The organism is Corynebacterium striatum (genome assembly GCF_016728105.1).
Lineage (GTDB): Bacteria > Actinomycetota > Actinomycetes > Mycobacteriales > Mycobacteriaceae > Corynebacterium > Corynebacterium striatum.
In genome coordinates, this window is the sequence record NZ_CP068158.1 from 971,166 (window position 1) to 1,025,893 (window position 54,728).

General features: G+C 59.6%; 63 protein-coding genes and 1 pseudogene (2 of these 64 cut by a window edge). 10 read left to right on the forward strand and 54 right to left on the reverse strand.

All coding sequences use genetic code 11. The annotated features are described in order from the left end of the window. From I6I72_RS04510 to glmS, 13 genes and pseudogenes are all read right to left on the reverse strand, one after another. Window positions 1-545, reverse strand: a pseudogene (locus I6I72_RS04510) (hypothetical protein); its annotated part reaches 286 nt to the left of the window's first position; the annotation flags it as partial. After that, on the reverse strand, window positions 437-664 hold the full coding sequence (locus I6I72_RS13985; protein WP_129721122.1) for an nSTAND1 domain-containing NTPase: 228 nt from the start codon (window positions 662-664) through the stop codon (window positions 437-439). The pseudogene I6I72_RS04510 and the gene I6I72_RS13985, both read right to left, overlap by 109 nt. 58 nt (window positions 665-722) lie before the next feature. Then, on the reverse strand, window positions 723-2,339 hold the full coding sequence (groL, locus tag I6I72_RS04515; protein ID WP_005527873.1) for a chaperonin GroEL: 1,617 nt from the start codon (window positions 2,337-2,339) through the stop codon (window positions 723-725). Between the two features lie 22 nt (window positions 2,340-2,361). Continuing rightward, window positions 2,362-2,664 (reverse strand): co-chaperone GroES, encoded by a 303-nt coding sequence (groES, locus tag I6I72_RS04520; protein WP_180298343.1) that lies wholly within the window; start codon window positions 2,662-2,664, stop codon window positions 2,362-2,364. 249 nt (window positions 2,665-2,913) lie between these two features. Then, complete coding sequence (locus I6I72_RS04525) at window positions 2,914-3,342, reverse strand: hypothetical protein (protein ID WP_005527869.1); 429 nt, start codon at window positions 3,340-3,342, stop codon at window positions 2,914-2,916. A 105-nt stretch (window positions 3,343-3,447) separates the two neighbouring features. Then, the gene (gene tsaD, locus I6I72_RS04530; RefSeq protein WP_201807546.1) at window positions 3,448-4,503 is read right to left on the reverse strand and encodes a tRNA (adenosine(37)-N6)-threonylcarbamoyltransferase complex transferase subunit TsaD; all 1,056 of its coding nucleotides are present in this window, start codon (window positions 4,501-4,503) and stop codon (window positions 3,448-3,450) included. Beyond that, window positions 4,500-4,976 carry a ribosomal protein S18-alanine N-acetyltransferase gene (gene rimI, locus I6I72_RS04535; RefSeq protein ID WP_005527865.1) on the reverse strand — a complete coding sequence of 159 codons (477 nt, stop codon included), beginning with the start codon at window positions 4,974-4,976 and terminating at the stop codon, window positions 4,500-4,502. Before rimI ends, tsaD begins: the two co-directional genes overlap by 4 nt. Continuing rightward, a complete protein-coding gene (gene tsaB / locus I6I72_RS04540) occupies window positions 4,973-5,641 on the reverse strand; it encodes a tRNA (adenosine(37)-N6)-threonylcarbamoyltransferase complex dimerization subunit type 1 TsaB (protein ID WP_201807557.1) in 669 nt (222 codons plus the stop codon). Before tsaB ends, rimI begins: the two co-directional genes overlap by 4 nt. Then, entirely contained in the window at window positions 5,641-6,108 is a 468-nt protein-coding gene (locus I6I72_RS04545; protein ID WP_201807560.1) for a hypothetical protein, read from the reverse strand. The genes tsaB and I6I72_RS04545 overlap by 1 nt, the downstream gene beginning before the upstream one ends. Before the next feature lie 106 nt (window positions 6,109-6,214). Further along, entirely contained in the window at window positions 6,215-7,807 is a 1,593-nt protein-coding gene (locus I6I72_RS04550; RefSeq protein WP_049064336.1) for an aspartate:alanine exchanger family transporter, read from the reverse strand. After that, window positions 7,808-8,272: a tRNA (adenosine(37)-N6)-threonylcarbamoyltransferase complex ATPase subunit type 1 TsaE gene (gene tsaE / locus I6I72_RS04555; protein WP_005527859.1), complete on the reverse strand. Its 465-nt coding sequence runs from the start codon at window positions 8,270-8,272 to the stop codon at window positions 7,808-7,810. Next, window positions 8,269-9,360, reverse strand: a complete 1,092-nt coding sequence (gene alr, locus I6I72_RS04560; protein ID WP_046646772.1) for an alanine racemase — start codon at window positions 9,358-9,360, stop codon at window positions 8,269-8,271. Before alr ends, tsaE begins: the two co-directional genes overlap by 4 nt. Before the next feature lie 128 nt (window positions 9,361-9,488). After that, entirely contained in the window at window positions 9,489-11,360 is a 1,872-nt protein-coding gene (gene glmS / locus I6I72_RS04565; protein ID WP_201807577.1) for a glutamine--fructose-6-phosphate transaminase (isomerizing), read from the reverse strand. 318 nt (window positions 11,361-11,678) lie between these two features. Between glmS and I6I72_RS04570 the strand changes: the two genes are divergently transcribed. After that, window positions 11,679-12,509: a dienelactone hydrolase family protein gene (locus tag I6I72_RS04570; protein ID WP_100087888.1), complete on the forward strand. Its 831-nt coding sequence runs from the start codon at window positions 11,679-11,681 to the stop codon at window positions 12,507-12,509. Between the two features lie 124 nt (window positions 12,510-12,633). Here I6I72_RS04570 and I6I72_RS04575 read toward each other — a convergent pair whose 3' ends face one another. From I6I72_RS04575 to eccCa, 10 genes are all read right to left on the reverse strand, one after another. Beyond that, window positions 12,634-12,948 (reverse strand): hypothetical protein, encoded by a 315-nt coding sequence (locus I6I72_RS04575; RefSeq protein ID WP_005527850.1) that lies wholly within the window; start codon window positions 12,946-12,948, stop codon window positions 12,634-12,636. After that, a complete protein-coding gene (locus tag I6I72_RS04580; RefSeq protein ID WP_236592670.1) occupies window positions 12,948-14,372 on the reverse strand; it encodes a zinc metalloprotease in 1,425 nt (474 codons plus the stop codon). The genes I6I72_RS04575 and I6I72_RS04580 overlap by 1 nt, the downstream gene beginning before the upstream one ends. Before the next feature lie 113 nt (window positions 14,373-14,485). Then, window positions 14,486-14,809 (reverse strand): hypothetical protein, encoded by a 324-nt coding sequence (locus I6I72_RS04585; protein WP_052953227.1) that lies wholly within the window; start codon window positions 14,807-14,809, stop codon window positions 14,486-14,488. A 137-nt stretch (window positions 14,810-14,946) separates the two neighbouring features. Continuing rightward, the gene (glmM, locus tag I6I72_RS04590; RefSeq protein WP_005527845.1) at window positions 14,947-16,290 is read right to left on the reverse strand and encodes a phosphoglucosamine mutase; all 1,344 of its coding nucleotides are present in this window, start codon (window positions 16,288-16,290) and stop codon (window positions 14,947-14,949) included. Between the two features lie 126 nt (window positions 16,291-16,416). Next, complete coding sequence (rpsI, locus tag I6I72_RS04595; protein WP_005527843.1) at window positions 16,417-16,959, reverse strand: 30S ribosomal protein S9; 543 nt, start codon at window positions 16,957-16,959, stop codon at window positions 16,417-16,419. Next, the gene (gene rplM, locus I6I72_RS04600; protein WP_034656527.1) at window positions 16,959-17,402 is read right to left on the reverse strand and encodes a 50S ribosomal protein L13; all 444 of its coding nucleotides are present in this window, start codon (window positions 17,400-17,402) and stop codon (window positions 16,959-16,961) included. Before rplM ends, rpsI begins: the two co-directional genes overlap by 1 nt. A 334-nt stretch (window positions 17,403-17,736) precedes the next feature. After that, entirely contained in the window at window positions 17,737-18,024 is a 288-nt protein-coding gene (locus tag I6I72_RS04605) for a WXG100 family type VII secretion target (protein WP_005527839.1), read from the reverse strand. A gap of 64 nt (window positions 18,025-18,088) precedes the next feature. Then, window positions 18,089-18,406, reverse strand: coding sequence for a WXG100 family type VII secretion target (locus I6I72_RS04610; protein ID WP_034656525.1), 318 nt, complete (start codon window positions 18,404-18,406; stop codon window positions 18,089-18,091). A 121-nt stretch (window positions 18,407-18,527) separates the two neighbouring features. After that, entirely contained in the window at window positions 18,528-19,670 is a 1,143-nt protein-coding gene (locus I6I72_RS04615) for a type VII secretion-associated protein (protein ID WP_049152212.1), read from the reverse strand. Continuing rightward, the gene (gene eccCa / locus I6I72_RS04620) at window positions 19,667-23,257 is read right to left on the reverse strand and encodes a type VII secretion protein EccCa (protein ID WP_236592692.1); all 3,591 of its coding nucleotides are present in this window, start codon (window positions 23,255-23,257) and stop codon (window positions 19,667-19,669) included. The genes I6I72_RS04615 and eccCa overlap by 4 nt, the downstream gene beginning before the upstream one ends. 416 nt (window positions 23,258-23,673) lie before the next feature. Between eccCa and eccD the strand changes: the two genes are divergently transcribed. After that, a complete protein-coding gene (gene eccD, locus I6I72_RS04625; protein ID WP_049146953.1) occupies window positions 23,674-25,077 on the forward strand; it encodes a type VII secretion integral membrane protein EccD in 1,404 nt (467 codons plus the stop codon). 89 nt (window positions 25,078-25,166) lie between these two features. Continuing rightward, a complete protein-coding gene (locus tag I6I72_RS04630) occupies window positions 25,167-26,309 on the forward strand; it encodes a S8 family serine peptidase (RefSeq protein WP_236592671.1) in 1,143 nt (380 codons plus the stop codon). On the opposite strand, the gene I6I72_RS04635 is transcribed toward I6I72_RS04630, so the two are convergent. The 20 genes from I6I72_RS04635 to rpsH all read right to left on the reverse strand — a co-directional run bounded on the left by I6I72_RS04635 (window position 26,281) and on the right by rpsH (window position 40,305). Continuing rightward, window positions 26,281-26,727, reverse strand: a complete 447-nt coding sequence (locus tag I6I72_RS04635) for a TIGR02611 family protein (protein WP_049064351.1) — start codon at window positions 26,725-26,727, stop codon at window positions 26,281-26,283. The genes I6I72_RS04630 and I6I72_RS04635 overlap by 29 nt on opposite strands. A 56-nt stretch (window positions 26,728-26,783) precedes the next feature. After that, a complete protein-coding gene (gene eccB, locus I6I72_RS04640; protein WP_236081533.1) occupies window positions 26,784-28,046 on the reverse strand; it encodes a type VII secretion protein EccB in 1,263 nt (420 codons plus the stop codon). A gap of 147 nt (window positions 28,047-28,193) precedes the next feature. Continuing rightward, on the reverse strand, window positions 28,194-29,051 hold the full coding sequence (truA, locus tag I6I72_RS04645; protein WP_049064355.1) for a tRNA pseudouridine(38-40) synthase TruA: 858 nt from the start codon (window positions 29,049-29,051) through the stop codon (window positions 28,194-28,196). 15 nt (window positions 29,052-29,066) lie between these two features. Further along, on the reverse strand, window positions 29,067-29,900 hold the full coding sequence (locus I6I72_RS04650) for a trimeric intracellular cation channel family protein (protein ID WP_005527821.1): 834 nt from the start codon (window positions 29,898-29,900) through the stop codon (window positions 29,067-29,069). A gap of 101 nt (window positions 29,901-30,001) precedes the next feature. Then, complete coding sequence (rplQ, locus tag I6I72_RS04655) at window positions 30,002-30,523, reverse strand: 50S ribosomal protein L17 (protein WP_005527818.1); 522 nt, start codon at window positions 30,521-30,523, stop codon at window positions 30,002-30,004. Window positions 30,524-30,598: 75 nt separating this feature from the next. Next, entirely contained in the window at window positions 30,599-31,609 is a 1,011-nt protein-coding gene (locus I6I72_RS04660) for a DNA-directed RNA polymerase subunit alpha (RefSeq protein WP_005527816.1), read from the reverse strand. A gap of 114 nt (window positions 31,610-31,723) precedes the next feature. Further along, on the reverse strand, window positions 31,724-32,329 hold the full coding sequence (gene rpsD, locus I6I72_RS04665; protein ID WP_005527812.1) for a 30S ribosomal protein S4: 606 nt from the start codon (window positions 32,327-32,329) through the stop codon (window positions 31,724-31,726). A gap of 21 nt (window positions 32,330-32,350) precedes the next feature. Continuing rightward, window positions 32,351-32,755, reverse strand: a complete 405-nt coding sequence (gene rpsK / locus I6I72_RS04670) for a 30S ribosomal protein S11 (RefSeq protein WP_034656521.1) — start codon at window positions 32,753-32,755, stop codon at window positions 32,351-32,353. 3 nt (window positions 32,756-32,758) lie between these two features. Continuing rightward, window positions 32,759-33,127, reverse strand: coding sequence for a 30S ribosomal protein S13 (gene rpsM / locus I6I72_RS04675; protein ID WP_034656519.1), 369 nt, complete (start codon window positions 33,125-33,127; stop codon window positions 32,759-32,761). A gap of 182 nt (window positions 33,128-33,309) precedes the next feature. Continuing rightward, window positions 33,310-33,528 carry a translation initiation factor IF-1 gene (infA, locus tag I6I72_RS04680; protein WP_004566852.1) on the reverse strand — a complete coding sequence of 73 codons (219 nt, stop codon included), beginning with the start codon at window positions 33,526-33,528 and terminating at the stop codon, window positions 33,310-33,312. A 254-nt stretch (window positions 33,529-33,782) separates the two neighbouring features. After that, window positions 33,783-34,586, reverse strand: a complete 804-nt coding sequence (locus I6I72_RS04685; protein ID WP_034656517.1) for a L,D-transpeptidase — start codon at window positions 34,584-34,586, stop codon at window positions 33,783-33,785. A gap of 123 nt (window positions 34,587-34,709) precedes the next feature. Further along, the gene (map, locus tag I6I72_RS04690) at window positions 34,710-35,504 is read right to left on the reverse strand and encodes a type I methionyl aminopeptidase (RefSeq protein ID WP_034656515.1); all 795 of its coding nucleotides are present in this window, start codon (window positions 35,502-35,504) and stop codon (window positions 34,710-34,712) included. Between the two features lie 5 nt (window positions 35,505-35,509). After that, window positions 35,510-36,055, reverse strand: a complete 546-nt coding sequence (locus I6I72_RS04695) for an adenylate kinase (RefSeq protein ID WP_005527795.1) — start codon at window positions 36,053-36,055, stop codon at window positions 35,510-35,512. After that, a complete protein-coding gene (gene secY / locus I6I72_RS04700; RefSeq protein ID WP_049064357.1) occupies window positions 36,055-37,380 on the reverse strand; it encodes a preprotein translocase subunit SecY in 1,326 nt (441 codons plus the stop codon). Before secY ends, I6I72_RS04695 begins: the two co-directional genes overlap by 1 nt. Window positions 37,381-37,656: 276 nt before the next feature. Next, a complete protein-coding gene (gene rplO, locus I6I72_RS04705; protein WP_005527791.1) occupies window positions 37,657-38,106 on the reverse strand; it encodes a 50S ribosomal protein L15 in 450 nt (149 codons plus the stop codon). Window positions 38,107-38,109: 3 nt separating this feature from the next. After that, window positions 38,110-38,295 carry a 50S ribosomal protein L30 gene (gene rpmD / locus I6I72_RS04710; RefSeq protein ID WP_005527789.1) on the reverse strand — a complete coding sequence of 62 codons (186 nt, stop codon included), beginning with the start codon at window positions 38,293-38,295 and terminating at the stop codon, window positions 38,110-38,112. A gap of 3 nt (window positions 38,296-38,298) precedes the next feature. Next, entirely contained in the window at window positions 38,299-38,925 is a 627-nt protein-coding gene (gene rpsE, locus I6I72_RS04715; RefSeq protein WP_005527787.1) for a 30S ribosomal protein S5, read from the reverse strand. A gap of 40 nt (window positions 38,926-38,965) precedes the next feature. Continuing rightward, complete coding sequence (gene rplR, locus I6I72_RS04720; protein WP_005527786.1) at window positions 38,966-39,367, reverse strand: 50S ribosomal protein L18; 402 nt, start codon at window positions 39,365-39,367, stop codon at window positions 38,966-38,968. A gap of 3 nt (window positions 39,368-39,370) precedes the next feature. Further along, window positions 39,371-39,907, reverse strand: a complete 537-nt coding sequence (gene rplF, locus I6I72_RS04725; RefSeq protein ID WP_005527784.1) for a 50S ribosomal protein L6 — start codon at window positions 39,905-39,907, stop codon at window positions 39,371-39,373. Between the two features lie 14 nt (window positions 39,908-39,921). Next, entirely contained in the window at window positions 39,922-40,305 is a 384-nt protein-coding gene (rpsH, locus tag I6I72_RS04730; protein ID WP_005527782.1) for a 30S ribosomal protein S8, read from the reverse strand. Between the two features lie 435 nt (window positions 40,306-40,740). Here rpsH and I6I72_RS04735 point away from each other — a divergent pair, with 435 nt between their 5' ends. The 3 genes from I6I72_RS04735 to I6I72_RS04745 are packed head-to-tail and all read left to right on the forward strand — an operon-like array spanning window position 40,741 to window position 42,586. Continuing rightward, window positions 40,741-40,986: a DUF6457 domain-containing protein gene (locus tag I6I72_RS04735; RefSeq protein ID WP_005527780.1), complete on the forward strand. Its 246-nt coding sequence runs from the start codon at window positions 40,741-40,743 to the stop codon at window positions 40,984-40,986. After that, a complete protein-coding gene (fdhD, locus tag I6I72_RS04740) occupies window positions 40,986-41,837 on the forward strand; it encodes a formate dehydrogenase accessory sulfurtransferase FdhD (protein ID WP_049146956.1) in 852 nt (283 codons plus the stop codon). The genes I6I72_RS04735 and fdhD overlap by 1 nt, the downstream gene beginning before the upstream one ends. After that, entirely contained in the window at window positions 41,834-42,586 is a 753-nt protein-coding gene (locus I6I72_RS04745; protein WP_201807581.1) for a B3/B4 domain-containing protein, read from the forward strand. Before fdhD ends, I6I72_RS04745 begins: the two co-directional genes overlap by 4 nt. Here I6I72_RS04745 and I6I72_RS04750 read toward each other — a convergent pair. Further along, window positions 42,583-43,368 (reverse strand): formate/nitrite transporter family protein, encoded by a 786-nt coding sequence (locus I6I72_RS04750; RefSeq protein WP_049146958.1) that lies wholly within the window; start codon window positions 43,366-43,368, stop codon window positions 42,583-42,585. The two genes, I6I72_RS04745 and I6I72_RS04750, sit on opposite strands and share 4 nt — an antisense overlap. A 534-nt stretch (window positions 43,369-43,902) precedes the next feature. Here I6I72_RS04750 and I6I72_RS04755 point away from each other — a divergent pair. Continuing rightward, the gene (locus tag I6I72_RS04755) at window positions 43,903-44,613 is read left to right on the forward strand and encodes a sortase family protein (RefSeq protein WP_223197539.1); all 711 of its coding nucleotides are present in this window, start codon (window positions 43,903-43,905) and stop codon (window positions 44,611-44,613) included. A 108-nt stretch (window positions 44,614-44,721) separates the two neighbouring features. Here the strand turns inward: I6I72_RS04755 and rplE are convergent, their stop codons facing one another. Genes rplE through rplN form a run of 3 tightly spaced genes read right to left on the reverse strand, consistent with a single transcriptional unit; the run spans window position 44,722 to window position 45,963 of the window. Beyond that, window positions 44,722-45,273, reverse strand: a complete 552-nt coding sequence (gene rplE / locus I6I72_RS04760; protein WP_005527723.1) for a 50S ribosomal protein L5 — start codon at window positions 45,271-45,273, stop codon at window positions 44,722-44,724. Between the two features lie 2 nt (window positions 45,274-45,275). Further along, entirely contained in the window at window positions 45,276-45,590 is a 315-nt protein-coding gene (rplX, locus tag I6I72_RS04765; protein WP_005527724.1) for a 50S ribosomal protein L24, read from the reverse strand. Between the two features lie 4 nt (window positions 45,591-45,594). Continuing rightward, complete coding sequence (rplN, locus tag I6I72_RS04770) at window positions 45,595-45,963, reverse strand: 50S ribosomal protein L14 (RefSeq protein ID WP_005527725.1); 369 nt, start codon at window positions 45,961-45,963, stop codon at window positions 45,595-45,597. Window positions 45,964-46,495: 532 nt separating this feature from the next. On the opposite strand from rplN, the gene I6I72_RS04775 reads away from it, so the two are divergent. Then, window positions 46,496-47,386: a hypothetical protein gene (locus I6I72_RS04775; RefSeq protein WP_049062235.1), complete on the forward strand. Its 891-nt coding sequence runs from the start codon at window positions 46,496-46,498 to the stop codon at window positions 47,384-47,386. A gap of 263 nt (window positions 47,387-47,649) precedes the next feature. Here I6I72_RS04775 and I6I72_RS04780 read toward each other — a convergent pair whose 3' ends face one another. Continuing rightward, entirely contained in the window at window positions 47,650-49,644 is a 1,995-nt protein-coding gene (locus I6I72_RS04780; protein ID WP_049062234.1) for a sucrose-specific PTS transporter subunit IIBC, read from the reverse strand. A gap of 160 nt (window positions 49,645-49,804) precedes the next feature. Then, window positions 49,805-51,130, reverse strand: a complete 1,326-nt coding sequence (locus tag I6I72_RS04785) for a glycoside hydrolase family 32 protein (protein ID WP_201807583.1) — start codon at window positions 51,128-51,130, stop codon at window positions 49,805-49,807. Between the two features lie 21 nt (window positions 51,131-51,151). Here I6I72_RS04785 and I6I72_RS04790 point away from each other — a divergent pair, with 21 nt between their 5' ends. Continuing rightward, the gene (locus I6I72_RS04790) at window positions 51,152-52,060 is read left to right on the forward strand and encodes a carbohydrate kinase family protein (protein WP_049062232.1); all 909 of its coding nucleotides are present in this window, start codon (window positions 51,152-51,154) and stop codon (window positions 52,058-52,060) included. Further along, entirely contained in the window at window positions 52,061-52,480 is a 420-nt protein-coding gene (locus tag I6I72_RS04795; protein WP_114975938.1) for a multidrug transporter, read from the forward strand. 46 nt (window positions 52,481-52,526) lie between these two features. Here the strand turns inward: I6I72_RS04795 and I6I72_RS04800 are convergent, their stop codons facing one another. The 5 genes from I6I72_RS04800 to rpsC all read right to left on the reverse strand — a co-directional run. Beyond that, window positions 52,527-53,084, reverse strand: a complete 558-nt coding sequence (locus tag I6I72_RS04800; RefSeq protein ID WP_201807585.1) for a hypothetical protein — start codon at window positions 53,082-53,084, stop codon at window positions 52,527-52,529. Between the two features lie 480 nt (window positions 53,085-53,564). Further along, window positions 53,565-53,849, reverse strand: a complete 285-nt coding sequence (gene rpsQ, locus I6I72_RS04805; protein ID WP_005527733.1) for a 30S ribosomal protein S17 — start codon at window positions 53,847-53,849, stop codon at window positions 53,565-53,567. A 2-nt stretch (window positions 53,850-53,851) separates the two neighbouring features. Beyond that, on the reverse strand, window positions 53,852-54,082 hold the full coding sequence (rpmC, locus tag I6I72_RS04810) for a 50S ribosomal protein L29 (protein WP_005527735.1): 231 nt from the start codon (window positions 54,080-54,082) through the stop codon (window positions 53,852-53,854). Beyond that, a complete protein-coding gene (rplP, locus tag I6I72_RS04815) occupies window positions 54,082-54,498 on the reverse strand; it encodes a 50S ribosomal protein L16 (protein ID WP_005527736.1) in 417 nt (138 codons plus the stop codon). The genes rpmC and rplP overlap by 1 nt, the downstream gene beginning before the upstream one ends. A gap of 3 nt (window positions 54,499-54,501) precedes the next feature. Beyond that, a protein-coding gene (gene rpsC / locus I6I72_RS04820; RefSeq protein ID WP_005527738.1) for a 30S ribosomal protein S3 crosses the window boundary here: on the reverse strand, window positions 54,502-54,728 show its 3' end. The gene runs 520 nt beyond the window's last position; the window shows 227 of its 747 coding nt (coding positions 521-747); the start codon falls outside the window, past its right edge; its stop codon occupies window positions 54,502-54,504.

Sequence of the window (54,728 nt, forward strand, 5' to 3'; positions counted from 1 at the left end):
CAGCGAAGACTTGCCCAAGCCCGCAACGCCGGTGATGGCACTGAGCACGCCAAGCGGGATGTCGACGTCGACCCCTTCATGTGTTTCTGCAGGCTGTCTTTGTCCTTGGAGAGGACGGAGGACTGCAAGCGCACAATGAGGCCTTGGTAGCTCATATTGATGCCGATGATTTTGGTCTTGACATCGCTCAAGTAGTACAGGGCATGCTTCTGTTCGTCGGTGAAATCACGCACCGGCTTATCCGCAGGATAAAGGCCAGATTCTGCATATGCTTTCCATAGTCAGGAATCGATCTTGATGCCTGGGTAAAGGATGGCACCGTCGTTGATGCTCAGCGACTCGTCCACGACCTGAGTGAGGTCAATCTGCGACGCGCGGCCGGTTCCTTCGCAGGTGGGGCAGATGCCGCCAGTGCGCTCAAAGCGGCGTATCTCTTTCACGCCGTTGACCTCGATGGCACCCTGGCCAGCTGCGGAGGGAACGTTGAATGAGTAAGCCGCTGGGACTCTGCGGCGATGGTTCCGAATACGAGAGAGGACTTGCCGGAACCAGAAACGCCGGTGAAGACGGTGAGTTTCTGCTTAGTGATGTCGACGCTTATCTCTTTGAGATTATTATCGCGCGCCGGAAACGCGGATGAATTCTTGGTTGTGCACCTAGCCATCCTAAGCCGAAACCCCGGGCCTCCACGTGGGAGACCCGGGGTGATTCGCGGCTAAAAATTAGTGGTGATGGCCGTGGGAAGCAGCGGGAGCTTCTTCCTCAGCTGGCTTTTCCACTACGGATGCCTCGGTGGTCAGAACCATGCGGGCAACAGAGGTGGCGTTAACCACTGCGGAGTGGGTGACCTTAACTGGGTCGATGATGCCCTGCTCCAGCAGGTTGCCGTACTCCAAGGTGGCGGCGTTGAAGCCGTGGCCGTTCTCGAGTGCCGAAACGTGGTCAACGATGACGGAACCGTCCAGTCCAGCGTTCTGCGCAATCCAGTAAGCCGGGCGGGTCAGCGCGCGGGATACGGAGAGCACACCGGTCTTGGCCTCGCCCTCGAACTCCTCGGCAAATTTTTCCAGTTCCTTGGAGATCTGCACGAGTGCGGAACCGCCGCCTGCGATGACGCCCTCATCGACGGCCGCGCGGGCAGCGTTGATGGCATCCTCGACGCGCAGCTTGCGCTCGTTGACCTCGGTCTCGGTAGCAGCGCCGACGCGGATGACGGCCACGCCGCCGGACAGCTTAGCCAGACGCTCCTCGAGCTTCTCACGGTCCCAGGTGGAATCGGTGCGCTCGATTTCGCGGCGCAGCTGCTCGCGACGCTCCTGCACTGCCTCAGCGGAGCCAGCACCGTCGACGATGACGGTGTCTTCCTTGGACACGGTCACGCGGCGCGCAGAGCCCAGCACCTCGAGGCCAACCTCGTTCAAGTTGATGCCTACCTCCGGGTCCACAACGGTGGCGCCGGTGACAACAGCCAGGTCATCCATGAAGCCCTTGCGGCGCTCGCCGAAGTACGGGGCCTTCACTGCGGCAACCTTGAGCACCTTGCGGATGGAGTTAACAACGAGCGCCTGCAGCGGCTCGCCTTCCACATCTTCCGCGATGATCAAGGTAGGACGCGACGACTCAGCAATCTTCTCCAGCAGCGGCAGGAAGTCCGGTAGAGAGGAAATCTTGTTGCGCACGAGAAGGATGGCGGCGTCGTCAAGCACTGCGTTGTAGGTCTCCTCCTCCGTAGCGAAGTACGGAGAAAGGTAGCCCTTGTCGAAGGAAATGCCCTCAGTAACGTCCACGGAGGACTCGATGGACTGGGACTCCTCGACGGTTACAACGCCGTCCTTGCCCACCTTGTCCATAGCGCCGGCGACCATCTCGCCGACCTCTGGGTCACGGGAGGAAACGGTTGCCACCTGCGCGATTTCCGACGCCGAGTTCACCGGCGTTGCGCGCTTCATCAGCTCTTCGACGGTTTTTTCCGCCGCCGCGGCGATACCGCGGTTCAGCTCAATTGGGTTGGCACCAGCGGCAACGTTGCGCAGGCCCTCGAAGATGAGTGCCTGAGCGAGCAAGGTTGCGGTGGTGGTGCCGTCACCGGCGATGTCGTTGGTCTTGACGGCCACGGACTTCACCAGCTGCGCGCCGAGGTTCTCGAAAGGATCCTCTACGTCGATATCGCGGGCGATGGTGACGCCGTCATTGGTGACGGTCGGGCCACCAAAGGCCTTGGAGAGCACGACGTTGCGGCCGCGTGGGCCGAGGGTGACCTTGACGGCGTCGGCAAGCGTGTCGACGCCGCGCTGGATGCCCTCGCGCGCTTCCTGGTCGAATGCAATGAGTTTTGCCATAGGGTTTTCGCCTACTTCTCGGTTACTTTTCGATGACAGCGAGCAGGTCGCGTGCGGACAGCAGGAGGTACTCCTGGCCGTCGTACTTCAGCTCAGTGCCGCCGTACTTGGAGAAGATGACGGTGTCGCCTTCCTTAACGTCAAGGGCGATGCGCTCGTCTCCGTCCTCATTCCAACGGCCCGGGCCTACGGCTACGACGGTAGCCTCCTGCGGCTTTTCCTTTGCAGAGTCTGGGATAACAAGACCAGAAGCGGTGGTGGTCTCAGCCTCGACGATCTGAACGAGGACCTTGTCCTCCAGCGGCTTGATGTTTGCCATGATGATTCCTCCGTATGAAATCTTTGCCTGCCCCACGGTTCGTGGCGGAGCGGGAAGTTAGTTGTATGTGCCGGTTGTGGATGTCCAGCACAGCCGTCGTCGCGGGTGAACAACTGTGGGTCAAACAACCTTCCTAGCACTCTACCCTCGCGACTGCTAGCCCTCAACAAACACCGGACGCGCGCCGTTCGCCCTTAGCGAATATACGAAAAGCCCCGCCTAAGCGGGGCAGATTCGGAATGCGGAGTGCGGAACTTAGACCGACTTGTCGGAATTAATTACCGCTGCGCGCCACAGGTTGTACTCCTCCGGGAAATCCTCACGGTAGTTGCGCACCGCGCGGATGCCGTTCTCGACGGCGTCGATGACGGCATCAAAGTTGTCGGACTCGCCATCCGCCTCGACGAAGATGACCGGGCCGGAAATCGCACGGATTGGGTCCTGCAGGAATGCAGAGTTGCCGGTGTCGGCTGCATTGCGAGCCAGGGAGGCAACCGGGTTCGGTTCCGCGCCCTCCGCCTTGGCCTGTGGGTTAAAGAGTGCTGCGTAGGTGGAACCGTCGTCCTGGAAGACTACGGAAACGCGATCCTCGGTAGCACCACCGAGGAACTGGTTGGCATGCTCAAGCTCGAACTCGATCTTGCGGCGGGTCAGATCAGGGTTGACAAGAAAACCGGTGGTCATGGCGGATGAGAGCTCCTTTTAAAGCCAAGTGGGCAGTATCGGATCTGCAGATTACCGCCGGTTTCACCACCCCGCATCCGGAGGAAGGCAAACTTTAGGTGAACGTTAGCGCGCAGCCGCTTCGACCAACGGAACTTCCACCTCAAGCTGAGTATCCGTACCGCACGCCAAGCCGGAAGGCTCGGCGCCCTCGTGAATCAGCTGCGCCGCCACAGCCGCAATCATCACGCCGTTGTCCGTGCACAGCTTGAAACGCGGCACCCGCAACTCAATGCCCGCCGACTCGCAGCGCTTGGCTGCAAGCGCACGTAACCGCGAGTTCGCAGCCACACCGCCGCCCAGCAGCAACACCTTCGCGCCGGTGTCCTGGCACGCCCGGATGGCCTTGGCCGTCAGCACGTCCGCCACGGCCTCTTGGAAGGAGGCGCACACGTCCTCGATGGAGACCACGCAGCCTTCCTTCTCCGCCTTTTCCACGTAACGCGCCACGGCCGTCTTCAGCCCTGAGAAGGAGAAGTCATGGCGGTGCTCGCCGCGCAGATCCTCCGCACGCGACAAACCGCGCGGGAAGTCGATAGTGGCCTCTCCCTGCGCCGCCAGCTTGTCAATCACCGGGCCACCCGGGTAGCCCAGTCCCAGCAGGCGGGAGACTTTGTCGTAGGCCTCGCCGGCGGCGTCGTCAAGCGTGGAGCCCAGCTCCTTCATCGGCTTGCCCACGGCCTGCACCTCGAGCAGCTGAGTATGCCCGCCGGAGACCAGCAAGGCCACCGCATGCGGCAACTCCTCCCCTTCCAAGTTCGCCACCGCCACGTGACCGCCCAAGTGGTTCACGCCGTAGAAAGGCACGCCCCACGCCGCAGCATAGGCCTTCGCCGCGGAAGCGCCCACGAGCAGCGCGCCCGCAAGCCCCGGCCCTACCGTCGCGGCGACGGCGTCCGGCTTAGAAATGCCCGCCTCGTCCAAGGCTGCGCGCATCACCTGCGGCATCGCCTCGAGGTGCGCACGCGAAGCAATCTCGGGCACCACGCCACCGAAACGTGCGTGCTGTTCCATCGAGGAAGCCACGGCATCGGCGAGGATTTCCATATGCCCATCTGCGGAAAGCTCGATGATGCCCACCCCGGTCTCGTCGCAAGAAGACTCGATTCCTAGGATTTTCACTTCGCGGTCCTTTCACTTGAGCGCGGCCGAAACATGGTGTGCGCGTCTGCGCCAGAAGGTTGATAGTAATTGCGGCGGATGCCGGTTTTGATGAAACCGTAGGCTTCGTACAGACCAATTGCTGGGTCGTTGCCCACGCGAACTTCAAGGAAGACCGGCGCGTTCTTCAGATCTGCGATGTAGACGATGTTGTCCATCATCATTCGCCCTACCCCGCGGCGTTGCGCGGCAGGGTCGACGCCGATGGTGTGAATCTCGAATTCCGGGTCTGCCGCGGGCCCCATCATTCCGATTCCGGCATAGCCCACGAGCGTGTGGGTCTCCTCGTCCTCTACGCCGAGATAAAACGTGTGCGGCTGGGCAATTTCCTGCACGAACGCCGCCGCTGGCCACGGGCTTTCGCCCGGAAAGAGCACGATTTCTAGCTCTGCGCAGCGGGGCGCGTCTGCCGCGGTGAGTTCGCGGAGTTTCACAGGTTGAACCCGGCGACGTCAGGAAGCGCGGCGGAGCGTGGCTTCGGCTTCGGCGGAACCGCGTCAGGCCGGCGCAGGTAGAGCGGGGTCAGCGGCTCCGGAGCGGCATCCAGGTTGGCTACAGCCACCAGGCCCGCCGGGCGTGGGTTCGCCGCGGTGTGCGGCAGGTTCTGCAGCTCTTCGGGAAGCTTTGCCACGAGGTTATCCGGGATGATTACGGCGTCCACGGCGACCTGAATCTCCGCAGGCTTGACGACGTCCGGCCCCTCCACGCGCTGCCCATCCTCATAGGTTGCCCAGTAGATTTCCTTGCGGCGGGCATCGGTGGCCACGAGGGTGCGGCCCTGTGCTGCTGCCGACGCCGCGATGGCATCATGTGTGCAGACTCCGTGGACCGGAATGGAAAGGGCGTCGCCAAGCGCAGATGCGGTGGCCATGCCCACGCGCAAGCCGGTGAACGGCCCCGGACCGCAACCGACCACGATGGCGTCAAGGTCCGGGTAAGTCAGCGACGTGGTCTGCAGCAGCTCCTCAACCGTGGGGATGAGCTGCTCGTTGTGCGCGCGGGTGTCAGTCAGGATGCGCTCAGTGACTGCACCGGTTTCGGTATCCACCACGCCGGTCACGAGATCAGTGGTGGCGGTATCAATGGCGAGGACGCGCATTAGGCGGCCAGCTTCCAGGTCTCGCCTTCCTTGACGAACGGGAGAATGCTCTGAGTCGAAGCAGGCTGCAGCGGCTGGCCCGTTGGGCACAGGTCAATCTTCTCGCGGTTGAGCTTTTCTGCATAGAACTTGTTTGGGCCGCCAATAGCTACGAAGTAATTGGTGTTCTTGTCCACGTCTTCGGTGATGCCCAAATCTTCTGCATTGATGCCGTAGATTTCCTTGATTTCGGACTTCTTGGTGTCAGCGCAGATAGTGGTCATGCCCTGCCACTTGTGGCCCAGGACCTCGCTTGGGACAACGGCGCTGACGCTGAGGTTGGTTTTGTCGAGAGACGAAATTGCACTTTCCAGGGTGCGCTCCACTGGCGGCTGCTCACGCATGTTGGACAGTGCAATCATGGCGCCCAAGGCGATGATGAACAGGCCGATGAGGAAAGTGGTGATGAATTGACCGAATTTGGTCATAATGAAAGCGCTCCTTGCACGTCACGGGTAGTTGACCCCGCTAATCCTACAAGAAGCGCCTGGAAGGTTAGCCATCCGGTAGCCGCCGCACCGTGCGTCTTTGCTCCTAGACCAGCAGCAGCGCGAGCACCTGGCAGACCAGAATCTTGCCGATCATCGATGTGGGATAGACCGTGGCGTATCCCCTTTCCGCGAGTTGGGTGCCGGTTTGCGGGTTAAGGTAGGCCATGATGGCCGGGTTTGTGGTCATGCCGGCGACGACGCCCATGGCCTCGTCAAATTTCAGCTTGAACAGGAGCATGCTGCCCGCAGCCAGGCCGAGTGCCGAAATGAGAGTCAGCGCTAGGCCGACGCCGATGTAGATGAGGGAGGAAGGATCGGAAAGCGCGGCGCGGAAGCTACCGCCAGCCGAGGTACCGACACCGGCCAGGAAGAGCGTGAGTCCCAATGTGGACAGAGTCTGCTTCGCGTGGAAAGGCAGTTGCCAGTTGATAGGGCCGGAACGTCCGACAGCGCCGAGGATAAGGCCCATAACAATGGGGCCACCGCCGAAGCCAAGGCTCAAAGTGGTGCCGCCCGGCAGCGGGATTGGAATAGCGCCGAGGGCGAGGCCGAGGAAGAGCCCGAGGGCAAACGGCAGGAGGTCTACGTTGCCGAGCTTGGACTCAGAGTCGCCGAGGTAGCGGCGGACGTCGTCAAGGCGGCCTGGCGCGGTGATGACGCGGACACGGTCGGAATAGTTAAGCACCATCTCGGGCGCAGGGACCACGTCGGAGTCGCCTTTGCGCACGCGGGCGATGATGAAACCCTTGTCCTCGGTGTTGAGCTCATCAATAGTGCGGCCGGCGACCTCGGGATTGGAGACGGTGACGCGGCGGTAGACCAGACCATCTTCCTCGTGCAGGTTCACGTAGATCTCTTCGCCGAGTACGGCGATGGCCTTGTCGATTGCCTCATCAGTGCCGTTGACGATAATCTCCATGCCTTTGCGCAGCGGCAGCTCCGGGTAGGCCAAGTTGTGGTCGTGCGGGTTGTTGATGTGGCGGGTTGCGATGATGCGTTCGCCAGTGATGGCGGAAAGATCGTCGATTGTTCCCTCAAAGTCGCGGCCCAAACGCACGCCCTTCCATTCGAGGGGCGCGGCGATCATGCCTTCGGCTTTGGCGTCGTCGATGTGGTTAACCTTCAGCAGCTTCGCCCCGATGGCGGCAACGATGATGGTGCCGATGACGCAGCCCGGGTAAGTCAGCGAGTAGCCGACCACAGGCGTGGAATCGCCGCCTAAAGCTTCGACGGCCGCGGCCATACCCGGCGTCGAGGAGATAGAACCTGCGAGGGTACCGACCGCGATAGCCGGATTTAGGTCGAATGCATGCAAGAAGCCAATCGTGACGCCTGCCAAGATCAGCAACATTATGACGATGAGCAGAGATAACTTCCAACCGCGGGACAGGAAGTCGCGGAAGAAAGACTGGCCAAAGTTCAGGCCGATGACGTACACGAAGAGCGCCAGGCCGAACTGATACACAAAGGGCGGAATTGCGATGTCCGGATTCGCCGTGGAAAGACCCAGAGCCACGAACATCGCGGCAGCGGCGCCCAAGGAGACGCCCCAGGCGCTTACCTTGCCGACAGCCAAACCTACCGCCATGATGAGAAAAAGTGTCAGGAGAGGTTGTTCAGCAAGGAAGGTCAGCATTTAGTTCACCCAATTCCAAGTGATGACTCGAGTGTCATCATCACGTTCGCGGTTGATGTTGATGAAGAGATAAGCCTCCGACAGCTGGTCCATGAATCCGCCGCCCCATTCGGCAACGACTACAGCGTCTTCGAGCTCGGTATCTAAGTCTAGGGCGTCGAGCTCACCAAGAGGATCTTCCGAATGATCCAATAGCCGGTAAGCATCAACATGCACCAAGGACGGTCCGCCCACCAAGGAGCGATGTTCACGGGCGATCACAAAGGTGGGTGAGGTTACCCTGCCTTTGACCTGCATCCCCTCGGCAATTCCCTGCGTAAGGGTGGTTTTTCCCGCGCCCAGAGGACCGTCAAGAATCACCAAATCTCCAGCTTCCAACACTGCACCGAGCTCTTTTCCGAACTCGCGGGCTGCGTCAGCGGTGGCAATTTCGCGGGTTCCCGAGTGGGAAAAATCACCGATCATTTCCGAATTCCCCCTTCATATTTCCGAACGGAACGTCCGGTCGGACGGCAGATCACTTCGTAGTTGATGGTTCCGGCGGCGTCGGCAAGCGCAGTTGCGCTCATGCCGCCCACCCCGAAAATAATGGCTTCATCGCCCTGTTGCACGCCATACTCGTTATCGCCAAGGTCCACCACAATCTGATCCATGCACACGCGACCCACCTGCGGGTAGAGCTTGCCGCCGATACCCACGCGCAACTTGCCCTGGAAATCGCGCGGCAGTCCATCCGCGTAACCACACGGAACCGTGGCCAAGAACCCACGCTTTTCTGCATGCCAGGTTTGGCCATAGCTGGTCGCCTCCCCAGCCTCGATGGGTTTTACATTCACAATCGACGCCGCCCATGTCATCGCAGGCTTCAACCCATGGTCGCGCCCGGGAATAGGCTCAAGCCCGTAACACGCAAGGCCTGGGCGCACGAGCTCGAAGTAAGCAGAGGGACGGTCCAGCACAGCCGGGGAATTGGCCAAGTGGTTGATAGGACACTCAAGGCCAGCAGCGCGTGCGCGCTCAATTGCGCGGCGGAAAGTCGCTTCCTGCTCATCATTGAAAGGATTATCGGGCTCGTCGGCACAAGCAAAGTGGGACATGAGGCCCAAGACCTCGATTTGCGGGGCATCGCGAAGCAGCGCGAAGACCTCGTCCCAATCAGACTCGTCGACGCCGGAGCGATGCAGGCCCGTCTCCACCTTGATGTACACCTTCGCGGCGACTTCCGTCTCCACTAGGCAGCGCGCGTGGGTGAGCGAGGGCACGCCGATGTGGATGCGGCAAGCCAGTGCTTCCGCTACCTCGTCCGTAGAATCCCAAATCCAAGCCGCGATGGGCTGATCGATGCCGCTGCGGCGCAGCTCGACGGCTTCATCAAGGGTGGCGACGCCAAAAGCATCCGCGCCTGCCGCCGCCATGACGGGCGCTACTTCCTTGACGCCATGCCCATAAGCGTCAGCCTTCACCACGCACATGAGCTGCGCGGGCGCCACCTTCTCCTTCAACAAAGAGACATTGTGAGCGATGGCATCAAGGTCGATTCTGGTTCGAAGCATGGGTCTATTGTGCCACTGGGCCCAAGCGCAATCGCCTCCGACTCCTGAAAATGCGGACCCGTCAATAATTAAGGCCGGGATTCCACGCACAACGGTGGAATCCCAGCCTTAAAAGTAGCGCTACTCGCCTACTCGACAGTGACGGACTTAGCCAGGTTACGCGGCTGATCGACGTCGTAGCCCTTGGCCGTGGCCACGCCACAAGCAAAGATCTGCAGCGGAACCGTAGCCAGCAACGGCTGCATCAGCGTCGGAGACTGCGGAATGCGGATGACGTGGTTAGCGTATGCCTCCACTGCCTCGTCGCCCTCCTCAGCGATAACGATGGTGATGGCACCGCGGGCGCGGATCTCCTGAATGTTGGAGACGACCTTGGCGTGCAGGGAGTCACGCCCGCGCGGAGACGGCACGATGACGAAGACCGGCTGGCCCTCCTCGATCAGCGCAATCGGGCCGTGCTTGAGCTCGCCTGCGGCAAAGCCCTCAGCGTGCAGGTAAGCAATCTCCTTGAGCTTGAGCGCGCCCTCGAGCGCTACTGGGAAGCCAACGTGGCGGCCCAGGAAGAGGACGGAGTCAGAACCCTGCATCGAGACGGCAAGGTCGTAGACCTGCTTCTCATTGTCGATGACCTTCTGCACTTTGTCCGGCATGTCACGCAGTTCCTGCAGAACAGCGTTGACCTCGTCGGCGAACATGTTGCCGCGCAGCTGTGCAAGATAGAGACCGAGCAGGTAGGTGGCGGTGATCTGCGCCAGGAAGGCCTTGGTGGAAGCCACGGCGATTTCCGGACCAGCGTGGGTGTAGAGCGCAGCATCTGCCTCGCGCGGGATGGAGGAACCCTGGGTGTTACAGATAGCGATCACCTTGGCACCTTGCTGGCGTGCGTGACGCACAGCCATCAAGGTATCCATGGTCTCACCGGACTGAGACAGAGCAACGACGAGCGTCTTCTCGTTCACAATCGGATCGCGGTAGCGGAACTCGTGCGCGAGCTCGACCTCGGTTGGGATACGGCACCAGTGCTCGATGGCGTAGCGTGCAACGTGGCCAGCGTAAGCCGCAGTACCGCAGGCGATGACGATGATCTTGTCGATGGACTTCAAAATTGATTCATCGATGCGGACTTCGTCCAAAGTCAGCTTGCCCTGCTCGTCGAAACGGCCCAAAAGAGTGTCACGCACGGCAGCTGGCTGGTCGTGGATTTCCTTCTCCATGAAGGAGTTGAAGCCGCCCTTTTCTGCAGCAGCAGCGTCCCACAGGATCTCGAATGGCTTGCCCTGTTCCGGGTTGCCTGCGTAATCGGTGATGACAACCTCGTCAGCGGTGATGGTGACAACCTGGTCGTTTTCCATCTCCACTGCGGACTTGGTGTAGTCAATGAAGCCGGAGACGTCAGAGCCCAAGAAGTTCTCGCCCTCGCCCAGACCGATAACCAACGGCGAGTCGCGGCGGGCAGCCACGATGCGGTCGGGCTGCTCGGCGTGAATAGCCAACAGAGTGAACGCGCCCTCGAGGCGCTGGCCGGTCAGCTGCATTGCCTTGGTAAGGTCCTGGCCAGCTTCGTTGTGGAAAATGTCTCCCAGAAGCGTTGCTGCAACCTCAGTATCCGTCTCAGAAACAAAGTTGTAGCCCTTAGCAGCCAGCTCAGTCTTCAGCTCAGCGAAGTTCTCAATGATGCCGTTGTGCACGACTGCCAGCTTGCCACCATCAACGACGTGCGGGTGAGCGTTCAGGTCCGTCGGGCCACCGTGGGTTGCCCAACGAGTATGACCGATGCCCAAGACAGAGTCCTTCAACGGACGAGCTGCGATTTCGGCGTCGAGCGCCGCAACCTTGCCTGCCTTCTTGCGCCAACCGATTTCACCATCGGCGTACATCGCGACACCAGCGGAGTCATAACCTCGGTATTCAAGGCGGCGAAGACCCTCGAGCACGACGTCCATGGCGTAGTATTCACGGTCATCAGCGCAGTGACCTACATATCCAACAATTCCACACATAGGCTTAAATCTTACCCCATAAGAACCGCGCCGTTATCTTCTCAATCTGCGTGTAATAAACCCCCTAAAAGCAGAAGAAAAGCCCCAGCTAGACCGTCCTTTAAGACAATTCGGACTGGGACTACCCTGCGCGTTTAGAAACATTCCGTTTTGTTTGCTTCTATTGGTTGAAGTTTGCCAATGACAAGATTCACGCATTCTTTGCACGCTTTGCGCTTGACGACGCCCCTTTTTTTTCGCAACGCTGCACAAGCCCCACGCAGCCTTTCGCGGCGCTTATCCACCGCCCAAAGGCGTTCTTCCTCTATTCTGGAATGCGTGTCTGCGAATCTAAAGAAGCATCTAGGAACTCTGTCCAAGCGCGGCCCGCACCGCGTTCTCGTCGGCGACCTTTCTTACGCCGGTATTAACGGCAAGGTTTATACCCCGGCTGAGGGAAAAGGCCTGCCTGCTGTGGCATTCGCCCATGATTGGACCAAGAAGGTCAAGAACTACCATGCCACGCTGCGCCACTTGGCAAGCTGGGGAATCGTTGTAGTCGCTCCAGATACGGAAACCGGCCTAGCGCCAAATCACCGCAACTTGGCGGCAGATTTGGAGTCTTCGCTGCAAATTGCTGCGGGTGTAAAGCTGGGAACCGGCAAGATTGCGGTTTCTCCGTCCAAGCTTGGCGTAGTGGGCCATGGCATGGGTGGCGGCGTCGCTGCCTTGACTGCGGTTGATAACCCGAAGGTTCGCGCCGTTGCTGCGATTTATCCAGCGGATACTGCGCCTTCTTCCTACGCGGCAGCCCGCTCGATTACCGCCCCAGCACTGATCTTGGGCTCTGAGCGTGAGGATTTGTTCCGCGCCGGTAACCCGGCCGAGCTGGCAAACAACTGGGGCGGCAAGGTCGCCTACCGCGAGCTCGCCAAGGGAACACAGGCTGGTTTCACTGAGGATCGCTTGGTCAAGCTAGCCGTCGGCTCGGGCGTGTTCCAGGCTGGAGCGACCGAAACGGCACGGGCATTAGTAACCGGTTTCCTGCTTTCCACTCTGGCCGGCGAGTCTAAGTACGACGACTTCGCTGAAGCTGACGCCACCGCCAAGGGCGTTACGAGCTACTTCGGTGAAGAGCTAGCCCAAAAGGCAGGCATCCACCGCGGCTAAAAGGACAGCTAAACGGCCACTGAAATGCCACAGACACCACGCCGGTGCCTAGCTAACACAATGCCAGTCCGCTAAACACGGGCTGGCATTGTGCATTGTGGCCAGCACCGGGCAATGTGATGCACTAATTTCCTCTCCGCAACACCGACTTCACTTGCCTGTTGCCCCTCCTGCTAGAGGAACTAACCTGGCCGGATGTTCCTATATAACGTTGCGCTGCCGGATTTTGGGCCACCTGACCTTGCCCCAGATGTCGCCGCTCAGTCTGCGACTGCGGCGATTGTTTAGCCATGTGTGCTCTTGCAGTAGCTTTCTCAGCTGACTTCTCGAGCTCATCCTGCGCCTTCGCCATCGCCTTTTCAAACTCAAGCAGCCGGGCTGCGGTGCGCTCCCTAAACCCCCGCGCAAACTCTGCAAACTCATCATTTACTGGTGCCATTACCACTGCCCTGCCTTCCGTGCGTGAACTGTCTTTTCTTCTGGTTGCGGTGTGGGCGCCGGTTCCGGAGCAGGCGCCGGGCTAGGGGCCGGAGCTGGCGCTGGAGCAGCAGATTCCTGCGGTACAGCTACTGGTTCAGGCGCCGTAGCGGCCTGCATGTGTGCCACCTTTTCCGGCGGTGGCGGCGGTTCCTTTACTTCCGCTAGCTCCGGTGGTGGTGGAATCACGCCGTCATTAGTTGGCTCTGGGCATGGCTCAGGTGCTGGCGGCTCTGGTGCTGGGGGCGGTTCGGGAGCCGGCACCTCAGGTTCCGGCATATTCTCAAGGCATTCTGCTGCCGCCGCTATTAAAAGCCCAACCCCAATGATGGCTACTCCAACCCCGAGCGCACCCAAGCAACCACAGCATGCTTGCTCTGGCACGCATTCGGCAACGGGAGCCTCGTCATTGCAATCGTGCTCGCAGTCATCCGTGGGTGTTTCTTCATTCTCCACAGGTTTTTGTTCTTCTGGCTGCGGGCACGGCTCTGGGTCTGGTTTTGATTCAGGTCTTGGTTCTGGTTCTTCCGGACACGGCACCTGTGCTGGCTTAGTCTTGGGCTCCGGCTTGGGACACGGCTCAGGCCGTGGTTCTGGGCTTGCTTCAGGTCTTGGTTCAGGTTTTGGTTCAGGTCTTGGTTCAGGTTTTGGTTCTGGTTTGGGTTTTGGATTCGGCTCTGGGTGCGACTCCTCCTTGGGCGCGTTGCTTGGCTTCGTCTCACACGCTTGCTTCTCGACGACTGGATCAGCGCCCCCTGCTGTCAGTGGTTCAGTTTTTTGCGCAGGCGCCGTTGGGGGCACCCCGCCTGGTGAACTGGGCTGACAAGGTGTCTCTGCCGCTGGCTGCGGGCACTTGCGAGCTGGCTCTGGTGCGGTTTCGGGTAGCTGGCGTTCACAAACCTTTGTGCAGCTCTCCTCGAATTTGTCGTAGCACTGTTCAATTGCGGAGTCCCGGTCACGGCATGTATTGACGATTGTGTCATTCGTGCGCTCGATAAGGTCAGCGCCAATGGTCGAGATAATGGGAACGATGAAACGCCCTAGCGGATGCTTTGCCGCGATCATGGTCAAGATGTTGAGCAATGGCACAACTGCAGAAATGAGTTCCGTCAAAGCTGTGTCAGAGACATCGACGATTTCTTCAATAGCGTTAGAGCATTGTTGTGCTTTATCAGTCAGCTCATCCGCCTCGTCCCGTTCTTTTTCGAAGTCCTCCTGCACACCGCCGAGGTGTTCCAGCAAAGCGTCGCCGGCAATGCTCAGCACTACCCCTACAAGGAAACCCTTCAGCCCTCCCCCGCCACGTGCTGGGCGTTTACCGCCCATCGCCGCGATAGTGCCCTGCACCAGCTCTTGAGGCTTGATTCCGTCAACAGAACCAATCATACTCCCAAGTAGGTCAAGCGGAGTGCTCGGACCACCATATGAGCCTTGGCTTGCCGCTTGAAACTGCGACACCGCCTGCGAATAGTCCCCTAACAAAGACTTGGTAGCCGTGCTCATTTCTCCCCTCCCGCCAAGTCCGGGGTTACGCGAGTCAAATTCCCAGAATGCTCAATATCGGCCTCTGAAAATTCCTGTACTTGCGCCCGTACTGCTTCGGCGTGCGAAGCTATATTGTCCAAACGCCACGTGCCTCTCTCATGCAGGCGTTCCAACATCTCCTGAATCCGCGCCCCATGTCCCGCAAAGTCGCGCCCAGCGGCACTGGGCGGAAACGAGGGAGCATCTGCTAGATGGGCGATGCGTTGAATTTGTGTCTCATCCAAGACGCGGTTAATACGCTGAGCTATATCTTGCTCATCAAAAAATACATCCGTCACTGTAGGCACTCCTAGGCCAGCCGAGATCAATTCCTGCCCTTATTGGACTGCGCTTTGCCTCTGACGGTTCCCCCAAAACTACAGAAACCGGGAACCACAAGAAATTCGTGGCTCCCGGCTACCGCTCAGTCTGCGGATTAGACTGCGGAGACTACAGCTGCGAGCCTTCCAGCAACCTTGCGGGCCTGCTCCTTCTCAGCGGCCTCAACCATCACGCGAAACAGCTCCTCCGTGCCAGACGGACGCAACAACACGCGGCCGGTGGAACCGAGCTCTTCTTCTGCTACAGCAATTGCTTCCAGTACTTCGGCGGAAGACATGATGCTGGACTTATCAGAGACAGGCACGTTAATGAGCACCTGCGGCAGCACAGTCATCACTGATGCCAGTTCCTTGAGGGACTTCCCCGACTTAGCCATGCGAGCCATGATGGACAAACCAGTCAGGGTGCCATCACCAGTGGTGCAGTCATCAGGCAGAACCAAGTGTCCAGATTGCTCGCCGCCCAGCGAGTAGTCACCGCGGTTGAGCTCTTCCAGCACGTAGCGGTCACCGACAGCGGTTTCCTTAACCTCAATGCCCTGCTCCTGCATGGCCAGCTTCAAGCCAAGGTTGGACATCACCGTTGCAACGAGAGTGTTGAAACGCAGGTCATTTTCTTCCTTCATGCCCACTGCCAGAAGGGCCATGATTTGGTCACCGTCAACGACGTTTCCCTCGGCGTCGACAGCCAGGCAGCGATCCGCGTCACCGTCGTGCGCCAAGCCGAGATCAGCGCCATGTTCCACCACGGCCGCCTGGGTCTTCTCGATGTGGGTAGAACCGCAGTCTTCATTGATGTTGAACGCGTTCGGCTTGTTGTGGATTGCGATGACCTCAGCACCGGCATCCGCGTATGCCTTCGGCGCAACCTTCGAGGCGGCACCGTTTGCGGTGTCAACAACTACCTTGATTCCGGAAAGATCAGTGGTGACCACCTCGGCTAGGTGCTTCAGGTAGCGCTCACGACCGTCCGGAGCTTCGGAAATAATGCGGCCGAGCTTGGTACCCGTAGGCCCATTCTCGGTCAGGGTTTCCATGGCGGCCTGGATCCGATCCTCGACGTCGTCAGGCAGCTTCTTGCCGCCCGCGGAGAAGAACTTGATGCCGTTGTCTGGCATCGGGTTGTGGGATGCGGAAATCATCACGCCCAGGTCTGCCCCATAATCATCGGTCAGGAATGCAATAGCTGGGGTGGGCAAAACTCCCACCCGCACGACGTCGATGCCACGGGAGGCCAGGCCAGAAGCAATGGCGGCATCCAGCATTTCGCCGGAGACACGGGGGTCGCGACCAATAATGGCTAGTGGGCGGCGCTCATAAGACTCACGGTTTGCCGTGAGCACCTGCGCCGCCGCTTGTCCCAACCGCAGAGCCAGAATAGGGGTGAGTTTTTCATTCGCGAGACCACGAACGCCGTCGGTTCCGAAAAGTCGAGTCATGGATTCAATTATGCACTTTGGCCCCACCACCACGCAGCATGAGGTAAGCCTTGCCGGGTGCGAAAACGGCACAAGCCGTCACTTCCGAAAAGGAAGCAACGGCTCGAGCTGTACGTAAGCGAAGAATTAACGCTTGGAGTACTGCGGGGCACGACGTGCCTTGTGCAGACCAGCCTTCTTACGCTCCACGGCACGTGCGTCACGGGTGAGCAGGCCAGCCTTCTTGAGGGCCGGGCGGTCAGCCGGGTTGTAGACGTTGAGTGCGCGGGCGATAGCCAGACGCAGAGCGCCTGCCTGGCCGGTTGGGCCGCCGCCAGAAACGGTGACCTTGATGTCGAACTGGCCTTCGCGCTCAAGCAGGGTCAGCGGCAGGAGGATGTCCTGCTGGTGCAGCTTGTTCGGGAAGTAGTTGTCGAAGGAACGGCCATTCACGGTGATCTCGCCGGAACCAGCAACGAGGCGAACACGAGCGATGGCGCGCTTACGGCGACCAACGGTCTGGATCGGGCCCTCGTGAATCGGAGCAGCGGTCTCAACCTCTGCCTCGGTGGAGGTAGCGATGGAATCACCGATGGTGTTGGTGAACTCCTCGGTAGCAGCGGTTGCTGCAGCGATGTCGGCAGCGTCGGCTACGTTGTTGTCAGCGTTTGCGATGTTCTGCTCGGTCATTACTGTGCCACCTGCTTAAACTCGAAGGTCTCCGGCTTCTGACCGGCGTAAGGGTGCTCCTCACCAACGAAGACGTGCAGCTTCTTGATGGAGGCGTCGGAAAGCTTGTTGTGCGGCATCATGCCCTTAACAGCTTCTTCGATAACGCGAACCGGGTTGGTGTCCAGGGACTGACCAAGAGTCATGGACTTCAGGCCGCCCGGGTAACCGGAGTGACGGTAGCGCATTTCGCGCTCGCGCTTGTTGGAGGAAACGTGGATCTTGTCCGCGTTCAGGATGATGATGTGGTCGCCGCAATCAACGTTCGGTGCGAACTGTGGCTTGTGCTTACCGCGCAGCATGTCTGCAACGGTGGAAGCAAGCTTGCCCAGCACCACATCGGTAGCGTCGATGACGTACCACTTGCGGGTGATGTCACCGCTCTTCGGGTGGAAAGTAGACAAAATGACTCCTTGAAAGTCTGTCTGAGGACTGCCGGCCAACGCTATGAATGTCTTACGCTTCCGTACAGCGGCCGGTGGAGACCTGCAGAAAGCGCGCACCCCAAAAGGATGCAAACACATAGGGCTACAACTTTAGCCGTCAGCTGCTCAAAACCCAAAACGCTTTGCTTGGCGACGCCCCTCTCGCACTAAGGGTGCGAAAACATACGCACCCCGGGCTTATATCAAAGCCCGGGGTGCGTGCATCGAGACCAGTTGCGTTCGCCTTGCTCCCTACTCGGTGTGGTGTGTTTAAGAAGATTGGCCCGGCTCGATGCGAATGAGCAACTCCTCCTTAGCCCCAGCTTGCTGCCGCACGGCGGTTGACGTCACTCATTGCGTCGTTGCCCTGCGAGACGGTCTTGGAAATGGTGGCCAGAACAGTGTTGAGCTCTGCAGCAGCGTTGTCCCACTTTGCCTGCGCCTCGTTATAAGCCGCGGCCGATTCGCCTTCCCAGGTAGCCACCATTGGTTGCAGGGTGGACTTGAGGTCCCCGAGCAAACCGTTGATGCGGCCGGAAGTGGAGTTGATATCGGCAGCAGCACCCGCGATGGCGCCAAATTCGTACTTGATAGCAGACATGTTTTCCTTCTTTGCGTCTTCCTGTGATTGCCAGTTGTGCTGTGAGTTTTAAGCCTTGAACGGCTTAGAGGGCAAGGCCTGCTCCGCCGACGTTGGAAAAGGCCTGCGCGTTGGTGGCTTCTACATCGTCGAAGTTGCGAGCGTTGTCACGGATGTTGTCAGAGATTGCGGTCAGCGCCTCGCGCAGCTGCTGTGCCGAGGTGTTGTAGCGCTGCATGAGATTGTCGAATGAGACCTGCGCACGGCCATCCCAGTTGGAACGCACCGAGTCCACGACGCCCTGCAGACGAGTGAGTTCCCCCTGCACCTCGTCATTGGTGGAGTCCACGCGTCCAGCAGTAGCCACCATTACATCGGCTTCAGTCTTAAACAGCTGAGTCATTTCTTGCCCCTTCCTTGGGCTCAAAGTGGTGTGTATTTCCCCCGAAAAAGCCGAGTGCGGCTTTCTCATACTTATTAGACTGCGCTGAATCAGAATCGGTTCCCCGGAACCGAAAAACTCTTTAGTTCTTCTTCACCAATGACTCCGCTGCCATGCGGCAGGCGGCTTTTTGCACCACATTCGGCTCGTAGCGCGTATGGCATCCAACCGAAAGCTGGTGCTCGCCATCGGCCCATGTCATCCACGACACCTTGGAACCATCGCCGGGATCTTCCAGATAGTTTAAGCGCCCAGCTTCCTCCCTTGGCTCGGACAAAGCGGGATCCGTTTCGATTTCCGCGTGCAGCTCCTTAAAAAGCATGTCCACTGGCACTGCGTAGAGGGGATCAGCGGAAAGCAAAATGCGCAGATCCGGGTCCTCACCAGTTACTGTCACCACGCCATCTTCAACCTTGGGGTGGAAACCTTGTGGGAGAACCACGTTCATCCCCTCAACGTCGAGTTCCTTCTGCCCTGGGTTCAAACCCGGTTTGGCTTCCTCCACGGCAGGGCCGCTACTTGGCGCAGCGCTTGGTTGTGGCGCTTGGGCTACAGTCTGCGAAAGTTGCTCTACTGATGCTTGTTCCTCGTGGCGCCCCATTGCCCACCAGGACAGGCCAGCGACAGTGAATACGACTGCGGCAATACCCGCATAAAAAGGATCAAACCAGGCGGGCAGTGAGAGGGGCTTGAGTTTCGGCCGCTTGGTTGCCTTGCGGGGCTTTGCTTTAGGTTTCGAAGTCGCGGCGTCTTCAAGCATGTGCTCCTGGTGCCCACGATCATCAGGTTCATATCCCACACTTGGGCGCTCGGTGACTGAAGTGTTCTTTACGTGGAATTCTTGGGTCGGCGTTTCTGCGGGTTCCATGTCGGGTGTAAATACAGGCCCGGCGTATTCGGCATCGGTATCTGAAGCCACCAAGACCCCCGCCACTTCGAGTTGCCTACGCAAAATTGCCGCCGCCTCCACCGAAATTTCTGTGCCGGAAACGTCGACGATGACCTCAGCTGTTACCTCTGGCCATTGCGGACCACAAATCTTGGAACACTGCTCTACTACTGGGGACAGCGCCCAGCCATCCACGATGCCGGTACCGGGAAGGTCATAACGATAGACCGTTTCTGGGCCCTCGTAGATGGTGGCTGCATCCAAAATGGTGATTATGAGAGTGTCGGTGTCGCCGAGCCCTGCGGAAGAGAATTGGCCGGAAAGAGTGGAAGTCATGAGAAGTTCTCCTGGGTTGATTCGGTGTAAAGAGATTGGGCAACGCCAACGAGGGCGCCACGAATGGACCACTGACCGCGTCCAGGTGGTTGGGCCGCGGGTTTGAGGCCGAAGATGGTGCCTTCCTCACGATCGGAGTCGAGAAGAAATACTGCGGGTTGAAGGTCGCGGACGGCGGAGAGGAACTGGCTATAAAGTGCCCTGCCAATTCCGCCCGATTTGCGAGCAATCAGCAGGTGCAGCCCGATATCACGCGCATGCGGAAGCAGTTCAAGTAAAGGCGCCAAGGCAATCTCGCTGACCAAATCCAAGTCATCAATTGCCAGGTAAATGTCCGGGCCCTGCCACCAGGAACGCGCGGCGAGCTCAGCGGGCGTCACGTCCGCGCCAGGAAGACGCGCCTCCAGGGTGCGCGCTGTATCGATGATCGTCTGCTGTGTGGCCGCGGTGTTGGCCGCGTAGGCCGCCACCATGTCAGGTTCGAGTGTCCCCAGGTGCGCGCGCCTGTGGTCGATGACGACGATGCGCGCTTCCTCCCGCGGAAGCTTTTCTATTCCTTGCAACACAGTGCTGAGAAACGCTGACTTTCCAGAGCCTTGGGAGCCCACGCACACCACATGTGGCGTCGCCGCGGGATCCCAGGCCAGCGGTTCCAGGTCGGGCCCGCCGATACCCCAGGTGATTCCGCTGATTCCTTCCACGTTTTCGACCTCACGCAGCACGTCCGGCAGCATCTTGAGTGCAGGCACCGGTTCAGAATCGACGTGAATCCTTGCGACATGCGCTAGGTCTTGATTGGCCGTGGCCGCAATGAGCATGTTCTCGCCGCCCACCGTGAGTCCCCGGCCCGGCGCGGCGGGGAGCTTCTGCTGCGCTTTGCGGTCGATGAGCGAATCCATCGCTTCGCCAAGGCGCAGTTCAAGACGTTGGGAAATCAGATCGCGGACATTCGGGCGCATACTAGTCCACCGGTTGGTGGTGACCACCACGTGAACCCGCGCCGATGCACCATCGGCCACGATTGCGGTGACGGGCTCCGCCAGGTCTTCGTACTCGGCGCCGGCAGTGCCGATGTGATGCCATCCATCGATGACGAGGAACGTATGTGGTTCACTGGGGCGGCGAATGTGGCCCGCCACCTCATCCACAATTCGCCGGACCTTCTCGGGCTCATCCCGGCTGGCCACTCCCGCAACGTGCGGCAGCCGTGCTAGCGCGGTCAACTGCCCACCACCCAGATCAATGACGTAGAAGCGCACGTGCGCCGGTTTGTTCACCACAGCTAATGCCGTCACCACGCTGCGCAGGGCCATCGACTTTCCGGATTGCGGGCCGCCACAAATGGCGAGGTGCCCACCTTCCGCAGCAAGATCCACCACGAGCGGGTCTTGACGCTGGTAAAAAGGCCTATCGATGATGCCGATCGCCGCCTCTAGGAAGGGCTGTGCACCTGCATTCCTGCCCTGGTCTTCAGGTGTTGCCACCACTGCGGAAAGCTCCACCACAGGTGGCAGCGGCGGCAGCCAAATGCGGTGCGCATGCTGCTGGCGACGCCGCGCCTCCAGCTCGGCGGCTGCAACGAGGGCGTCGAGAAGCGACTGCGACTCATCAACCACCGTGTGCTGCGCTGCTACTGCGTGCGCGTCAACGTCCTCATCCTGTGCCGGCGCCCATCCGGAGAAGAACGTCACGCGCGGCCGCGTCTGCTGTATACGTTCCGCGGAGCCCGCTGTGCCTCGGGATTCGGGCGCTGCGACGCGACGCTCTACCGGGCCCGAAACGTAGGCGGCTTGGAAGCGCGTTGGCGCGTCAGCATCCGTCTTAAGATAGCCCGCGCCGGGCTGGGCGGGCAGATGATAGGCGTCCGTGACGCCGAGAACCTGCCGTGATTCCGCAGCAGAAAAAGTCTTCAAACCAATGCGATAGGACAAGTGAGAATCCAGTCCACGCAACCGCCCTTCCTCTAGGCGTTGCGAAGCCAGCAACAGGTGCACGTGCAGGGAACGGCCAAGCCTGCCCACCGCGACGAAGAGCTCCGCGAAGTCGGGATGCTGTCCCAACAGCTCAGAGAATTCATCGACCACGATGACAAGAGCCGGGATGCGGCCAAACTCCTCTACCGCGCGCGGAGCGGCGTTGAAAGCATCGACGTTGGCAAAGTTTCCTGCTGCGCGCAGCAGCTCTTGACGGCGATTCATCTCACCAGAAATGGCATCGTGCATACGCTCCACCAGCGTGGACTCTTCTTCCAGGTTGGTGATGACAGCCGAGGTATGCGGCAGCGTATCGCAGCCCAGGAAGGTCGCACCGCCCTTGAAGTCGACCAGGACTAGGTTGAGTTCTTTCGGACTATGGGTCGCAGCAAGTGAGGCAACGAGTGTTCGCAGCAATTCGCTCTTTCCGCTGCCGGTAGCCCCAATGCACAGGCCATGCGGCCCCATGCCGCCCTGCGCGGATTCCTTGAGGTCGAGGTACACCGGTTGCCCCACCTCGTCCAGCCCAATCGGGACCTTGAGGCGTTGCTCAGCATGTCTGCCCGCCCACATTCCACTGGCGGCCAGATCATCGATGTCCCCACAGCCCACCAGATCCATGAGGTCGTTACTGCGCCTGCGCGAGCGGACCGCACCGTGCAAGTCGGGGCGGCGATACTGTGCCAGCTGTCGCGCGACCAGCAGCGCTGTCTCAGCATCGACGTCATCGGGCACACCCAGTACCTCATCCCCTGCAGCGGTAACGACCTGCAAATCCTCGCCTGCTACGAGAAAGATTCCGTCTTCTTCCGCACGCTGCCCAAGCGGCGTATGCCGCTGCACGCCCACGCAGAGATAGCTCGTGACCTCATCATCCTCCGGTAGATCGGCATGCGCGGGGATGCGGGTGGCGTCGACAAGCACAATGCGAAACCGTGCCTGCTCAGGCCTCCTTGTATGCGGCAACCATTTGACCCACTCCCACTCGGTGTTGCACCGCGGGTACAGCTCAATGCCCACCGTCTCCGGGCCATGGGCCACGGCCAAGTGCAGCAACATCGCGCGTGCCACATCCGCGGCTCGCTCCCCCGAAAGCCCCAGGCAGGTAAATGCCTGCAGCTGAATGACCACCGGCATCTCCGCCAACGTCCGCAAGGCATTGACCGTGTGCCGCACGCTCACCGCACACACCGGATCAAGGTCTTCCGTGGCACCTGAATCAGGCACGTTGATGGGCACGCACAAAGCCATCGGCCCAGTGCCCACGCGCACTTCAAGCGCATCGGGGTCGTCGGCGACGCGCTCCCACATCCGGTAACTTCCCACCAACGCTGCCACCTGTTCGGGCGCCGGATTTCGGTGCTCCTCATGCGCGCGTTGCGCCGCTGACAGCTCCAAGACTTTTTCCCGCAACGCCTTCAGGTGCCGCAGGTAGGTCCGCCGCGTCTCATCGGGATTCTGATCGCCGCCTTGTGGATTGAACATCATGAAGACGCTCGCCAGCATCATGAGCGGAAACATCAAGCTAATCGGGCTCACGCGGCGTTCTGGCCCCGCACCCAACACCATCAATGCAACCATGCCCAGCATCGCGCCAACCATCACCAGCGGCATAAGAATACGTATCAAAGGCACCGGTTGCGGTCGCACCGCCTCCGGCACTGCCTCCGCATCCACGCTGCCTTGCGGCAAAGGTGGTGCCGGTTCACGCTGGCCGGAATCTAGTACTTCGACAATCTTTTCGCGCGCAAGCGAATTGTTTACTCCGTTGTATAACGCATGTGAGAGTCCAGGTATGGACATAATTCCCCCATAAAATCCCTCCGATTTCCCCACGTCCCCACTGCTTTTCACTACGTTGCACAGTGCACGGCACCCCAGCCCTACACCATGCATCACCGTGAATCGGATTAACCGTTTGCGGTGGACACGATGCCACTAGTAAGCCACAATGTGTGGAGTTAGGCAAGGGGGAAGCCTTGTGGGGAAGGCCCATAAGGCACCAGTTTTTCTCGGGGGAGGATTTCTGCATGACGGAAGTTTTGAGCACCACGCAGGCGCAATCAGTGCGGGTCACGGTGCGATTCCATATTTTTGAATTCCGCAAGGAGGCAGACGTTGCGCTGCCGCTGGCTGCCAGCATTGGGGAGTCTTTAGGGGAGCTGATGCAGCTTGTCGACGCCCCCATTTTCACCGTCCCACTCCAGGCAAGCACTGCGGGCGGCAAGGCAATCCCGCTTAGCACCATGCTCGAAAGAACACCGTTGCGTGAAGGCTCGGTACTCATCATCGAGCCGGTCGAAGAGAAACCGGCGCCGGTAGTGCGTGACGCGGCAGAAGCTCTAGCCCACAATGCGGCGGCGGGACTGCCAGCGCAATCCGCAACCGTGTGGGCGGGCGCCGGTTTGCTTGCCGCAAGCAGCATCGTCGCGGCTACGCTGGGCCTGCTTCCGGCCGCCATGCTCGTTGCACTAGGAGCATTCGTACTGGCGTTATGGACGCGTTCGGCTCTCTTGACCTGCCTGTGTATCGCTGCGGCAGCCGTCGCGGGCTGGGTGTTTATCTCGCCCCAAGAAGCCGAACGCCCCTGGGCGCTCTGGGCCGGGTGCGTCGGGGCGCTTATTGCTCTGGCAGCCTGTCACGTCACCAAGCTAGGCGGGATGCGCTTGAGCCTTGCCACATTGACCACCGCATTGTTGTGCGCGATCGGCGCCGCAGGCAGCCTACTCCCCGGCGCGCAGGGCGCCAACCTCGTGGGCGCCCAGGCCCCGGAAGTAGTTCCCTCAGCAGGCGCTGCATGCGCGCTCGCCGCGACGGTGATACTGCTGGCCGGTGCGCCCTCCTTCACTACGCACCTAGTCGGGCTCAAGGTCCCGCAATTGCCCACCGCGGGACAAGACCTCGACGTCTCGGACTCCGTGCAGGATGACGTGGATCAGCGCGCAGATCGCGCCGGGCTGGCCTACGAGGGCGTGTGCATCGGCGCTGCCGTGGCGGGCCTTCCAGCATTGGCGTTTCTTGCCGTAATGCCGGTGAGCTCTACCAACCTGGTGACGGTCCTCTTCGCCCAGCTCTTGTGCGTGGCACTCGCCGGCGCCACGGTGCTGCACGCGGTACGCCATGCCCGCGTGGTGTCATCGTGGGCGTTGACTGGGCTGGCATTGGCTGCCACGGCTGTGGCCGCTATCTATGCTGCCCGCTGCTGGAGCGCTCTCACCACCAGTCCGCCGTGGAGCATCTGGGTACTCAGCGCACTCGCTGTAGGTGTGCTCGCCGCGATGGTGTCCACTCCCCTGTGGGCGTCCAAGGTTGCGCTGGCTGCGCCCACCACGATTGCGTGGTGCGAGCGCGCTGAGACGCTCGCGATTGCGGCGTGCTTACCGCTAGCCGCACACGTGGCAGGCATCTTCCTTCTCATCCGTGGTCTCGGATAGGAAACGCCATGCAAGCTCAGGAGTCTTTTGCCTCAGGCTGCGCTCTCGCCCGCTCACTTCGGGTGGCGGCTACATTGATGCTTCTTGGGGTGTCGTTGATTCTTCCCGCGCCGGCGCAGGCCCGCGAACCTGACGTCGCATGCGCAGTGCCTATTCCTGCGGAGCGTTCACCGCGTTCCTCGCAGGAACAAGCGGCGTACCGGGCACGGCTGCATTCCTTTGCCACCGGTGAAGGCATCACCGTGGCCGTCATCGACACTGGTGTCAGCCCGCATCCGCAACTACGGGCGTTACGCGGCGGCAGCGACTTCGTCACCCCGGAAGAACCCGATTCCCTACGGGATTGCGATATCCACGGAACGGCCGTCGCAGGCGTGATTGCTGGCTATGACATCGGCATCGCACCCCGTGCGGAGATTGTGTCCATCCGGCAGACCAGCGGGCACTACCGCCATCGCTCAGAGGACAACCTCAGTTCCTCCGGGACCTTGGAGACCCTTGCCGCTGCGATCAACAGCGCGCTGGATGAGCGGGCCAAAGTCATCAACATTTCTGTAATTTCCTGCGTTCCGCGCAAGGAGGCACACCGGGTGGACACGCGGGATCTCGACGCCGCGTTGCAGCGGGCCGAGGATAGCGGTGCGGTGATTGTTGCAGCTTCCGGCAATGCGTCCTCGGGCGGCTGCACCAAAGAAGACGTGGTCTATCCTGCGCATGCTGCCACCGTGCTGGCCGTGGGCGCACTGGCAAACGCCCACGACGTCGCCGAGTATTCCATCCCTGTTCACGACAAGGATCGTCGTCTCAGCGCCGACGGCCACGTGCCCTTGGCGCTAGCCCCTGGCGGCGAGTGGGCACGCGCCAAGACCACCGTCGACGGGCAGCCCTCCCCATTCCACGGCACCTCCTTTGCCGCACCGGTTCTCAGCGGAACCGTCGCCTTGCTCGCGCAGCGCTATCCGCATGAAAGCCCTGCGAAGCTGCGTGCCCGCATCTATGCTGCTGCCGAACCAGGCAACGGTTTCATCGATCCGCTCAGCGCCCTGACCTTCCACCAGGATCGGGAAAGCCCCAACGCGAGCGCTGATGCAGCTGCACCAGAAAAGTCCGTAGTTGTTCGGCCAGCCGCCGCTGAACGCAGTGTTGCGCCCGCGCGGTTGATGGCGCTCGTGGCCTCATTGGGCGGGCTTGTTGTCTTAGGCGCTACGCTGCGCCGAATTCGGGACGCGTGATGCCCAGCCACGCGAAGAAACCGTTGAGGAAGTCCAGGTATCCGGTTGCCCATGAGCCCCACAGAATGAGCGCGAAGACGAGCCAAATAATCACGATCAACAAGGTGATGAGCAGCGCGCGGGTACGCATGGATTGACGGCCAAACCAGTCGAAGAAGCGATCGTATTGGTGAACACCCCACTCCAAAAGGTGACGGGCCCAGTGCACCTCAAAGGAGAGAATCCCGATTCCTACGAAGGTGGTGAGCCATCCTTGGCCGGGCAGCGGGATGGTGATGAGTCCGACGATCAGGATGGTCCATCCCAAGGTCAGCGTCAGTGGACGGACCAAGAAGCCGTACTTGGCTTCCTTTGAGCGCGAGTGCCGGTCACGAAAATTCTCTACGCGCTCATGCACCGCCTCGCGCATTGTTCCCATGCGCACTGATTCTAGCTACCTGTCCGGCCCGCCTGCATCTCTTCCGAGCACCGCTTTCAGCCGCGCAGCGCCTCATCTCGCTCCAGGGGCGATCCCTCAGGCAGAAGCCGCAAAATTTCCCAAGGAACCTGCACGTCACTGGTAGTCCCGAGAGCCTCCATGAGGGTGCCTTGGGAGACTGCATGCCGAAGTCCAGTTGCGGAAATCACATGGTAGCCATGACCACTGTCGACGCCCACCCCGCCAGCTTCTAGGCCCACGAACCGGTCTGCAGCGCTTTCGCCCGCCACGGCGACGCTGCCCGCGACTGGTGTGCTGAGAGCACCTCCGCCTTCGTCGTTGGCGCACAGCCAGCCCGCATCGGGGCCATGGAACTCGTACCTGGTAGAAGGCAGGTTGAAGCCTAATGGGGCGTCGCCAAGCGCTGCGACCTCCGTTGCTTCAGTGTTCAGGCGCTGCGCCCCCATCCCCACCAGCATCTCCGCCTGGGTGGGAGTAATCGCTGCTACTCCCTGCTCACTGCGCGCCCACAGGCCGTCACCGGTATCCAGGATCTCCGGTAGCTCCGCTGGAAAGGACAGCGGCGGCAACTCTGCGAAAGCATTGAGAAGCTCCTCCGAGATTTTCCACGCATACGTGTCATCGCGCAGCCCCAATGCGCGGCGCAGCACCCTGCCTTGTGTGCTCGTGTCCGCGGGCAATGCCACGCGCCCTGCCTCGGTGAGCAACCACTTCTTGCCACCGGACTCCACCAAGGCTGCGGCCTGCGCTGTGAATCCTTGCACATCCGCATTCGCCACGACGATGGTCTCTCCTGGGCGCCCCGCATCGTCGTCGATGGTCGTGAGGTTTTCATCGCCTACGTCTTCCTGCGGCGAATAGCAGGCTGCCCACGCCGAATGCGGCGAGGTGGGATCAGCCAGATAGTTCGGCGCATCCGCAATTCCCAGCGGCGCGCCTAGGCGGGCACCGCCCAGAAAGTCCGTGCCGATGGCATGCGGCGTCGCCGGCTCGCCCACAATCAAACGTGCGGACGTCAGATTAGCGACTGGATGGTAGGCCTCATTCACCAGAACAAAGAGCTGGCCTTGGTCCGTGCGCACGATGGGCGCATCCCCCGGATTGGGATTGGGTTGCAACCACGCCATAAGCCCCGAGCCAACCCCTAGAAAGGCCACGGCGATGATGCCGAAGACGAGCGCGCGGCGCCGCTTGGCGAGCGGATCATGAATCATCCGGATATCGCCCAGAACCAAGCCGTGTTCCACCCGTCGGCGCAGAAACTTATACCCTGAGACGTGTGCTTTTGTCGTAGGCATGGGACGAGCCATGCGAACCTCCCCCGAAATTCACGCGCAGTGCGCACCCCGCGGATGGCGTCAACGATGCCCCTACCCTAAGGATTTTAAGGCGGCACCCCACCGCTTCACGCGACTGCGCTTATTTGTGTAAGTCTGCGCGCTACTTTAGCCCAACTGCACGTCATCCGCAGCGCGACGATCCCGAGTCACCGCCGCGCGCGCCGCGAGCTCCTCATCGGCCGGATAGTCCACACGTACCAAGCTCAATCCTTTGGCTGGCGCCAGCGGTATTTGGGAAGAACGTTGACTCTCAGCGAGCATCGCTGCGGCGAAGTCGACGTCGCGTGCCCCCTCGCCCACGCGCAGGCAACAGCCCACTAAGGAACGCACCATAGACCAGCAGAAGGCATCTGCGCAGACGCGTGCTTCATAGAGCTGCGGCTCGGTGGGCGTGGAGACGTCCACCCACTCGAAGGAATGCAGGTCCCGGATGGTGGTGGCGTGCGGCTTGGCCTTACAGAACGCGGCGAAGTCGTGGAGACCCACCAAGGTGGTCGCGGCTTCCTGCATTGCGTCAATGTCCACCGGTTTTGGCCACTGCGCGGTATCCCGCGCGCGGGTCGGAAGTGCGCCGCGTGGGTGCGTGGTTATGCGGTAAACGTAGTGGCGCTGCAGTGCCGAGAAGCGGGCGTCGAATCCCTCTGGCGCCGCTGTGCAGGCATGCACACGAACGTCTTCAGGAAGGAGCTTTGCTAGACGACGCACCAATTTGGCCGGGTCCCCATCAATCGATCGCTGATCTAGAGCCTCCGACGGCACGTCAAAGTGCGCTACCTGCCCCGCGGAATGCACGCCTGCATCGGTACGCCCCGCAACAGTCAGCTCTACGTCGTGGCGCAGGATCATTGAAAGATTGTCCTCGAGAACCCCTTGGACTGTACGCAAATCCCCCTTCTGGCGGGCCCACCCGTGGAAGTCGGTGCCGTCGTAGGCCAGGTCTAGGCGAAGGCGAACGTTAGTCATGGATGCTGATCCTACCTAGTCGTTGGCATTCCACTCGCGATTGAGTTCCCAATCCTGGGACGCGCGCTGGCCCTTCGCGCTCTTGCTCACGCCCAGCTTGCTCAAAGCGGCATAGCCAGCCCGCTTGGGGTGCTTTAGATTATCCTTGGCCTGGCCGGCTTTGCGCTTGGCTTTGCGGGCGCCGTCCCGAACAATGCGGGCAGACAAGCGCAGGCGCGGGTCCATGGGTTGTTCGGCTCCCCGGTATTCAAACACCGGCAGCGACCATCCGAAGTAGATCGCGGCCACGCGCAGCGCCAGCGCCAGGCATACCGTGACTACGCCAGCGACCTCATCGCTGAGCCCCAGCTCCATCAATCCCGCATAAGAAAAGGCAGCAAGAACAGAAATGGAGGCGTACAGCTCCGCGGACAAGACCAGCGGGATACGGTCGGACAACAAGTCACGCAAAATACCGCCAAAGACACCGGTCAACACCGCAGCCACGGCAGCGATAACCAACCCATGGCCATGTTCCAGGGCCTTTTGAGCGCCAAGGACGCTGAATACCGCAAGGCCCAGGGCGTCGAGAAGCAGGAATACATGCCGGAAATAGTGCATGAGGAAGGACATGTAAACCGTGACGACGGCGGCGGCCACCACGGCCAAGAGGAAGCGCGGTTCCGCCACCCACGTCAACGGGTAGGCGCCCAGCACCATGTCGCGGATCGTGCCGCCGCCCAATGCGGTGACAGCGCCCAACATGATGACGCCGAACAAATCCATCTTTTGCCGGCCAGCGGACAGCGCAGCGGTCATCGCCTCAGAGACGATGCCGATTACGTACAGCACAGTAAACAGCGGGGTCATAGAGTATACGTTATGGTCGGGGTTATATGGCCCAGAAAGCATAACAAAAGGCCGCAGCCCCACCTAAGGTGGTACTGCGGCCTGGTTAAGGCGAGAGAAGTTTACTTCTCCTCGGTCTCCTCAGCAGCGGTCTCCTCGACCTCTGCCTCGGTTGCCTCTGCCTTTGCTTCCTCAGCCTCTTCAGCCTTGGTCTCCTCGACCTTAGCCTCTTCAGCCTGCTTGGAAGCAGCTGCGCGGGTAGCGCGGTTAGCCTCGGAGGTCACGGTCTCCTCGAGAACGAGAGAGATCTGGGACATCGGGGCGTTATCGCCGGTACGGTTCTCCAGCTTGATGGTGCGGGTGTAGCCGCCCTCGCGGCCTTCGAACTTCGGGCCCAGCTCGTCGAACAGGTGCGCAACAACATCCTTGTGCGGGATGAGCTTCAGCACTGCGCGGCGGTCAGCAAGAGTGCCGGACTTAGCCTTGGTGATGATCTTCTCAGCGTAAGGACGAAGCATCTTCGCCTTCGCATCGGTGGTCTTGATTGCGCCGTGCTCGAACAGGCTAGCAGCCAGGTTGCTCAGCAGGTGAGCCTGCTGGGTAGCGGAGCCGCCGAGACGGGCACCCTTCTTAGGGGTTGGCATTATGTACTCCTCGTGTGCGGATAAAGTGAGCGCGCGGTTGGACTGGAAAGTCCAGCCGCAGTTCAGTGTGGTGCTTTACTCGGAATCGTCCGCAGACGGATCCTTGAAGTCACCGGTTTCTGCGTCGTAACCTTCGAGCTGGGTTGGGTCGAAGTCCTCAGGGGTGTCCTTGAGAGCCAGGCCCAGGTTAGCCAGCTTGATCTTTACCTCGTTTATCGACTTCTGACCGAAGTTGCGGATATCCAACAGGTCCGACTCGGTGCACTCTGCGAGCTCACCAACGGTGTGGATCTCCTGACGCTTCAGGCAGTTGTAGGAGCGAACGGAGAAGTTCAGGTCCTCGATCGGCATGCTGTAAGCCGCGATGTACTCCGTCTCCTGTGGGGACGGACCAATCTCGATGCCTTCAGCAGCATTGTTCAGCTCGCGAGCCAGGCCGAAGAGCTCGACCAAGGTGCCGCCGGCGGAAGCCAGGGCGTCGCGGGCAGAAATCGAGTTCTTGGTTTCGACGTCGATGATCAGCTTGTCAAAGTCGGTGCGTTGCTCAACACGAGTTGCCTCGACCTTGTAAGAGACCTGCAGAACCGGGGAGTAAATCTGGTCAACCGGAATGCGTCCGATTTCACCAGAGGTCGGTGCTGCTGGGACGTAGCCGCGGCCACGCTCGACGACGAGCTCCATGTCCAACTTGGCAGTGTCGTTCAGGGATGCGATGTGCAGATCCGGGTTGTGGATCTCCACGCCAGCCGGCGGCTGGATATCGCCCGCGGTAACAACACCTGGGCCTTCCTTGCTCAGGTACATAACAACCGGCTCGTCCGAGTCGGAGGACAGAACCAAGCCCTTGACGTTGAGGATGATCTCAGAGACGTCTTCCTTCACACCGTTGATGGTAGTGAACTCGTGGAGAACACCATCGATCTTGATGGAAGTTACTGCTGCACCCGGGATGGAGGACAGCAGGGTGCGACGCAGGGAGTTACCGAGGGTGTAGCCGAAGCCCGGCTCGAGCGGTTCGATGACGAACTTAGAACGAGACGAGTCGATGAATTCCTCGGTGAGCTGAGGACGCTGGGAAATGAGCATTGAAATTCTCCTTGTCGACGCCCGCTATATGACGCCGGTAGAAGGGGTAAAGATGAAGGTTTCGAAGATTCACTCTTCTCCGAATGCAGCCGGGGCAGCACTCGGTTACAGAGTTTACTTCGAGTAAAGCTCGACGATGAGCTGCTCCTGCAGCGGAACGTCGATCTGAGCGCGCTCGGGCAGCTGGTGCACGAGGATGCGCAGGGTGTCAGGAACGACCTGCAGCCATGCCGGTACGTTGGCATCGACGAGGCGGTCCTGAGCGTCTTCGAACCATTCCATCTTCTGGGAACGCTCACGAACATCGATGATGTCGTACTGCGAAACCTGGAAGGAAGGAACGTTGATCTTCTTGCCGTTCACGGTGAAGTGACCGTGGGAGACAAGCTGACGAGCCTGGCGACGGGTGTTAGCCAGACCAGCGCGGTAGACGACGTTGTCGAGGCGGGACTCGAGCAGAACGACCAGGTTGTCACCGGTCTTGCCCGGGCGGCGGTTAGCCTCGGCGTAGTAACGACGGAACTGACGCTCAAGGACACCGTAGGTGTACTTTGCCTTCTGCTTCTCCTGAAGCTGCAGCAAGTACTCGGACTCCTTGATGCGGTTGCGGCCAGCCTGTCCCGGTGGGTACGGGCGGCGCTCGAATGCCATGTCGCCGCCGACCAAGTCGACGCGCAGACGGCGGGATACGCGGGTAGCGGGGCCAGTGTAACGAGCCATTCTCTTACCTCTTCCTTTCCCTTAAACCTTGCGGCGCTTGGTTGGACGGCAGCCGTTGTGCGGCTGTGGGGTTGCATCCGTAATCGAGGAAACCTCGAGGCCTGCAGCCTGCAGGGAACGGATGGCGGTCTCGCGGCCGGAGCCCGGACCCTTGACGAAAACGTCAACCTTCTTCATGCCGTGCTCCATTGCCTTGCGAGCAGCGTTCTCAGCAGCCATCTGCGCAGCGAACGGAGTGGACTTACGGGATCCCTTGAAGCCGACGTGGCCGGAGGATGCCCAGGAGATAACAGCACCGGACGGGTCAGTGATAGACACGATGGTGTTGTTGAAGGTGGACTTGATGTATGCGTGGCCTGCGGCCACATTCTTCTTTACGACGCGACGGCCAGTACGACGCGCGCCGGAGCGAGTCTTTGGAGGCATGAATTACTTCTTCTTTCCTGCGATCGTCTTCTTCGGGCCCTTGCGGGTACGAGCGTTGGTCTTGGTGCGCTGACCACGGACAGGCAGGCCACGACGGTGGCGGATGCCCTGGTAGCAACCAATCTCAATCTTGCGGCGGATGTCAGCCTGAACCTGACGGCGGAGGTCACCCTCGACCTTCCAGGTAGCTTCAATTACGTCACGCAGCGCCGACAGCTGATCGTCGTCGAGGTTGTCGGTGCGCAGGTCAGGAGAAATGCCAGTCTTTTCCAGCAGTTCCTTGGCACGGGTTGGACCGATGCCGTAGATGTAGGTGAGAGCAACCTCCATACGCTTGTTGCGTGGGAGGTCAACACCAGCTAGACGTGCCATGTGGCGTGTCCTTTCGGGTTGTTACGATGGTTTTCTCCCTATCCGTCCCGCTCCATGCAGCACTTCGCCCGGGCCGATGCCGGATCTGTGGGCTACTTACCAGCGCGGGCTCAGGCCATCGCAGCCTGAGGTGGAGTGGGCATAGCGAGCCTATGCCGGTTGGGTAAGGAGGCTTACAGTGTTTACTTGTAGCGGTAGACGATGCGTCCGCGGGTTAGGTCATAAGGGGACAGCTCCACAACCACGCGATCCTCTGGGAGAATGCGAATGTAGTGCTGACGCATCTTGCCCGAAATGTGAGCAAGAACCTTGTGTCCGTTGTCGAGCTCGACGCGGAACATTGCGTTTGGCAAAGGTTCGATAATACGACCCTCGACCTCGATTGCGCCTTCCTTAGCCATAACCTCTACTTTTCTAGGCGGCAACAAGTGCGTGCCACCTGCATGTTTGGTGTCTACTGCTTGGCGACGTCCCGGTTCCTAAGATCCGTAAACATACACCAGCGCTCAAGCATACGCTGCACAGACGCAATCTCCAAACTCATCTACCTGCAGAGTCGTAGCGACACACCAAAACATGAAAAATCCCCATTCCTTCCATCGGCTCTTGCCGCGAAGGGAATGAGGAAATGCCTTAAAGCTTTAGTTGCTCCGGCTTAGTAGATGAAAACCTTGGAACCAACCGGAACGTCGTTCCAGAAGCGGACTGCGTCCTGGTGCGGCAGGTGGATGCAACCGTTGGACTCGTATGCCGGGGAACCCTCGTGGAAAGCGTGGCCATTGTTGGTGAAGTACATGGAGTAAGGCATCGGCGCGTTGCCAAACTCGCGGGAGATCTCATCCTTTACCTTGCGGTTGATGTAGAAGGTGCCGCGTGGGGTCTCTTCACCAGCCATGCCGGAGGAGATGGCAGATGCCACGTAGGTGACGTTGCCGTTATCCTGCAGCCAGGAACGCTTGCCTTTGAGGTCAACGCAAACACGTGCATCAGCCGGGCACGGACCGCGGTCAAAAGCGTTGCGCTGGCGCTGCGCCTCGGCCTCACGGGCAGCAGCCTGAGCCGCAGCATGCTCGCGAGCAACCTGCTCAGCGTGGGCACGCTCCTGAGCCTCGCGAGCAGCGCGAGCTTCTGCGTTCTTCTGGTCAATGAGTCCAGGGAAGATTGCGTTCACAGCTGCATCAACAGCCGGCTGAATAGCGTCTGCCGCAGCAGGGTTTAAGACCTTGACCTGATCCAGAATCTGGTTACGGGTGTTCCAAGCCTGCTCGCGGGACTGACCGACGAAGTTATCGATCTGTGCCTGCACATCGGAGCTCATGGACTCAATGGAAGGAACGGTCTGAGCGGAAGCTGCAGGGGCGCCTGCAAGAACGGAGACAGTCATGACGCCGGCGGTCATAGGGGCAATTAGGGCACGACGTGCCTTAGCAGACACGTTGCGGGGGCGAAGTTTAGACATGGCAACGAGTATAGACCCTCACATGGAATCCGCATACTCGACGCGGCCGCCTCCTCCCCCGGCGATTTCCGCCTACCAGCTGCGGGCTCTCGCAGCGGGACAGGTTAATAGGAAGGATTAAGGCTAATAGCGAGGAGTAAGGATTCGTGGGCCGTCGGCGGTCGCGGCGACGGTGTGTTCCCAGTGAGCGGCGAGACTGCCGTCAAGGGTGACCACAGTCCAATCGTCGTCAAGCACGGCGTTATCCTCCGTACCCAGGGTGAGCATCGGTTCGATCGCTAGTACCGAGCCTTCCTGAATCAAAGGCCCACGACCGGCCTTGCCTTCATTAGCGAGGTAGGGTTCTTCGTGCATGGTGCGGCCAATACCGTGGCCGCCATATCCATCTACGATGAACAGATCCACACCGAACTTATCCTCGGCGCGGTAGGTGGCTTGCTCCAAGGCGTGCGAGACATCAGTTAGACGATTCCCGGGGAGCATAGCCTTGAGTCCTTCCATCAGGACCCATTCGGTGGCGTCGTTAAGCGCAACTGCTTCGGGAGAAAGCTTGCCGACGCCAAAAGTCCAGGCGCTGTCCCCTACCCAACCGTCGAGCGTGGCACCGCAGTCGATGGAGACCAAGTCACCTTCAGCAAGAACGATGTCCTTGCCGGGGATCCCGTGAACAATGACGTCGTTGACAGACGCACAAATCGAACCAGGAAAACCCTCGTACCCTTTGAACGTAGGGGTTGCGCCGGCATCGCGGATGGTCTGCTCGGCCACCTCATCAAGTTCGAGGGTAGATACGCCAGACGCCGCAGCATCGCGTACGGCCTGCAATGCTTTGCCGACGATTTCACCGGCGGCCTGCATTGCGTCGAGTTCACCCGGGGTACGAGCGGGGATTGCTTTGCTGCGGCGTCTAAAACCCATGAGTCTTACTTACCCATAGCCTTCAGGGTGCGCTCGTTGATCTCCTCAACGGTGCCCTCAGCCTTAACGTTGATGATGTCATCGCCGTAGTGCTGGATGAGCGGGAAGGTCTCGTCGCGGTAGACACCGAGGCGGGTACGGATGGTCTCCTCGTTGTCATCAGCACGTCCGCGAGCAAGCATGCGCTCAACGACGACGTCCTCAGAGACCTCGAAGTTGATAACGCCGTCGAGCTTCTGGCCCTTCTTCTCCAGCAGATCAGCCAAGATATCAGCCTGCTCCACGGTGCGTGGGAAGCCATCCAGGAGGAAGCCATTGGCAGCGTCGTCCTGGTTCAGACGATCCTCAACCATGCGTGCGGTGACGTCAGTTGGCACCAGCTTGCCGGCATCGATGTAGGACTTTGCTTCAACACCAAGTGGGGTGCCCTGGCCGATGTTGGCGCGGAACAGGTCGCCGGTAGAGATGTGCGGGACGCCGAGCTTTTCGCTCAGGATAGCTGCTTGGGTGCCTTTGCCAGCACCGGGAGGGCCGAGGAGTACGTAACGCATTACTTGAGAAGTCCTTCGTAGTTGGATTGCAGGAGCTGGGACTCAATCTGCTTGACCGTGGTCAAGGCGACAGAGACCATAATCAAGATCGCGGTACCACCGAATGCGGAGACGCCATTCGCAGTGGACTGGCCAACTCCGAGGTCCAGAAGGATATTCGGCAGGATAGCGATCAATGCAAGGTATAGGGAGCCAACGAACAGCAGACGGTTCATAACGAAACCGAGGTACTGCGCGGTGGGACGGCCCGGGCGGATGCCCGGGATAAATCCACCATACTTCTTCATGTTGTCGGCCTGCTCAGCAGGGTCGTACTGAACCGATACGTAGAAGTAGGAGAAGAAGATGGTCAGCACGAAGTAAAGAACGATGTACTGCCACGAGCTTGGAGATTGCAGATGCGCAATCACGTTGCGCTGCCACCAGTTATCCGGGACTACTGCAGAGCCAGAGTTAACGATCTGCGTGATGAGAACCGGCATGTAAATAAGCGAGGACGCAAAGATGACCGGGATAACGCCGGCCTGGTTAACCTTCAGCGGCAGGTAGGTGGAAGAGCCACCGTACTGGCGGCGGCCAACCATGCGCTTTGCGTACTGGACTGGAATGCGGCGCTGGCCCTGCTCGATGAAGGTGATGCCAACGACAAGGACGATCAGGCCAGCGACAACCATGGCGAAGACGAGTCCGCCGTTGTTCTTCATGATGCTGACGCCATCGGTTGGCAGGCGAGTTGCAATACCCGCGAAGATCATCAGGGACATACCGTTACCGATGCCCTTCTCAGTGATGAGCTCGCCCATCCACATAACGAGGATTGCACCTGCGGTCATCGTGATAACCAGGACAATCAAGGTGAAGAAGTTACGGTCTTCAGCAAGCACAGGGACGCCTTGGCCAAGCAGCTGCTCACGGTCTGCGAGGGCCACGATGCCGGAGGACTGCAGCAGCGCCAGTGCGAGGGTCAGGTAACGCGTGTACTGCGTCATCTTGGCTTGACCAGACTGACCTTCCTTCTTTAGCTGCTCGAAGTGTGGAATGACTACGGTGAGCAGCTGGACGATGATCGACGCCGTAATGTACGGCATGATGCCGATAGCGAAGATGGAAAGCTGCAACAGCGCACCACCTGAGAACAGGTTGATGACGGAGTACAGGTTGCCGGACTCCTCAGTCAGGGTGCGCAGGCGGCCAGCGATGGACGCGTAATCAACACCTGGGGATGGAATCTGGGCACCGATGCGGTAAGCAATGATCATCACGATGGTGAAGATGATCTTCTTACGCAGGTCGGCGTCCTTAAAAGCCTGCAAAATGGCGGACACTACAAAATCCTCCTGGCCTTCCTACGCAGCCAACGCCTAAGGCAATAGGTGGCAGCGTGGAGGTGGAACTCATCTGTCCAGTTCAGACCACCCTGGCACGCTAAACACTGCGAGCTATGGGAAGCCCTAAAGGACGGTTGAACACTTATGACCCTGTAAGCCTACCAGCCTGACCTAACTTAGCCACAATGCAGGTAGGAATTGAGTAATAAAACTATATAGGTGCCCGTCTCCCCTTGGGGAAACGGGCACCTATCTAGTCAAGAATCGCGTTGATTACTTGGTAGCGGTGGCGGAGCCACCAGCAGCCTCGATCTTCTCAACAGCGGACTTGGAGAACTTGTCAGCGGTGACATTCAGCTTGACGTTGATATCGCCGTTGCCCAGAACCTTAACCGGCTGGTTCTTGCGAACCAGGCCTGCGGAGACGAGATCCGCAACGGTGACGTCGCCACCGTTTGCGAATGCCTCTGCGAGGTCTGCAACGTTGACTACTTGGTACTCAACGTGGTTCGGGTTCTTGAAGCCCTTCAGCTTCGGCAGACGCATGTGGATCGGCATCTGGCCACCCTCGAAAGCAGCGGAAACCTGCTTACGAGCCTTGGTGCCCTTGGTACCGCGACCAGCGGTCTTACCCTTGGATGCCTCACCGCGGCCGACGCGGGTCTTAGGCTTGTTTGCTCCTGCGGATGGGCGCAGGTCGTGCAGCTTGATGATATCAGCCATGGTTTACTCCCCTGCCACTTCTTCGACGGTGACCAGGTGGCGTACCTTATGAACCATGCCGCGGATAATCGGGGTGTCCTGCTTTACAACAGACTGGCCGATCTTCTTGAGGCCGAGAGCCTCAATGTTCTTGCGGTGATTCGGCTTGGTACCCACCAGGCCCTTTACCTGAGTAATCTTCAGAGCCATTGTTTATGCCTCCTGACCTGCGCGCTTACGCAGCATCTGGGCCGGAGCAACCTCTTCGAGGGACTTGCCACGACGTGCGGCAACCTCTTCGGGGCGAACCAGCTGCTTGAGGCCGTCCACGGTAGCGCGGACGACGTTGAGGGCGTTGTCGGAGCCGAGGGACTTCGACAGGATGTCCTGCACACCAGCGCACTCCAGCACCGGACGTGCAGCACCACCGGCAATAACACCGGTACCAGGTGCGGCAGGCTTCATCATGACGATGCCAGCTGCGTCGCGACCCTCGACCGGGTGGGTGATGGTGCCGGCGATCATCGGGACGCGGAAGAAGTTCTTGCGAGCCTCTTCTGCACCCTTCTGAATTGCGGCAGGGACTTCCTTAGCCTTGCCGTAGCCAACGCCAACCATGCCCTGGCCATCGCCAACGACGACGAGAGCGGTGAAGGACATGTTGCGGCCACCCTTAACGGTCTTGGAGACGCGGTTGATGGTGACTACGCGCTCGATGTACTTATCGCGCTCGTTGTCCTGCTGATTACGACGATCGTTGCGACGACCGCCATTGTTGCGGTCGTTGTTACGACCGTTCTCGGCGGAGCGTCCGCCGTCACGCTTTTCACGGTCCGACATTAGGCGTTCCTTCCGTTGATGTTTCCGTTTGCCATGATCATTAGAACTTCAGACCACCTTCACGAGCTGCCTCTGCGAGAGCGGCAACGCGACCGTGGTACTTGTAGCCAGCACGGTCGAAGACAACTGTCTCGATGCCAGCAGCCTTGGCGCGCTCAGCGACCAGGGCGCCAACCTTGGCGGCCTTTGCCTTCTTGTCGCCCTCGAGTGCACGAACGTCAGCTTCCATGGAGGAAGCTGCGACCAGGGTGTGGCCAGCCAGGTCGTCGATGACCTGGACGTGCATGTGGCGGGAGGAGCGGTGAACGACCAGACGCGGTGCCTCAGGGGTGCCGCGCAGGGTCTTACGGATGCGGAAGTGACGGCGTGCGCGTGCTTCGCGACGGCGGGAGGAGATGTCCTTGCCGATTGGGGTGCGCTTTGCGTTTTCAGTGTTAGCCATTGCTTACTTACCCGTCTTTCCGACCTTGCGGCGGACCTGCTCGCCTTCGTAACGAATGCCCTTGCCCTTGTAAGGATCGTCCTTACGCAGGCGGCGAATGTTAGCGGCGACCTGTCCGACCTTTTGCTTGTCAATACCAGATACGGAGAGCTTGGTTGCGCCATCCACAGCGAAGGTGATGCCCTCCGGAGCCTCGATGAGGATCGGGTGGGAGTAACCCAGAGCGAACTCGAGGTCCTTGCCCTTCTGCTGGACACGGTAACCGACACCGAAGATTTCCATCTTGATGGTGTAGCCCTCGGTCACGCCAACAACAGCGTTGTTGACGAGGGAGCGGGACAGGCCGTGCAGAGCGCGGTGCTTGCGGTCATCATCTGGACGGGAAACCGTGATTACGGAATCCTCGACTGCGATGGTGATTGGCTCTGGCAGAACGACGGTCTGGGTGCCCTTGGAACCCTTAACCTCGACCTCCTGGCCGTTTACCTTGATTTCAACGCCGGATGGTACGGCGATTGGTGCTAGACCGATACGAGACATGTGTCAATCCTCCCTTACCAGACGTAGGCGAGAACTTCTCCGCCTACGCCCTTCTCCTGAGCCTGACGGTCGGTCAGCAGACCCTGAGACGTGGAGATGATAGCCACGCCCAGGCCGCCAAGGACCTTCGGCAGATTGGTGGACTTTGCGTACACACGCAGACCCGGCTTAGACACGCGACGCAGACCAGCGATGGAGCGCTCACGGTTGTTGTACTTGAGGGTGAGCTTGAGCTCACGGTCCTCAACGGTGTAGTCAGCGATGTAGCCTTCCTGCTTCAAGATGTCGGCGATGCTTGCCTTGATCTTGGAGGTCGGCATCGACACGGTGTCGTGGTGCGCATGGCTTGCATTGCGCACGCGCGACAGCATGTCGGCGATAGGATCAGTCATGGTCATGTGAGTGACCGGTACCTTTCTCGTTGCGGTTCCCGCTACATTTCTTCCGAAACGCGCGAGCTTTAAGCTCACGCCCACCTAAGCGTTTTCCGTGTGATTTCGGGCTACTCACGCTCCCCACGGTCAATACCGTAAGGCGCTCGCCACCCTTTGATACATACAACGGGCCGCCATGAACGGCGGGGGGCCTACAACAAAGTTGATGTTGTTAAATTCTTGTTCGGCCTGACGCTTTCTGCAGCTCACAGGGCCTAAATCCGAAGAAGATTTTGGCGCACTGCCGCCTCGGCGCAAGTCCGACCTGCAACTTTACTCGCTTACCTGCCCTTTTCCAAATCTCTCTCCCGGCGCAAGTTCCATGGCTTTCTTCCCGAAAGCGTCCACTTGTTGTCTCCGCCATGTTGCGTGTCCGGCGGGCAGACTACAGTTGCCGTCATGACTGAAGAAAAGGACCCAATCCAATCCGCCCACCAGTGGCTGGAGGAGGCCGCGGAGCTTCTCGGCGTCGACAAGCACGATGCCACCGCCCTTGTCCGTGAGCTCCTCGATCTCACTAAGGATGTTGCTCACAATCGCGCCCGTCCGGCAGCACCTCTGACCGCATACTTGGTGGGTTTGGCCTCCCAGGACACGGAGGAGGCTCGCGCCAACATCGCCAAGCTCAAGGCGGCAATCCAGTAATGGCAAGTCGCGTCACATCCAACTTTGCGGTAACCAAGGTGCGTCTCGGCGGCGAGAGCGGCATCGAGGTCACGCAGGTCGACACCCGCGCTGACACCGTGGCTGGAGAGGAACCGTTAGAGATCCGCGTCGGCGGGCAGACGCTAACCACCACCATGCGCACCCCGGGCCACGACATCGAGCTCGCGCACGGCTTCCTTCATTCGGAGGGGCACATCGCAACGCTTTCCGACGTCGCCGAGGCCCGCTACTGCGCCGGCTCCACCGTCGACGGGATGAACACCTACAACCTGCTCGACGTGGACCTTGCGAACGACAACGTCATTAGCTTGTCCGACCTGCGCCTGACACTTAGCAACTCCGCGTGCGGCGTATGCGGCACTAGCTCCATCGAGGGTTTAAACAAGAAGTCGCGCTACGCGCTCCCCAACATCCCGATTGACCCGGCCGTCGTTGCGCAGCTGCCCGAGAAGCTGCGCGCCGAGCAAAAGCTCTTCCGCAAGACCGGTGGGATCCACGCCGCCGGCGCATTCACCTTAGACGGCAAGCCCATCATTGTGCGGGAGGACGTCGGCAGGCACAATGCAGCAGATAAGGTCATCGGGCACCTGCTCCTTGAAGATCGCCTGCCCGCAGACGACCTTATTTTGGTTATGAGCTCCCGCGCCAGCTTCGAGCTTGTACAAAAGGCAGCGATGGCGGGATTCGGAATGCTCGTTGCTGTTAGCGCGGCATCCTCCCTCGCCGTGGAGACTGCCCGGGAGACCGGCATGGCTTTGGTGGGGTTTGCCCGCGGCGATCGTTTCAACATCTACGCAGGTGAACTTAAGTCAGGAGAACTCAAGCGTTGAACAACAGCTCTTCCAACAAGATCCGCAGTACTAGCGAACTCATCGAGTTCCTTGCTGACGCCAGCATCAGCCCCGAGGTCGCGGCCTTACGCCCCGACTACCGCGCGCTGCTCATCGCTGTCGATGGCATCACGCCTGCGCCTTCCGACGCCCACTCGGAGCAGCTCTTGCGCAACGCCGAGGAGGTCGCCCGCACACGCTTGGGCAAGTGCGCCGTCACGGATTTCCCGCACATCGCCGCATGGCGCGAGGCTTATCAAGGATTCGGCGCGAAGCCATCGCGCACCCGCAACAGCGCGGAGGCGCTCATGCGCCGCGCGGAAAAGGGGCTGCCTCGCATCAACCGCCTCACGGACATCTATAACTCGCTGTCCGTGACTTATGAGATCCCCTTCGGCGGCGAAGACCTGAACGCCTATGTATCATCTCCACAGCTGGTGCGAGCTACCGGTGCTGAGAACTTCGCCACTATGGACAAAGGCGAGCCTGTAACCGAGCATCCCGAGCCGGGCGAGGTGGTCTGGCTCGATGCGAACGGCGTCACCTGCCGCCGTTGGAATTGGCGCCAGTGCACCCGCACGGCGCTGCACGACGACACCACCGCGGCGCTGTTCATCCTCGATGCACTGGAGCCTGTCGACGACGCCGAGCTGCGCGTTGTGGGTGAAAACCTAATTGACGAGCTCCGGGAGTATTCCTCGGAACTCGTCGTTGCCATGCGCATCCTGCGCGCAGAAGATGATGATTAGTCGCGGTAAGCCTCAGGGCCCTTGTTGAGCCAGGCGTAAACGCCACCGATGAGGAAGCCGCCGCCGATGACGTTGCCGATCCACACCAGGGACCAGTTGGTGAGAACAGCACCCAAGGTGAAGCCGTCAGGCAGTGGGGTGGAGCAGAAGAAAGTCAGCATCATCAGGCAGAAGTTTGCGATAACGTGCTCAAGGCTCAGGCCCACGAAGCACGCGATGATCGGAACGATGACGAAGAACTTCGAAACGATGTCCTTGGCAAAGACAGCACCGACGATGGCCATGTTGACCACGAAGTTGGCGAGCATACCCTCAACCAACAGGCCTGCAGGGTCCTTCTCCAGCTTGCCCATGGTCAAGGTGGAAATGAGGTGGGTCGGGTCTATATGGCCCAGCTTCGCAGACATGCCCATTGCCGCTGCGAAAAGAGCCGCACCGACGAGGTTGAAGAACGTGGTCACGATGAGCAACCACAGGCCCTTGCCCCAACCAACCTGCTTGTTGATGGCGCCATAGACCACGTACATCATGCTGCCGGTAGCCAGTTCGGCGCCCAGGATAACGATGGCAAAAAGGCCAAGGCCGAAGAACAGAGCGAAGACAGGAGCTCCGAGGCCCTCTGCATGCTTTTCCACGGCCTGTCCCAGAACCGCAGCGAAAGCAGTACCGATTGCGAGGTAGACGCCGGCGAGAATTGCGCGGACGGCGAAGCGGCCAAATGACTCGTCGAGGAGAGTCACCTTTTTCTTGATTGCTGCTGCAGCAGATTCGTTGAGAGACACGAAGCTTCCTTTACCTAGAGATATAACGGCGATAACACTACAGCGAACAGCCCATCCACACCAACAACTTTGCAGCCACAACACCTGGGTATATTCTGCGGCTATTACTGCTCAACGCCTGCCAAGGATTAGAGTTGGTTAGAATATTTACTTACTTTTAGAACCCACCTCCCTCACCTCCTGGAGCCGCCGCCTATGCCCCCGCGTAATCCTCACGATCTGCCAGTTCACAACGCAGATCACACGCGCCCCCGGGCAGACAGTGCCAGCAGCAGTACCAGAGTCAGCACACAGCGCCGCCCCATCAATAACAGACCCATCGATACCCGCCGCGCTGGCAACGGCAACCCCGACGGCGAGCCCACCTACGTGCGGCGCACTCCCCCAACGACGCCGAAGACATCAACATCAACAGCGCCGAAGACCCTACCCAACCGCCAAAAGCACAACCCCCGACCAAAGCCGCGAAGCAAGGGTGGCCGCCACCGCGCACAAAAAACGAACACGCCGGCGCCCCATACTCGCGTACTGCACTTGTGGTCCAGCTCGGGCAAGTTCCGTATTACGGTTGGTGTCCTTGCGAGTGCGGCGCTTGCAAGTGCAACCCTTGCCGCCACGATGCATCGCGTGGTCGATCCTCCTGAAGGACTAGAGAGCAACCAAGTCCCTGTGGCAGCTGCTCCAGTCATTGAGCCCTCCGCCGCTGTTGAGATGTTCATCCCTGCAATCGAGGTCCATGCCGAATTCGAAGATGGCTCCTGCCGCGTCAAAAACGGCGCGATCGACCCGGAAACGATGGCGAAGGCCTGCACTTATACCGCTGCGGACCGTCCATATTCGCTGCCTGGCACTAATGCACCAGACATCACCGTCATCGCCGGACACACCGGCGCCGGCGTTCCCGCTGTCTTCAACAACCTCTACGACGGCGGCGCAAACAAGCACAAGGTCGCCCTCGGCGACAAGCTTTACCTGCGCACTGCAAACTCCGGCGACAACTGGCTGGTCTATAGCGCCACCGACATGCACGACCCAGTAAAAGAAGGCCTCGCCGAAGACCCTGCAATCTGGGGCGAAGGCCCCATGCCAGGCCGCCTTCTCACCATCAGCTGCATTCAGCCACCCAACCTCCTTGAAGCCTCCGTGCGTAATGCAGTGGTGGGCTGGCAGTTTGAAGGTATAACTGCTGCAGACGCTACCGGGGTAGAAGCACCGTTAGATGTCTCCAACGGTCAATCTTCTTGAGGTATTGCGCTTGGCGATCTTTAATGCCGGATTCGCGGGCGATGAAATGATTCCTAAATAAAGCGAAACGCCCCCACCAAAAGGTGAGGGCGAAAAGCTTAAACCGCTTTACTTGAACGGGAAGCCGAGCTCCTTGAGGAGGCGGCGGCCTTCTTCATCGTTGGTAGCGGTGGTAACGACGGTGATGTCCATACCACGCGGGCGGTCAACCTTGTCGATGTCGATCTCGTAGAACATGGTCTGCTCAGTGAGGCCGAAGGTGTAGTTGCCGTGGCCGTCGAACTGCTGATCAGACAGACCGCGGAAGTCGCGAATACGCGGCAGCGCGATGGTCAGCAGGCGGTCCAGGAACTCCCACATGCGGTCGCCACGCAGGGTGACGCGGGCGCCGATTGGCATACCCTCACGCAGCTTGAAGTTTGCGATGGACTTCTTTGCGCGACGCAGCTGCGGCTTCTGGCCGGTGATCGCGGTGAGGTCCTCGAGGGCACCGTTGATCAGCTTGGAGTCACGGGCAGCCTCACCAACACCCATGTTGACGACGACCTTGGTGACACCTGGGATCTGCATGACGTTGTCGTAGTTGAACTCGTCATTTAGGGTCTTCTTGATTTCCTCGCGGTAGCGGGTCTTCAGACGCGGAGTGTAGTTCTCGCTCATGATTAGATGTCCTTCCCGTTGCTACGTGCGATGCGGACCTTCTTGCCGTTCTCATCGAAACGGTAGCCCACGCGGGTCGGGTTGCCCTCGGAGTCAACGATTGCAACGTTAGAAACGTGGATCGGTGCTTCCTGGGTAACGATTCCGCCGGACTCGGCGCCACGCTCAGTAGCGGAGTTAGCAACGTGCTTCTTCACGCGGTTAACGCCCTCAACGAGGACCTTGTCGCGCTTCGGGTATGCTTCGATGACCTTGCCCTTCGCGCCCTTGTCAGGACCCGAAATAACAATCACCATATCGCCCTTATGAATCTTCATAAGACTAGATCACCTCCGGTGCGAGAGAAACGATCTTCATGAACTTCTTGTCACGAAGCTCGCGAGCAACCGGGCCGAAGATACGGGTACCGCGTGGCTCGTTGTCACCCTTCAGAATAACAGCTGCGTTCTCATCAAAAGCGATGTAAGAACCGTCCGGACGACGGGTCTCCTTCTTTGCACGGACGACGACAGCCTTAACGACCTCGCCTTCCTTTACGTTGCCGCCTGGGACGGCGTCCTTGACAGTGGCGACGATGACGTCACCGATGCCAGCGAAACGTCGAACGGAGCCACCGAGAACGCGGATGCACAGAATTTCACGTGCACCAGAGTTGTCGGCGACACGCAGACGCGATTCTTGCTGAATCACTATGGGTCTCCTGACCTGGATTGATGTGCGGCAAGATTTCCGTCCTTGCCGCACGCGGTCTACAAACTTGCGATGCTCAAGCCTTGGCAACGGACTATGCCGAAGGGTCTCGGTCCGGCGGTTCGGAAACGCACCGCTACGGGCCGACCAGCTTTTGCAACCTATACATTCAACCACACGCCAGCGCCCTTACCAAAACGCTGCTCGACGCTTGTCGACGCCCCCCCTACCCCCCACCCCCCGTTATCCCCCCTCCACACTCTTGGTGTCAGGTTTCGACTTCAAGCCATCACCCCAACCAACAAATTAATCCCTCTACCTGCGACTTTCTATCGCGTGACAAGGAAATTTAGTGCTTTTAAGGCGAATACGCGTTTTGAAAGAGCTCCTACACAGCACCGAAACCCGGCCTTAAGAGATGTTGATAAATACTTTTAACGTGACAGCTGTGAAAACTGTGATTATTATGACTGCTGTCCAGAAGGACCTGAACTTTCGGCACGTACCCAAATTCCCTCAGAAGGAGAAACACATGAAGCGTTTGCCACAGACCCTGACCGCTGCTGTCCTGACCGGCGCACTCGCCTTTGGTGGCGCAGCTGTTGCTCAAGCTCAGATCCCGGCACCCGTTGAGGATGCACCGATTACGGATATGACTGGCGACCCCAACGCACAAGGCATCCCCGATCCTGAGACCATCACGGTGGACGGCGTCGAATACTTCAAGGAGGGCTACGTCTACAAGTCCCGTCCCAAGTTCGGCGAGGAAGCACTTGAGCTGACCAAGGAACAGGCTCTGGCGGCCCGTGACAAACAGGCTGAAGCTCTTGTAAATGAAGAGAAGGGTTCCGAGACTCCGGACGCAAGCGGAGACCAGAAGGATCCTGAGGGTATCCCTGCACCTGCCACCAAGGAAGACTCTAAGGGCAACACCTGGTACCAGAGCATGAAGGATCCGTCGGTTTACGTCAAGGATCCAGCCCTAGTCAACGTGGAAGTTACCCCCGAGATGCGTGACGCTTACGCAAAGGCTTTCCCGTCTGAGACCCCGTCCGATCCTCAGAAGCCAGGCTTCGACGCGAAGAAGCTCGCATGGTTGGCGCTGCCCGCTGCACTGATCATCGGTGGTATCACCTGGTACCTGTCCCAGGACGGCAAGACCTACGTCAAGGACGAGGCACGCAAGAACCAGCAGCCGACCGCTGAGGAAAAGGCTGCTTCCGAGCAGATGCTGAACGCTAACAAGAATGAAGTTATCGCCCAGGGCGGTAAGCTCGCTGACGGTGCGAAGACCACCGGCGCTACCCGCGGTATGGCTGCTGAGACCGGCTCCAACACCGTTGCACGCGGCCTGGCTGGCTTGGCCGTAGCTGCCATGGTTGCAGCTGCTGCATTCGCTGCACGCCGCAAGTTCTTCGCTTAAGCGAGGACCCTCCTACCCCGTAGGAACCTAAACAGAGACTGGCTGCGCCGGTCGGGCTCGTGCCCGGCCGGCGCAGCTATCGTTTTACGGCCATTACAACGGCATAGGGTTAAGTAGCAAGCCAGAATACGTACTCTGTGCCAGAAGACGTCCCCTGTCTGCTTCACCAAGGTATTCCTGCCCCATGGTCTGCAACCGCTTATACGCCTCATCCCCGCTCCGAACCCTAGGTTCAGTAGCGGGGATGCGGCGTTAGTGTTTAACTAGCTAGCGGTTGGGGACGCTGCCGCTTCTTCCGTGACCTTGGGGTCAACGGTGAGCAGCGCGTCGCCGAAAGCGATGTCCTCACCCGGGTGATAGGCCGGCAGGACTGAGCCCGTCTTCTTGGAGTTGGACACCACGACCGGGGTTGTCACCGGGTAGCCAGCGGCCTTGATGGCCTCAATATTGAACTCGCAGAGGAGGTCGCCTACCTTGACTTCATCACCCTTGGAAACGTGAGAGGTAAAGTGCTCGCCTTTAAGGTTCACGGTGTCAAAGCCGATGTGCATGAGGATATCAACGTTGTTGCCGTCAGCATCCTTACCACGCACGGCGTACGCGTGCTTCGAAGGGAAAGTCACCGTAACTTTGCCGTCAATCGGGGAAACGAGGCGGCCTTCGGTGGGCTCGATGGCAGCGCCAGCGCCCAGCTTGCCCGCAGCAAACATCGGGTCGGAGACCGCAGAGAGGGCCACAGCGCTGCCGGTCAGCGGCGAAGCCACACGGTAGGCGTTGGGGTCTGCAGTAGCGGACGGCACATCGCTACTCGTCGCTGTGACGGCACCAACCTCATCCGGGTCGATGGAGCCATTCTTAGAAATGAGGTAGCGACCATAGGCAAAGGCCACACCGAAGGCCAAGATGAGTGAGACAATCGCACAGATGAAGAACTGCATGATGTCATTCGGGCGCATGGACACGAAGCCGATGAGGCCGGCAGCACCCAGCGCGGTTGCCTTGACATCGAAGAGTGCGATGAACGTCGAGGCAATTGCCGAGGCACCCATGCCGATGTAGAACGGCCAACGCAGTCGCAAATTAACACCGAAAATCGCAGGCTCGGTGATGCCGAACAAAGCGGACATACCGGAAGCACCGGCCAAGCCCTTGAGCTTCTCACCGCGTGCAAGGAAGTAGACAGCGAGGGCTGCGCCACCTTGTGCGATGTTGGCCATGGAGGCCGTCGCGAAGATGAAGGATCCGCCCTGATCCCACAGCATGTACTCGATCGGCGGGAAGGACTGATGGAGACCAGTGATAACGATCGGCGAGTACACCAGACCGAAGAGGAAGCCACCCACCGGACCGGCGAAGTCGTAGAGGTTGGCAAGGCCAACACCCAGCCACTCACCCGCGGTGCGCAGGAACGGGCCAATGGCAACGAAGGTAATAAATCCTGTCAGCAGTAGGGTGATAAGTGGCGTGAGCATGAAGTCCACCGTGCCTTTGAGGTGACGGTGCAGGAACTTCTCAATGGTTGCCAAGATCCAGGCGATGACCAGGATCGGCAGGATGGAGCCTTGGTAGCCTGCTTGGGCGACGTCGAGGCCGAAAATGTTCCAGTAGGTCATCTCGCCGGCATCGATAGTCTCGGCCACACTGTAGCCGTTGACCAGGTCCGGCATGACCATGGCCATCGCCATGCCGGCACCGAGGAACTCGTTGCCGCCGAAACGCTTTGTGGCTGTAAAGCCGACCAAAATCGGCAAGAAGGCAAACGGCGCAGAGGCCAGCAGATTAATAAGACCGGCAACGTCCTCTAGCGCTGGGACCATCTGAATAACAGATTGGTCGCCGAAAAGCCCCTCGGCAGAAAGAACGTTATTCAGGGCCATCAGCAGACCACCACCGACCAGAATCGGAATCAGCGGAACGAATATGTCTGCAAGAACCTTGATGGCCCGTGAGAACCAGTTGCCAGAGTTTGCAGCAATGTCCTTGAGCTCATCAGTGGAAACGGCGACGTCCTTGCGGATCATGCCGGTCATTTCTTTGTAGACGACGTTAACGTCGCCCGGACCAACAATCACCTGGAACATGCCGCCTGCCTCAAAGATGCCTTTGAGGTCGGGGTCGCTCTCGAGTGCTTTGGTGTCTACTTCTTTGGTGTCTTTGAGAACCATGCGCAGGCGGGTGGCACAGTGCGCAAGTCCAACGATATTGTCTTCGCCACCCAATGCTTTGAGCGTCCGCGCGGCGACTTCTTTGTGATCCATAGGTGGATCCCTTTCCTAGTGATGCGGGCTAACTGTCCTTAACCTCTATTAAATACATCACCCGGAAAGAAAACCAACCATTCGGGCATAAATGAGGGAGAATTCACCTTTTCTTGGGTTCCAAACGGTCACCAAATCCGCTTCCCCTCAGCCTCCCTCTCTATATCTCGCGCCATCCACTCCAGCGAGCATCGTTTTCACCAAACACGCTAGCAGCCGCGGCGACGTGCCCACCGCCGGCAAAAATCTCTACCGCGCAGCCATCGGCGATGGCCACGAGTTCCCCCTCCGGGCAAGCGATAACGCGTTCATCTTCGCCGACTTTTACACGCAGCAGCCCATCGCCCGCAGTAAATTGCAGACGCTCGGTGCCCGCCGCGTCAACCAGGCTGTATTGCCCACCACGCGAGGCCACCACGCTCGTGGTCGTGCCAAAGCCCTCGCGGCCACTCGCCTCCGGAATGGACTTCCATACCGGGAGTTGGTGCAGCCAGCCATCCTCCAGCCACACTCGGCGCGGCAAGGAAAGCGTATGCACCCAGCCCTCGTCGACCGTCGGCTTATCGTCCTGGGAAGGCAGGCCGATCCAGCCCAGCATCACAGCCTCGCCGTCACCGGTGCCGACGAGCTGCGGCGCATAGAACTCATGACCATAATCCAACTCGCTGAAGCCGCGTTCAACGTGGAAAGTGGTTCCTTCCAGGCGACCAACAACATAGCCGCACTGATCAGAGGAGGCGTAGTGAGTCTGCCCGTCCACACTCACGGGCTCCAGGCCCTGCGGACAGAAAACCAAAACGTCCTTGTCCTTACCGGTTTCCTTATCCGTCAGGGTCACCAAGTTGGGACACTCCCACATGTACCCGCCCGGGAGGATGTCGGGGCTAAGCCCTGGGCGGGCGTCGGAAAGCGCAAAATTAAGCTCCCCCTGAAACTCCCAGACCTCCAGGTCCGTGGAGCGATAGAGCACCACCGTGCCCGTCTCGTCCGTGCGCTGCGCGCCGATGACCATGCGCCAGCCATGTTCGTCGCGCGAAATCTGCGGATCGCGGAAGTGCCCGGTAAAGCCCTCCTCCGCGTCAGGGATGAGCGGATTTCCGGCATCGCGCTGGTAGATGCCACCCTCGGGTCCTGATGGGTCAAGCACGCGCACCCTGTTCTGCGAGGGAATGCGGCGCCCATCGCGTTTGAGGTTGCCCGTGTAGTAAAGCCACACGTCAGTGCCGTCGACCACGGCCCCACCGGAGTAGCAACCATGCATGTCATAAGGCATGTCCGGATACAGCACATCCGGGTGATGCTGCCAGGGCCCAGGGGCGCTCAACAGCGCGGAAGCATGCCCCCAACCCGTGCGCTTGCTGGCATACGGAAAACAAGGGTCATGCTGGTAATACACGTGGAGTGTATCGCCGTCGAGGAACACGCCATTGGGATCATTGAGGCGGCCGAGGGGTGGTGCGATGTGAAAGTTCGGACGGTAATTCATAACACCGATACTATGGAATTCATGAAGATCCATGTGTGTGGCGAAGGACTCGTCGACCTCGTCCCCGTCGCCCCAGGTAGCTTGCAAGACCTCACGCCGGCCCTGGGAGGCGGGCCTTTCAATGTGGCCATCGCGGCGGCGCGTCTGGGCGGCGAGGTCAGCTTCCAGTCGCGCCTTTCCACCGACGGTTTCGGTAACGCGCTGGTGAAAAGGCTGGAGCAGGAAGGCGTGGACACGTCTATGGTCCAGCGCGGTCCAGAGCCCACCACTTTGGCAGTGACCAGCATCGGCGATGATGGTTCGGCGTCCTATACCTTCTACAAGGAGGGCACGGCAGATAGGTTGGTTGAGCCCACGCTTTCCGACGCCGAGATTGCCTACTTCGGCACTGTTTCCCTCGCGTTGGAGCCAGGTGCTTCGCGCTATGGAGAACTGCTCAAGCAATTCGCGGCGCAGGGCAGCATCGTGGCGCTCGATCCGAATATCCGCCCGTTCTATGCCAACGATGAGCACAAGGCCTTCCTCAACGAGCTACTCGTCCACGTCACCGTGCTGAAGCTTTCTGAGGAAGAAGTGGAATTCCTAGGCAAGCAGGCCCTCAAGCAGGTTCCCGTCGTGGTGGTTACCCGCGGCGGCGAGGGCCTCACGTTGCGCGCTGGCACGACCCGGCTCGATGTGCCGTCCGTCAATGTCGACGTCGCCGACACCATCGGCGCGGGCGATACCATCATGGGCGCGCTGCTCACAGAGATCGCCCGCCGCAACCTCACGGCGGAAGCGCTCACTCACTTGAGCGAATACGACTGGAAAGAGATTTTGGAATTCGCCGCGGCAGCCGCTGCGATTACTGTCTCCCGCAAGGGCGCACAGCCGCCACACCGCGCAGAAGTGCTTGCAATGCAAGCAGATGCTCAGAAGAAGGAGGCCTAAATGTTTGCTTCATATCAGGGCCGTAGCACCGTTTTACATGCCGTGGCATTCGTCTTGGTGGCGCTATCTTTCATCTTCCCGGTAGTCCTTGGCACTTCTGCCCTGCTGCCCACGTGGCTATCCGGCACCGTGAGTATCCTCGTTGCGCTCGCCATTCTTGTCGACGCCGCGCACAAAGCCTTCGCCCCATCTGAACGCCCCGCACGTGGCCTACGCGGACTATCCGCCCTCGCTGCGTTGACCGCACTCATCGGCTGGATCTGCTGGCTTTTTATCTTCAACAACTTCGACGCCGCCGGCACCACCATGTACAAGATCGGCACCTTTACTCTGGGCACCAGCGCCGTGCTCAACATCTTCTGCGCCGCCATCGCCTTCATGGATTGGCGGGCTGGCCGCGTTACTCCGGTCAAGCACTAATCGGCGAAACTGCCTTTGGCTCCCCGAAAGCCATTAGGAGTTCTTGCTATTCAGCAGCTTCGATTTCAAAGCCGGTGCCCACACGAAGCGGGCCGATCGGCAAAGAGGGATCACTTTGCCAACCAACGTTGTTAGAAGCGATCGACACCGTCACATGCTTACCCACCCACGGCTCTGCCTTTTCGCGTCTTTCCTCGTCCGCGCCGTAGTGCGATGCAAGGAAGCCGCTATCGACCACACGGGTTTCCTTGTGACCTGCCTTGTACCCGGTGATCTCCCCCGGTGCGTCAAATTCGAGGATCCAATAGTCGCCATTGAGCTCGCTTTCAGAGATGCCGGATTCAGGATGCGAGCCTAGGGTCTCACGACCTTTCTTCTTTACAACCTTGCCTGTCATCTTCAAGATGCCGTCTTCAACGACCACCGCTGGTTTCTTCGATTCTTCTGACGCCGTGGATTCTTGGGAACCCGCCTCTGCTGCGCTTTGCGGCACCATCGTATTGAACATCTTCTCTGTTTCTTTAGCGGAGTCGTCTTTTCCGGAATTACTGCAGCCAGAAAGCGCTAGGGCAGCAACACAGAGTAAGGAAACATAGCGGCGCATGATTAGACCTCAAACCACATAAGGAAATAGGAGACAGCTTTTTAGCTTAACGCCTTGGGGCGGTGAGGATTGTGGAAATCAGCGATCCGGTGGCGTCGGCAAGCAGCAAATGCTTCGCGTGTTAAACCAACCTGCATTCGAACCATCGAACGGGGCCAATCGCTTGGGCCCCAGCCCCTTCGATGGTTCGAATGCGGGTTTCTGGGTCTATCCCCACAATCGGGCGCAGCCGCGATGCGTACATCAAAAGACCCTAAATATTAAGACATATGTACGCCATGTCTGTAGCGCTACCGCGCGCCTGCACCGCCCCATCCATGCCGAGACTTGGTCTACCAAAAGCAGAGCATTACCGCGCTTCCCGTTACGCGAATAGAGCAGAAACGCCTTGCGACAAATACGCGCAAAAGAAAAGCCGGCCAAGCCTTCTTCCTTTGGGAAGAAAAGCCTGGCCGGCTTAAGAGTTGGAAAAGCTAGGTTTTACTTAGCCTTCTCCACGATCTCGACGAGACGGAAGTGCTTGTCCTTAGACAGCGGGCGGGTCTCGGCGATCAGAACGCGGTCGCCGATGCCGGCGGTCTCGTTCTCGTCATGTGCCTTAACCTTCTTGTTAGAGCGCATGATCTTGCCGTAAAGCGCGTGCTGCTTGCGGTCTTCGAGCTCGACGACGATGGTCTTGTCCATCTTGTCGGAAACTACGATGCCGATGCGGGTCTTGCGCGCACCGCGCTCCTTCTTTACTTCGTTCACGTTTGCCTCACTCATGATTAAGCCTCAGCTCCCGGAACTACGGACAGGCCCAGCTCGCGCTCGCGAAGAACGGTGTAGATGCGGGCAATGTCGCGCTTAACCGTGCCGATGCGGCGGTTGTTGGTCAACTGGCCGGTAGCCTTCTGGAAACGAAGGTTGAACAGCTCTTCCTTCGCATCCTTAAGGCGGGTTTCCAGCTCAGCGTTGTCGAGCTCACGGAACTCGTGGGCGGGGGTACCGGTTGCCATTAGAACTGGTCCTCCTTCTTGATGATGCGGACCTTGCAAGGAAGCTTCTGGCCTGCACGGCGCAGAGCCTCGATAGCAGTGGCCTCGTTCGGGTAGGACATCTCGAAGAGGACGCGGCCCGGCTTAACGTTGGCGACCCACTTCTCAACCGGGCCCTTACCGGAACCCATACGAACGCCGAGTGGCTTCTGGGTCAACGGACGGTCCGGGAAGATGTTGATCCACACCTTGCCACCACGCTTAACGTGGCGGTTGATGGCAATACGTGCGGCCTCAATCTGACGGTTGGTGATGTAAGCCGGCTCGAGAGCCTGGATTGCGTAATCACCAAAGTTGATGCGGTTACCGCCCTTGGAAACACCGCTACGGGTAGGACGGTGCTGGCGGCGGTACTTAACGCGCTTAGGAATCAGCATGGATTAGCCCTCCTGCTTCTGCTGTGCGCGCTGACGACGCTGGCCACCACGGCGCGGACGACCGTTACGGTCACCGCGGCCACGGCCCTGCGACGGAGCGTTCAGTTCGGATTCGCGTACGCCACCGACGACGTCACCCTTGTAGATCCACACCTTGATGCCAATACGGCCGAAGGTGGTGTGGGCCTCTGCGGTGCCGTAGTCGATCTCGGCGCGAAGAGTGTGCAGCG

Excerpts from the sequence above, each read along its gene's own strand:
- I6I72_RS04785 (WP_201807583.1), bottom strand. The coding sequence starts at position 51,130 with ATGAATTACCGTCCGAACTTTCACATCGCACCACCCCTCGGCCGCCTC.
- I6I72_RS04695 (WP_005527795.1), bottom strand. The coding sequence starts at position 36,055 with ATGCGTTACGTACTCCTCGGCCCTCCCGGTGCTGGCAAAGGCACCCAA.
- eccB (WP_236081533.1), bottom strand. The coding sequence starts at position 28,046 with ATGCCTACGACAAAAGCACACGTCTCAGGGTATAAGTTTCTGCGCCGA.
- map (WP_034656515.1), bottom strand. The coding sequence starts at position 35,504 with ATGGGTTTTAGACGCCGCAGCAAAGCAATCCCCGCTCGTACCCCGGGT.
- rpsK (WP_034656521.1), bottom strand. The coding sequence starts at position 32,755 with ATGCCTCCAAAGACTCGCTCCGGCGCGCGTCGTACTGGCCGTCGCGTC.
- rplX (WP_005527724.1), bottom strand. The coding sequence starts at position 45,590 with ATGAAGATTCATAAGGGCGATATGGTGATTGTTATTTCGGGTCCTGAC.
- alr (WP_046646772.1), bottom strand. The coding sequence starts at position 9,360 with ATGCTTCGAACCAGAATCGACCTTGATGCCATCGCTCACAATGTCTCT.
- rplQ (WP_005527818.1), bottom strand. The coding sequence starts at position 30,523 with ATGCCAACCCCTAAGAAGGGTGCCCGTCTCGGCGGCTCCGCTACCCAG.
- eccD (WP_049146953.1), top strand. The coding sequence starts at position 23,674 with ATGACGGAAGTTTTGAGCACCACGCAGGCGCAATCAGTGCGGGTCACG.
- rpsD (WP_005527812.1), bottom strand. The coding sequence starts at position 32,329 with ATGGCTCGTTACACTGGCCCCGCTACCCGCGTATCCCGCCGTCTGCGC.
- rplE (WP_005527723.1), bottom strand. The coding sequence starts at position 45,273 with ATGAGCGAGAACTACACTCCGCGTCTGAAGACCCGCTACCGCGAGGAA.
- I6I72_RS04635 (WP_049064351.1), bottom strand. The coding sequence starts at position 26,727 with ATGGGAACAATGCGCGAGGCGGTGCATGAGCGCGTAGAGAATTTTCGT.
- rpsE (WP_005527787.1), bottom strand. The coding sequence starts at position 38,925 with ATGTCGGACCGTGAAAAGCGTGACGGCGGACGCTCCGCCGAGAACGGT.
- rpsH (WP_005527782.1), bottom strand. The coding sequence starts at position 40,305 with ATGACCATGACTGATCCTATCGCCGACATGCTGTCGCGCGTGCGCAAT.
- I6I72_RS04605 (WP_005527839.1), bottom strand. The coding sequence starts at position 18,024 with ATGTCTGCTATCAAGTACGAATTTGGCGCCATCGCGGGTGCTGCTGCC.
- rpmC (WP_005527735.1), bottom strand. The coding sequence starts at position 54,082 with ATGGCAACCGGTACCCCCGCCCACGAGTTCCGTGAGCTCGACAACGCT.
- I6I72_RS04610 (WP_034656525.1), bottom strand. The coding sequence starts at position 18,406 with ATGACTCAGCTGTTTAAGACTGAAGCCGATGTAATGGTGGCTACTGCT.
- I6I72_RS13985 (WP_129721122.1), bottom strand. The coding sequence starts at position 664 with ATGGCTAGGTGCACAACCAAGAATTCATCCGCGTTTCCGGCGCGCGAT.
- fdhD (WP_049146956.1), top strand. The coding sequence starts at position 40,986 with ATGGCAAGTCGCGTCACATCCAACTTTGCGGTAACCAAGGTGCGTCTC.
- rplF (WP_005527784.1), bottom strand. The coding sequence starts at position 39,907 with ATGTCTCGTATCGGTCTAGCACCAATCGCCGTACCATCCGGCGTTGAA.
- groL (WP_005527873.1), bottom strand. The coding sequence starts at position 2,339 with ATGGCAAAACTCATTGCATTCGACCAGGAAGCGCGCGAGGGCATCCAG.
- I6I72_RS04660 (WP_005527816.1), bottom strand. The coding sequence starts at position 31,609 with ATGCTCATTTCCCAGCGTCCTCAGCTCACCGAGGAATTCATCGACTCG.
- rpmD (WP_005527789.1), bottom strand. The coding sequence starts at position 38,295 with ATGGCTCTGAAGATTACTCAGGTAAAGGGCCTGGTGGGTACCAAGCCG.
- tsaB (WP_201807557.1), bottom strand. The coding sequence starts at position 5,641 with ATGCGCGTCCTCGCCATTGATACCGCCACCACTGATCTCGTGACCGGC.
- I6I72_RS04580 (WP_236592670.1), bottom strand. The coding sequence starts at position 14,372 with ATGATTGGTTCTGTTGACGGAATCAAGCCTCAAGAGCTGGTGCAGGGC.
- rpsQ (WP_005527733.1), bottom strand. The coding sequence starts at position 53,849 with ATGAGTGAGGCAAACGTGAACGAAGTAAAGAAGGAGCGCGGTGCGCGC.
- I6I72_RS04545 (WP_201807560.1), bottom strand. The coding sequence starts at position 6,108 with ATGACCAAATTCGGTCAATTCATCACCACTTTCCTCATCGGCCTGTTC.
- rpsI (WP_005527843.1), bottom strand. The coding sequence starts at position 16,959 with ATGACCGAGCAGAACATCGCAAACGCTGACAACAACGTAGCCGACGCT.
- I6I72_RS04525 (WP_005527869.1), bottom strand. The coding sequence starts at position 3,342 with ATGACCACCGGTTTTCTTGTCAACCCTGATCTGACCCGCCGCAAGATC.
- glmM (WP_005527845.1), bottom strand. The coding sequence starts at position 16,290 with ATGACTCGACTTTTCGGAACCGACGGCGTTCGTGGTCTCGCGAATGAA.
- rplO (WP_005527791.1), bottom strand. The coding sequence starts at position 38,106 with ATGGCTGATATCATCAAGCTGCACGACCTGCGCCCATCCGCAGGAGCA.
- I6I72_RS04775 (WP_049062235.1), top strand. The coding sequence starts at position 46,496 with ATGAAGCGTTTGCCACAGACCCTGACCGCTGCTGTCCTGACCGGCGCA.
- I6I72_RS04550 (WP_049064336.1), bottom strand. The coding sequence starts at position 7,807 with ATGCTGACCTTCCTTGCTGAACAACCTCTCCTGACACTTTTTCTCATC.
- glmS (WP_201807577.1), bottom strand. The coding sequence starts at position 11,360 with ATGTGTGGAATTGTTGGATATGTAGGTCACTGCGCTGATGACCGTGAA.
- I6I72_RS04790 (WP_049062232.1), top strand. The coding sequence starts at position 51,152 with ATGAAGATCCATGTGTGTGGCGAAGGACTCGTCGACCTCGTCCCCGTC.
- I6I72_RS04650 (WP_005527821.1), bottom strand. The coding sequence starts at position 29,900 with ATGACCCCGCTGTTTACTGTGCTGTACGTAATCGGCATCGTCTCTGAG.
- I6I72_RS04795 (WP_114975938.1), top strand. The coding sequence starts at position 52,061 with ATGTTTGCTTCATATCAGGGCCGTAGCACCGTTTTACATGCCGTGGCA.
- I6I72_RS04575 (WP_005527850.1), bottom strand. The coding sequence starts at position 12,948 with ATGGCACCAGTAAATGATGAGTTTGCAGAGTTTGCGCGGGGGTTTAGG.
- I6I72_RS04735 (WP_005527780.1), top strand. The coding sequence starts at position 40,741 with ATGACTGAAGAAAAGGACCCAATCCAATCCGCCCACCAGTGGCTGGAG.
- truA (WP_049064355.1), bottom strand. The coding sequence starts at position 29,051 with ATGACTAACGTTCGCCTTCGCCTAGACCTGGCCTACGACGGCACCGAC.
- eccCa (WP_236592692.1), bottom strand. The coding sequence starts at position 23,257 with ATGCCGCTGGTGATGGTTGGCGCGATGCTGGGCATGGTTGCATTGATG.
- I6I72_RS04800 (WP_201807585.1), bottom strand. The coding sequence starts at position 53,084 with ATGCGCCGCTATGTTTCCTTACTCTGTGTTGCTGCCCTAGCGCTTTCT.
- rplP (WP_005527736.1), bottom strand. The coding sequence starts at position 54,498 with ATGCTGATTCCTAAGCGCGTTAAGTACCGCCGCCAGCACCGTCCTACC.
- I6I72_RS04615 (WP_049152212.1), bottom strand. The coding sequence starts at position 19,670 with ATGACTTCCACTCTTTCCGGCCAATTCTCTTCCGCAGGGCTCGGCGAC.
- I6I72_RS04685 (WP_034656517.1), bottom strand. The coding sequence starts at position 34,586 with ATGTCTAAACTTCGCCCCCGCAACGTGTCTGCTAAGGCACGTCGTGCC.
- rplR (WP_005527786.1), bottom strand. The coding sequence starts at position 39,367 with ATGGCTAACACTGAAAACGCAAAGCGCACCCCAATCGGCAAGGACATC.
- infA (WP_004566852.1), bottom strand. The coding sequence starts at position 33,528 with ATGGCTAAGGAAGGCGCAATCGAGGTCGAGGGTCGTATTATCGAACCT.
- tsaE (WP_005527859.1), bottom strand. The coding sequence starts at position 8,272 with ATGATCGGTGATTTTTCCCACTCGGGAACCCGCGAAATTGCCACCGCT.
- rpsM (WP_034656519.1), bottom strand. The coding sequence starts at position 33,127 with ATGGCACGTCTAGCTGGTGTTGACCTCCCACGCAACAAGCGTATGGAG.
- I6I72_RS04780 (WP_049062234.1), bottom strand. The coding sequence starts at position 49,644 with ATGGATCACAAAGAAGTCGCCGCGCGGACGCTCAAAGCATTGGGTGGC.